We start from the raw sequence: 45,629 nt of genomic DNA, 5'->3' as shown, positions 1-45,629 counted from the left end.
GACCAGCTCGTCGGCGCCGTCATGACCTTCACCGACCGCCGCCCCCACGAACAACTCGTCGAGAAACACACCACCGAACTCGCGGCACAGGCCGAGAGATACGCCGCCCTCGCCGCCCGTCACGCGCGGCTCGTCGACTCCCTGCGCGGGCCGCTGGAGGAACCGGCGCCCGTCGTCGTCACCCGGCACCCCACCACCCTGGGCACCGTCGTGACCGCGGGCATCGACAAGGCGGCGGCGCTCACCGGCCCGCACCGGACGCAGTTCGCCGTGCACGCCCCGCCCGTCGTGGTCACCCTCGACCCCGCGCAGACGTCCACCGCGCTCGCCCACCTGATCGCCGACGCCTCCGGGGTCGCCTCCTCGGGGGAGGTCCGGCCGCCCGGCCCCGCCACGCCCCGGACCGACACCACCGTCGTCATCACGGCGGCCGTGCGCGGCGACGAACTGCGCATCGAGATCTGCGGCCCCCGGGCCGTCCACGACCCCGCCCACCTGCTGGTCGCGCGAGGGATCATCGCCGCCCACGACGGGACCCTCACCACCCGGGAACAGCCCCAGGGCGGCGGCTTCACCCACCTCGTCCGCATCCCCCACACGCCCCCGTCCGCACCCGCTCCCGCCGCACCCGCCCCGCTGCCCCTGCCCCTGCCCCTCCCCCGGCCCGACCGGACCCCGGTCGCGGGCTCCTGGATCATCGGCGCGGCGATCAGCGCGCACCGCGCCCGGACGGCCACCGCGAGCCGGCCCGTCCCCCTCGCCCCCGCCCCGGCGGCGAGCCGCCCCCGCCCGTACGCGGTCCCCCTCCGCCACCCGCGCCCCGCACCGGCGCCGTCCCCGCGCACGGCCCCCCAGCCCCGCCGCCCGGAGCCCGCCGAGCCCGCCCGGCAGGCGGGAGGCGACACGGACGACGCCGCCCGGCGGCGCATCGTCCGCCTCCTCGCCGAGATCAGGCGCCAGTCCGCCTGACCCCCGACGGAATACCCCCAGGGGGTATATGGTTACGACGGTTGCCCCGGTCCGACACGGCGGCACCGTCGCCACCGCCCGCCCGTCCGTCCCGGTCCGTCCGCCCCGGAAGGAGCGCCATGCGCCACCCGGCCCGCCCCGTGCCCGTCCCCTACCCCGGCTCCCCCCGCGTCCCCCGCGTGCCGCAGGAGTGCCGACCGTGCCCCGACACCCAGGAGAACGACACCCGTGACTGACCACGCCCCCGCCTGTACCCGCGGGGCACGGCCCCCGCCCGGCCGCGCCCCGCCGCACGGACACGAAGGAACCCGCCATGCGCCTGTTCGCCGTCCGCGACTACCGCCACCTGTTCGCCGCCCAGCTCATCGCCCTCTTCGGGACCGGGCTGACCACCGTGGCCCTCGGCCTCCTCGCCTACGACCTCGCCGGGCCGCGCGCCGGCGTCGTGCTCAGCACCGCGCTGACCGTCAAGATGGTCATGTACGTGCTCATCGCCCCGCTGGCCGCCGCCTACGCCGACCGGCTCCCCCGGCGGACCTTCCTGTTCGCCCTCGACGCCGTCCGGGGCCTGGTCGTGCTGGGCCTCCCGCTGGTCACCGAGGTCTGGCAGGTCTACGTACTGATCGGCCTGCTCCAGGCCGCCTCCGCCGCGTTCACCCCGACGTTCCAGGCCGTCATCCCCGACATCGTGACCGACGAGGCCGCGTACACCCGCGCCCTGTCCGCCTCCCAGGTCGCCTCCACCATGGAGAGCCTGCTCAGCCCCGTCCTGGCGGCCGTCGCCCTGACCCTCATGAGCTTCGACCGGCTGTTCCTCGGCACCTCCGCCGGGTTCCTCGCCTCCGCGCTGCTCGTCCTGTCGACGCGCATCCCCGACGCCCGCCCCCAGGGCCGTACCAAGGCGTGGGACAGGGCGGCGGCCGGGATCAGGACGTTCCTCACGACGCCCCGGCTGCGCGGCGTCATGGCACTGAACCTCGTGGTCGCGGCGGCCGGTTCGATGGTCGTCGTCAACACCGTCAACCACGTCCGCGACGAACTCGGCGGCACGCGGTCGGACGTCGCCTGGATGCTCGCCGCCTCCGGCACCGGCACCCTGCTGACCGCGCTGCTTCTGCCTCGCGTCCTCGACCGGGTCGCCGCCCGCACCGTCATGACGACCGGCGCCGGCGTCCTCGTCGCCGGCACCACCGCCGCGGCCGTCTCCTCCGCGACCGGCTTCGTCACCTGGACCGGCACGGCGCTCGTCTGGGCCGTGATCGGCGTCGGCATGGCCCTGGTCATCACCCCGACCGGCACGGTCCTGCGCGCCTCCGTCGCGCGGAACGCGGTCCCGGAGGCGTTCGCGGCCCAGTTCTCCCTGTCGCACCTGGCCTGGCTGATCACCTATCCCGTGGCGGGACGGCTCGGCGCCACCGCCGGCTTCTCCCTCACCTGGACCGTCCTCGCCGCCCTCGCCGCCGCGGGAACCGCCGCCGCCCTCCTCCTCTGGCCCCGCCGTGAGCCCCGTACGGCCGTGCCTTCCGCCGCTCCCACCCGCTCCGCCCTGGTCAAGGCCGCCTGAGCCACCGGCCGGGCTGTCGGCGACCGGTGACCGCGTCCGGCCTCCGATCGCCGATGGCCCGGCGGAGCCGCGGTGGCCTGCGGTAGGGTCCCGGCATGGGTGGGGACATTCGTGTGAGCGTGCAGGAAATCCGGTTTCCGGTCATCACTTTCGGGGTCGAAGGCGTCAGCTTTCCCGTCGGGCGCAAGCGCAAGAACGCGCCCGCCGGCCCCTTTCTCATCATCGCCCGTGACTGCGGTCTGGCGCTGGACACCGCCCTGGGCACACAGGCGGGCGGCAAGCCCCATCTGTGGCCGCCGCACGCCGACCGCCACCAGCTGTGGTTCCTCCTTCCCGGCGGGGCGCCCGGCGAGACGCTGATCGTCTCCGCGGCGAACGGGCTGGCGCTCGACTCCGGCACCGACACCGGGCGGCCCGAGCTCGTGATGTGGCAGACCCACCGCGAGCCCTGGCAGCGCTGGCGGCTCCAGCAGTCCCCGGACGGCGCCGCGTTCTCCATCGAAGCCGTGCACAGCCGCCGCTTCCTGACCGCCGACGACCGCTCCGAGCGCGGCTGGCGCCCGTGGTTCGAGGACCACCACGCGAAGTGGTCCCAGCAGTGGATCTTCTCCCTCCCGCACGGCGGCAACCCCGTCCCGTGACCTGGGCCGGCCGCCGCCCCGGGAGTCGGGGCGGCGACCGGCGGAGGGTCAGCCGAGGGACGGGGCCGTCCGGTCCGCCGGGGTGACGGCGGCTGCCGGGCGGGCGGCGAGGAGCCGCTGGGCGAGTGCTCCGAAGACGAGGCCGAAGGCAGCCCACAGGACCGCCTGGACCGCCAGCGAGGCGAGCCGGAACTCCCACAGCAGGGCCGCGGGGAAACCGGGCTTGATCGCGTCGTCGTTGTCCGGCAGGACCGCGAAGGCGATGCCCGTGACGACGACGAACCCGGCGGCGGCCACGAGGGTCGCGTTCCAGTTGCCGAGGCGGGGCGCGAGCCGTCGCCCGGCGATGACCGCGGCGATCCCCAGCAGCACGCTGAGGAGGATCATCAGGAAGAACAGCGTGGTGCGCTTGCCGATGGTGTCCGGGTTCCCGACGGCCGGCGGAGTCGCCGGATACTTCAGGAAGGGCACCAGGTAGACGGTGGTGAAGGCGGCGGCCGCCGTGAGGGCCGCCGTCGCCCGGGGGGTGAAGCGGCCGACGCGGCCGAGGACGAAGGAGAAGGCCAGGGCGGCGATGCCGCCCAGCGCCACGCCGTAGACCAGGACGCCGGTCGCGAGACCGAAGGTCGACTGGACCGGGCGGCTGACCGCCTCCTCTTCCTCGCCGCCCGCCGGGGCGGCGGCGCCGTGCCCGGCGTGCCCCCCGGCCTCCTGGGCCTCCTGGGCGGCCTGGGCCTCCTCGACGGCGATCGAGCCGTTGACGGGCGGCTCGCCGGCCACGTAGGCGACGGCGAAGGCGAGGAGTCCGGCGATCAGGCCCGCGAGCATGCCGCGGACCAGCAGGGATCTGACGGTGGAACCGTACATGTGCGCGACCGTCCCGTCAGTGGCAGGGGAAGCCGAGCAGGTGGCGTCCGTCGTGGACCCACTCGTGCACGTTCTCACCGGCGAACAGGGACGTCGCGCCCTGCTCGGCGCCGACGAAGTAGAGGGCGATCAGCGCCAGGAGGCCGACGAAGAAGGCCCAGGGCAGTACCGCGCGGACCGGCAGGGAAGCCGGAACGGCGACGGAAGGGGTGGATACGGCAGCAGAGACGACGGCCTCGGCCATGAAGGAACCTCCTCGGGAACACGCGCCCATGTGGTGGTGTGGACGACGGCCCACGGGTCTGACTCGCCGCCGCGCCCCCTCATGGAGGTCCCGGCGACTCACAGTGGCGCGACCGTGCCGGTTTCTCACCGGACTTCCGTCCCGCCGTCGTCACGTTGTTCAGATGTCGCCCAGAAGGTACCGCGTGCATGACATCGCGCCAAGGGCATGAGTCCTGGATCACGGTCCGGTGGGTAGGGTGCGCTCGCACAGGCACCGCCGACGAACCGGAGAACCGATGACCACCAGGGTGTCGCTGGTCTCCCCCGCGACGAGCGAGGCGCTGCGGGAGGTCCGGTTCGGCGACGGGCCGCTCGATCCGGCCGGTGAGGCACGCGCCCGGAGGGCCGCCGGGGCGTTCCCGCCGGAGACCTCGGCGATGACGTCGCCTTCCGTCCGCTGCGGGAGCACCGCGCGGGCCCTCGGACTCGTCCGGACGGTGGCGGTCCCGGCCCTCGCCGGGTGCGGCATGGGCCGGTGGCGGGGCCGGACGCTCGACGACGTCGCCGGGACGGACCCGGCGGCCCTGTCCCTGTGGCTGAGCGACCCGGCCGCCGCACCGCACGGCGGGGAATCCGTCCGGGACCTCCGGGTCCGGGTCGGCGCCTGGCTCGACGCCCTCCGGGCCGAGCCGTCCGGGCGCGTCGTGGCCGTGGTCGAACCCGATGTCGTCCGTGCCGCGGTGGTGCACGCCCTCGCCGCCGGCGACGCCGCCTTCTGGCGGATCGACGTCCGTCCGCTCACCGTCACGGAGTTCAGCGGCCGGGCCGGACGGTGGAACGTGCTGAGCGGCCGGCCGCTGGAATCCGGTACGGGCGGGGAGAGCCGGCCGAGAGCCCCGGACGGCCACGCCTCCTGAGCGCCTCCGGGCCGCCACCTCGCGCCACGGCACGGCGACGCCTCCGCGCGGCGGTCCGCCGTACCCGGTGGCCCCCGGACTCCCGGCTCCACCGGCCTCCCTCTCCGGAGCGTCTCATTCCATGGTCCACGGAGTGGACGGTGCTCGTCGTCGAGCGATCCGGCCCCTACTCTGGTCGGGCAGCTGGTTCGCCCCGTCCGCCAGGCGGGAGGCGTCGCAAGAGGGAACCCGGTGGGAATCCGGGACTGCCCCGCAGCGGTGAGCGGGAACGACCGCCGTCATACGCACTGGGACCACGAAACCCTGGGAAGCGACGGCCAGTAGGTGTCCTCCATGAGGAGGGCGTGCCCGCGAGTCCGAAGACCTGCCCGTTGCCCGCACGCGGACGATTCCGCGCGCGGACATTCCGGTGACCTCGTGGGCGGGTCGGCGTACACAGCGAGCGGCACGCACGGTCTTCTTCCGTGACCTGGTCCGCGCGTTCTGTCGTTCCCTTCGCGTCCACGTCTCGTCATCCGGGATGTTTCTGGACACATCTCGCGAAGGAGAGTCTCCGTGACCACCACGTCCGCAGCCGCGGCAGCACGCGCCACCGTGTACGGCTACCCCCGCCAGGGCCGCAACCGCGAACTCAAGAAGGCGATCGAGGGGTACTGGAAGGGCCGCGTCACCCCCGACGCCCTCCGGACGGCCGCCGCCGAGTTGCGCCGTTCGAACTGGCAGCAGCTCGCCGAGGCCGGCATCACCGAGGTGCCCACCGGCGACTTCTCCCTCTACGACCACGTCCTGGACACCAGTGTCATGGTCGGGGCCGTCCCCGCGCGCCACCGCGCCGCCGTCGAGACGGACCCGCTCGACGGGTACTTCGCGATGGCGCGCGGCACCCAGGACGCGCCGCCGCTGGAGATGACCAAGTGGTTCGACACCAACTACCACTACCTCGTCCCCGAACTCGGCCCCGACACCGTCTTCACCGCCGACTCCTCCAGGCAGGTCGCGGAACTGCGGGAGGCCCTCTCCCTCGGCCTGGCCGCCCGCCCCGTCCTCGTCGGCCCCGTCACCTACCTGCTGCTGGCCAAGCCCGCCCCCGGCGTCGCCGCCGACTTCGAGCCGCTCACCCTCCTCGACCGGCTCCTGCCCGTCTACGCCGAGGTCCTCGCCGACCTGCGCGCGGCGGGCGCGGAGTGGGTCCAGCTCGACGAGCCCGCCCTGGTCCAGGACCGCACCCCGGCCGAGCTGAACGCCGCCGCCCGCGCCTACCGCGACCTGGGCGGCACCGCCGACCGTCCCCGGCTCCTCGTGGCCTCCTACTTCGACCGCCTCGGCGACGCCCTCCAGGTCCTCGCCGCCGCCCCGGTCGACGGTCTCGCCCTCGACTTCACCGGCGCCGCCGCCGCCAACCTCGACGCCCTCGCCGCCGTCGGCGGCCTGCCCGGCAAGCGGCTCGTCGCCGGCGTGGTCGACGGCCGCAACGTCTGGATCAACGACCACCAGAAGTCCCTCGCCGTCCTGGGCACCCTGCTGGGACTGGCCGGACGGGTCGACGTCGCCGCCTCGTGCTCCCTGCTGCACGTGCCCCTCGACGCCGCCGCCGAACGCGACGTCGATCCGCAGATCCGGCGCTGGCTCGCCTTCGCCCGGCAGAAGGCGGCCGAGGTCGCCACCCTCGCCCGCGGCCTCACCCGGGGCCCCGGGACCATCGCCGCCGAACTCGCCGCCAACCGCGCCGATCTCGCGTCCCGCGCCGGCTCCTCCGTCACGCACGACCCCGCCGTCCGTTCCCGTACCGCCGCCGTCACCGAGGCCGACGGGCGCCGCTCCCTGCCCTACGCCGAGCGTTCCGCCGCGCAGCGCGCGCGGCTGCGCCTTCCCGCCCTGCCGACGACCACCATCGGCTCGTTCCCGCAGACCGACGAGTTGCGCGCGGCCCGCGCCGATCTCCGGGCGGGCCGCATCGACACCGCCGGGTACGAGGCCCGCATCGGGGCCGAGATCGAAGAGGTGATCTCCTTCCAGGAGAAGACCGGGCTCGACGTCCTGGTCCACGGCGAGCCCGAACGCAACGACATGGTGCAGTACTTCGCCGAGCGGCTGACCGGGTACGTGGCCACCCGGCACGGCTGGGTCCAGTCGTACGGCACCCGCTACGTCCGCCCGCCCGTCCTCGCCGGGGACGTCTCCCGCCCGGAGCCGATGACCGTGCGCTGGACGACGTACGCCCAGTCCCGGACCGAGAAGCCGGTCAAGGGCATGCTGACCGGCCCGGTCACCATGCTCGCGTGGTCCTTCGTCCGGGACGACCAGCCGCTGGGCGAGACCGCCCGGCAGGTGGCCCTCGCCCTGCGCGACGAGGTGAACGACCTTGAGGAAGCGGGCACTTCGGTCATCCAGGTCGACGAACCCGCCCTCCGCGAGACCCTGCCGCTGCGCGCCGCCGACCACGCCGCGTACCTCGCGTGGGCGACCGAGGCGTTCCGCCTCACCACCAGCGGTGTCCGGCCGGACACCCAGATCCACACCCACATGTGCTACGCCGAGTTCGGGGACGTCGTCCAGGCCATCGACGACCTCGACGCCGACGTCATCAGCCTGGAGGCCGCCCGCTCCCGCATGCAGGTCGCCGGCGAGCTGGCGGAGCACGGCTATCCGCGGGAGGCCGGTCCCGGCGTCTGGGACATCCACTCCCCGCGCGTCCCGAGCGCGGAGGAGGTCGCCGCGCTGCTCCGCGCCGGCCTGCGGGCCATCCCGGCCGAGCGGCTCTGGGTGAACCCCGACTGCGGCCTGAAGACCCGGGGTTGGGCCGAGACCCGGGTCTCCCTGGAGAACCTCGTCGCGGCCGCCCGCGAGGTCAGGGCCGGGACGGAGGCCCTCGGCGGCTGACGCCGCGACGGGCGCGGTCGAGCCGCGGGGGGACTCCTCCAGCGGAACGCCCCCGTCCTCCGCGCCCTCGCCTGCCGTCGAGCGGCACAGTCCTCGGTCCGCTCCCCGAAGCCGTGGATCCTCCGCCCTCACCGCTCGTGGGGGGGGGGCGCGTACCGCTCCGGCGCGTGCTCGGCTCCGCGGCGGGTGAGGGTACGGCGGCAGGCGGGGGCCGGCGGCGGGTGGGGGCCCGGCGGCGGCCCCCACCCTCGGGGTCAGGCTCCCCAGCGCAGCGCGACGGTGTCGCCGATGTTGATCGTCTTCTCGCGGAGGGCGGTGGCGTAGGAGGAGCCGTCGACGCTGACCTTCCAGGTGTTCGAGCCGCTGTTGGCCTTGCCGTTGACCGTGGTGATCGTGCCGGTTCCCGAGACGGGGCTCACACCCGTGACGCAGCCGGACGGGGCCGCGGCGCTCGTCGCGGCGGCGAGGACGTCCCCGAGGGTCGTGGTCGCCGCCGTCGGCGTGAAGGACACCGCGCACACCTTGAGGTTGCCGGAGCCGTCATCGACGGTCAGCGCCAGTCTGGTGGCGGTGCCCGCCGTGAAGGCCGCCTGGGCGACCCACTGCGGGGCGCCCGGAGTGACCGGGACCGGCGGGGCCGTGGTGAAGCCTCCTCCGGCGACCGCGCGCAGGGCGTCGATGGACGAGTAGGCGGAGGGCGCGGTGTCGGCGGGCTTGTACTTGAATCCGCCCGCCGGGTTGTACTGGTTGGCGATGAGGAAGTCGACGGGCGTCTTGCCGCTGAGCGTGGTGAAATCGGCCGACTGCGGGTTGATGCCACAGGCGTTGAGGCCCGCGACGCCCCAGCCGTTGGAGCTGGTGTTGACCCCGTACAGGGAGTTGAAGGCGCCGGAGGAGGCGACCAGTCTGCCCTTGAGGAAGTTCTTCGCCTGGACGACGTCGGTGTCCGTTCCGGGGACGCCGGAGGCGCACAGGGCGGCCATCGCGGCGCCGGTCATGTCGATGTCGCTCGCGGTGTTGAGGGCGGTGGGGTCGCCCTCCGCCTTCTGGTAGGTCCAGCCGCCGTCGTTGTGCTGGTTGGCGCGGAGCTTGGCGACGAGGGCGTCGGTGAGCGCCTGCGGGACGCGGGCGCCGCCGCTCTGGGTCTTGGCGCCGCCGAGCGCGAGGGCGGCGAAGACGGTGCCGTTGAAGTTCCCGGACGGGCCGAAGTAGCCGGGCTCGGCGGTCTGCCAGTACGCGTAGATATCGGCTATCAGGTTGCGGGAGGCCGAGACGCGGGCCGGGTCGATCCCGGCGGCGTACGCGTTCAGCGTGCCGCGCTCGTAGTCCGTGACGACCGGGGTCGCCGACGGCCACGCGGTCGTGGACAGCAGGTTCCGGTAGACGGTTCTCGCGTTCTTGGCGGTGTCGCCGCCGGGGGCGACGTCGACGACGGCGGTGCCGGCGGCGGCGAAGGCGCTGAACGCCCACTCGTTGGAGAGGCCGGATCCCGCATAGGAACCGTCCGCCGCCTGAAGGGACTTGAGGTAGGAGACGCCGTTGGTCCTGGATGTCGCGAGCTGCGCCGGGGTGGAGGTCGCGAGGGCGGGGAGCGTGCTGAGGACGACGGCGCCGAGCGCCGCGGGCACCGCGAGCGAGAGGCGGCGGAAGGTGCGGGAAAAGGACATGGCCTGCTCCTGGTTTCGGCGGACGCCGGCCACGCCGGTGCGGGCCTCTCGTCGCCGTGGCACAGCACGGCCGGGCACCGCCGGGGAGCCGCCGTCCGGAACGCGTGGTACGGCTTCGTGTACTGGCTCGCCGTATGGGCATTCGGGCTCGGAGCCGGCCTCCGCCGTCCCACACCGCTGCGCGTCAGCTCCGGATTCTCACCGGATTCCCCCATCTGGCAGCCCAGGACGCTACCCGAACAATCGGGGGACCGCCAGCGGCACCACGGGGAGCGGACCGTCGGGGCCTGCGCTCCCGGGGGGCCGGACACCACCTTGACGGCCCCGACTCATCCGTGTTGCACTCCCGCTGACAAGCAATCAGCACCAGGGGAAGCCGGTCGAACTCCGGCACTGACCCGCAACCGTAGACCCGGCCCGTCCGGGTGAGTCGGAATGCCTGGCGCTGGAACGCAGCACGAAGAACGCCGTCGCGGACTACGGCGTGGTCGTCACCGCCCCGCCATGGCCTTTTCCTCGCGGGGTGTACCGCCACGTACCCGGCCGCTCGGCAGAGACGAGGGGCAGCGGTGGGGACCGGACAACAGGCGAGACGGTGGTCGGGGACGGGACGGCGCGCGCTGTCCGTCCTGACGGCCGCCCTTCTGACGCTCGGTGCGGGTCTGGCCCACCTCACGGCGGCACCCCCGGCGAGCGCCGACCCGATCGAGAGGTGCACCCGCACGAACGGCGCCATCGTCGCCGTCGACTTCGGTCACTGGGGCGGCCCGGTGGTGCGCGGCTGCGACACCACCCCCACGACCGGCTACGAGCTGCTGCGCGACGCCGGGTTCAGCACGGCGGGCACGGAGCACGACGGCCCCGCCTTCGTCTGCCGCCTGGGCAACAGCGCCTTCAACGGCGGCAGGCAGTACCCCACCCCGGTTGAAGATTCCTGCGTCCTCACTCCGCAGGCCACCGCCTACTGGTCGTACTGGATCGCCTCTCCCGGCCAACGCAAGTGGACCTACAGCCCGTTGGGTGCCATGTCGCGCACGCTCAAGCCGGGCGACGTGGACGCCTGGGTGTTCGGCGGCACCGACATCGGCGGCACCAAGGGCAGGCCGTCGTTCACGCCCGACGACGTCCGCGCGGACGGAGGCGACCCGCCGGACCCGGCCGACCCGCCCGCGCCGGACGTGCCTCCGGGCTCGGTCGACCTGCCCGCCGCGGCCCGCTGGCTCGCCGGACGCCTGACGAACGGGCAGCGCGTCGTCGGCGACGGCGACACCGCGCCGAACTACCCCGCCACCACCGAGGTCGCCTACGCGCTCGCCCCGCTCGACGACGGGGCTCCCGCGGCCCGGCGGATCGCCGACTTCCTCGGCCGGCCCGAGCACACCGACGCCTACGCCTACCCCGCCGGGAAGGACGAGGCCCCCGACGTCACCGCCGCCGCCCGCCTCGCCCTCGTCGCCGAGGCCACCGGCGGGGACCCCCGGAACTTCGGCGGCCACGACCTCCTCGGCGACCTCCTGGCGAACGTCTGCCCCAGCGGCTCCGACGCCCCGCAGCCGGTGCCCGGATGCGCGAGCGCGGGCGACTTCCGTACGACCGGGCAGACCGAGGGCCAGACCCTGGCCGTGATCGCGCTACTGAACGGAGGCGTCACCCCACCGGCCGAGTCGGTGGCACGGCTGGCCCGACTCCAGTGCGACGACGGCGGGTTCCCCAGCTTTCTGCTCCTGGACGGCCAGGTCTGCGAGAGCGAGGCCCCGACCACCGCACTCGTCGCCCTCGCGCTCCAGCGCGCCGGCGGCCACACCCCCGTGGTCACCAAGGCCCGCTCCTCGCTGAAGAAGGCCCAGTTCAAGACCGGAGCCTGGCCGGCCGCCTCGTACAGCGTCCCGGGCAGCGCGTACGCCACCGGATGGGTGTCCCAGACGCTCCGCGCCCTGGGCGACCGGGCCCACGCGGACACGGCGGTCTCCTGGCTCTCTCGCCAGCAACTCCCCGGCGGCGGCTTCGCCTTCGAGGAAGGGACCACGGACCCGCTGCTCTACGCCACCACCGCGGCCGTCATCGCCGGAGCGAAGAGCGACCTCGTGACGCTCACGACGAAGGAGCCCGACCCGCCGACGACGCCCCCGACCACGCCCCCGACGGGCCCCACCACTCCCCCGGCCGGTGAGGGACCCGACCTCGCGAAGGGTTCGGCCTACCTCGCCGACCGCGAGCGCCTGATCCAGGGCCGGTACTACGAGGGCAGCCCCCGCTTCGCCGACTACGGCCTGACCATCGACGGCGCCTACGCCCTCGCCGCCACCGGCCACGACAACACCACCCTGCGCAGCATCGTCGACTTCCTCGACAAGGGCGGCAAGGACGCCTCGGGACGCGGTGTCCACGACTGGACCAAGATCGGGACGAAGTACGCCGGGGGCGGGTTCATCGGCAAGACCGCGGTGCTCGCCGAGTCCGTGGGCCGCGACCCCCGGAACTTCGGCGGGAAGGACCTGATCGCCGCGCTCGCCGAGGGCACCTGCGCGGCCGCGACCCCGGCCGAGCCCCGCAAGTGCGCGGGCAAGGGCAACTACACGTATGCCACCTCGGTCTTCTCCCAGTCGCTCGGCGTCATCGCCCAGCTCCGGGCGGGCGAGACAGCCGCCGCGGCCGAGCCGGTCGGCTACCTGAAGAGCCTCCGCGACCCGTCGACGGGCGCCTGGCCCAGCCTGATCGGGGAGCCGAGCGACATCGAGGTCGACTCGACCGCGATGGCCGCCATGACCCTGGACCTGCTGCCCGACGCCGACTCCCAGGCGTCCGTGGACCGGGCCCTCGCCTGGCTCGCCGGCCGGCAGCTTCCCGACGGCGGCTTCCCCGGCGCCGCCGGAAACTCCGTGAACTCGGCGGCGCTGGCCGTCCAGGGACTCTCGCTGGACGCCGGAAAGTACGGGGACCAGATCGCGAAGGCCAGAAAGTTCCTGGCCTCGCAGCAGAACAAGGACGGCGGATTCAACGTGATCAAGGGTGGTCAGCCGGGCTCGGACGTCCGCGCCTCCACCCAGGCGGTCGGCGGCGCCACCGGCATCTCCTTCGGCGTGCTGACGCGGGACATGAGCGGCACCACCCCGAAACCGGTCCCGAGCATCACCGGGCAGCCGGGTACCTCGACACCCGTGATCATCACCCCGGGCGAGGACGGCACTGGCTCCGGTTCCGCCGGAGGCCAGGGAAGCGGCACGGGAAGCGGCGGTAGCCTCGCCGCGACCGGCTCCCAGGTCACCGGCCTCGCCATCGCGGCCGCCCTCCTCGTCCTCGCCGGCTGGGGCACGACCCGTGCCGCACACAGGCGCCGCCGCGAGACCGACGGCGGCCGGGCGTGACCGCCCGCCCGGGGCCCCGCGCCCTCGCCCGTACGACGGCCGCGCTGGGGCTCACCGTGGCGGCCTTCGCCGGCACCACGGCCCCGGCCGGGGCCGCCCCCCAGCCGATGGGGCGGTGCACCACCTCGTCCGGCGCCGTGCTCGCCGTCGACTTCAGCCACTGGGGCGGGCCGGTCTACCGCTCCTGCGGCACGACGCCCACCACCGGGTACGAACTCCTCAACCAAGGCGGCTGGCGAACCACCGGCACGGGCCACGACGGTCCCGCCTTCATCTGCCGCATCGGCTACAGCGGCCACCAGGGCGGCAAGCAATACCCGACACCCCAGCAGGACGACTGCGTCCTGACCCCGCCCGCCTCCGCGTACTGGTCGTACTGGCACGCCGACCCGGGCCAGGACACCTGGACGTACAGCCAGCTCGGCGCCATGCTCTACAAACCCAAGCCCGGCAGCGTCGACCTGTGGATCTTCGGCGGCACGAACATCGAGGGCACCCAGGGACGGCCCACCGTCACCCCCGACCAGCTGCGCGCCAAGAACACGAAACCGACCGGCGGCGGCAAGCCCGCGCCCCGCGACACCCGGACCGCGGCCCCGCTGCCGCCGAACGTCGACACCGGGCCCGCCCCGGAGGACCCGCCGCCGTCCGACCGGACCGCTCCCCCCACGCCCTCCCGCCCGGTCCCGGTAAGCCCGACCACGTCGAAGAGCCCTTCGCCGACTCCGTCGAAGAGCGCCGTCCCGACACCGTCCGTGACTCCGTCGACGACGACCGGCTCCCCGACCGTGGCCGCCTCAGGCCCCCGGGTGGTCGACGCGGCACCGGCAGCGGACGCGGCCCATGACACCGGCTCGTGGGTGCCCGCCGTCGTCACCGGGGCCCTGGGCCTGCTGATCGGCGCCGCCGCCGTGCTCGCGGCCAGGCGCCGCCGTACGGAGTAGCCGCGTGGTCCGCATCCCCGAGACGGCCGCCCGGCCGTCCGCGCCCGGCCCCGCGCCGGACGCGGGCGGCCGCCGGCTGCCCCGCACCCTGCACCCGGTCGCCTGGTGGATCTGGGCGCTGGCCCTCGCCACCGCCGTGAGCCGCACCAACAACCCGCTGCTGCTGTTCCTCGTGCTCGCGGTCCTCGGCCACGTCATCACCATGCGCCGCACCGAGGCCCCCTGGGCACGCGGCTTCAAGTACTACCTCTACCTGGCGCTCACCGTCGTCGCGATCCGGGTGGTGTTCCGCGCGGTCTTCGCCACCGGGATCACCCCCCACGACCACTTCCTCTTCTCCCTCCCTCACCTCCCCACCCCGGACTGGTACGCGGGCATCCAACTCGGCGGACCCGTCTCGCTGGAGGCGCTGCTGTCCGCCGCGACCGACGGGCTCCGGCTGGCGTGCATGCTCTGCTGCATCGGCGCCGCCAACACCCTCGCCAACCCCAAGCGGGCGCTGCGCGTCCTGCCCGGCGCGCTGTACGAACTCGGCGTGGCCGTCACCGTCTCCCTCAGCGTGGCGCCCCAACTGGTCCAGAGTGTCCAGCGGGTTCACCGGGCACGACGTCTGCGCGCCGGACGGTCCAAGGGCCTGCGCGCTCTGCGCGGCATCATCGTCCCCGTCCTCGAAGACGCCCTGGAACGCTCCCTGCGCCTCGCCGCGGCGATGGACTCCCGCGGCTACGGGCGGGCCGGAACGGCCACCCGCCGCTCGCGCCGGGCCACCGGTGCCCTGATGCTGCTCGGCATGTGCGGCCTGTGCGCGGGGGCGTACGGACTCCTCGACGCCACCGCGCCCGTGCTCCTCGGCTTCCCGGCACTCGGGGCCGGCGGGGTCCTGTGCGTGGCGGGGCTCCGCCTGGGCGGGCGCCGGGTCACCCGGACCGCCTACCGCCCCGACCCGTGGCGGGCCGCCGAGTGGGCCGTGGCCGGCTGCGGCGTCCTGTCCGCGGTGCTCCTCTTCAGCAACGCGGGCTTCAACGCCGCTGAACTGAACCCGTCCGTCTACCCGCTCGGCTGGCCCACGCTCCCGCTGGTCCCGGCCGCCGCGATCCTCCTCGCCGGGGCCGCCGGATTCCTGGCCCCGCCTCCCAGCCCGCCGGCCCGTCCGGCCGTCCCCGCGCAGCGCGCCGAGGAACTCACGTGATCACCTTCGACCAGGTCACCGTCCACTACGAGGACACGGCCGAGCCCGTGCTCCGCGATGTGAACCTGACGGTGGAGGAGGGCGAGCTCTGCCTGGTCGTCGGCCACACCGGCGTCGGCAAGTCGACCCTCCTCGGCGCCGTCAACGGCCTCGTGCCGCACTTCACCGGCGGCACCCTCCACGGCCGGGTCACCGTCGACGGCCGGGACACCGCCGACCATCCGCCGCGCGAACTCGCCGATGTCGTGGGCGTCGTGGGCCAGGATCCGCTGGACGGCTTCGTCACCGACACCGTCGAGGAGGAACTCGCCTACGCGATGGAGCAGTTGGCGGTTCCTCCGGCCACCATGCGCAAGCGCGTGGAGGAGACCCTCGACCTGCTGGGTCTCGCCGACCTGCGCCACCGGGCCCTCCACGAACTCTCCGGCGGCCAGCAGCAGCGGGTCGCCATCGGCTCCGTCCTCACCGCACACCCCCGCGTCCTGGTCCTCGACGAGCCGACCTCCGCACTGGACCCGACGGCCGCCGAGGAGGTCCTGGCCGCCGTCACCCGGCTCGTCCACGACCTCGGCGTCACCGTGCTGCTCGCCGAACACCGCCTGGAGCGGGTCGTCCAGTACGCCGACCGCGTCCTCCACCTCCCCGGCGACGGCCGCGTCGTGTCGGGCCCTCCCGCCGAGATCTTCCGCACCTCCTCGATCGCTCCGCCCATCGTCGAACTCGGCCGGAGCGCCGCCTGGTCCCCGCTGCCCCTGTCCGTCCGCGACGCCCGGCGTGCCGCGGCTCCGCTCCGCGCCCGGCTGGGCGGGACCCTTCCCCCGCCGGTACGGCCTGCCCCGGACACGGACGCGCCGGACCTGCTGAGGGCACGCGGCGTCACCGTGACCCACCGGGGCGTCCCCGCCGTCCGGGAGGTCGGCATCGACCTGCGCGGCGGGGAGGTCACCGCGCTGATGGGCCGCAACGGCTCCGGCAAGTCCTCCCTGCTGTGGGCCCTCCAGGGCTCCGGCCCCCGCAAGGCGGGCTCGGTCTCCGTCGGAGAATCCGGGACCTCCGCGCGGGACCCCGGGAAGGTCTCGGCCACCGAGGCCCGCCGTCTCGTCGGCCTGGTCCCGCAGACCCCCACCGACCTCCTCTATCTGGAAAGCGTCGGGCAGGAACTCGCCCAGGCCGACTCCGAGTCCGCCGTCGGGGCCGACGGGGTCCCGGCCCGCGCCGTTCTGGACCGGCTCGCTCCCGGCATCCCCGACAGCACCCACCCCCGCGACCTGTCCGAGGGGCAGAAGCTCGCCCTCGTCCTGGCGATCCAGCTCGCCGCCGCCCCTCGGGTCGTGCTCCTCGACGAGCCCACGCGCGGGCTCGACTACCGGGCCAAGGGCGCGCTGATCGACATCGTCGACGGTCTCGCGTCCGAAGGGCGCGCGGTCGTCATCTCCACCCATGACGTGGAGTTCGTCGCCCGGGCCGCCGACCGCGTGGTCGTCATGGCCGAGGGGGACGTCGTCGCCGACGGCGCCACCGGCGACGTCATCGTCGCCTCCCCCGTCTTCGCGCCGCAGACGGCGAAGATCCTCGCCCCGCTGCCCTTCCTCACCGTGGACCAGGTGGCCTCGGTCCTCGCCGCCCCGCACGAAACGGCCCCCGACGCGTGAGCGCCTCGCCCGCCGCGATCCGGCTCCGCCCCCGGGCCGTGGCCGTCATCGCCATGGCGGCCTTCCTGGGCGTCGTCGCGTTCTTCTGGCCCTTCCTCGTCGCACCCGGGAAGTTCGGCTCGAACTACGCCCCGCCCCTGATCTTCGGCGTCCTGCTCGTCGTCGTGCTCTGCGTGGTGGTCTCGGAGATCGCCGAAGGCGGCATCGACTCGAAGGCCCTGGCGATGCTGGGCGTCCTCTCCGCCGTCAACGCCGCGATCCGTCCGCTCGGGGCGGGCACCGCCGGCATCGAGACCGTGTTCTTCATCCTCGTGCTCGCGGGCCGCGTGTACGGTCCGGCCTTCGGATTCACCCTGGGCTGCACCTCCCTGTTCGCGTCCGCGCTCATCACCGGCGGCGTCGGGCCCTGGATGCCGTACCAGATGTTCGGCTGCGCCTTCGTCGGCATGCTCGCGGGCTTCCTGCCGAGGGCCACGGGCCGCCGGGAGGTCGCCCTGCTCGCGGTGTACGGATCGCTCTCGGGCTATCTGTTCGGCTTCCTCCTGAACCTCTCCTTCTGGCCCTTCTCGCTCGATCCGAACAGTTCGATCGCCTATCTTCCCGGGCTGCCGTTCACCGAGCAGTTCCAGCGCTACCTCGCCTTCGACCTGGCGACCTCGCTCGGCTGGGACACCGGCCGCGCCGTCACCAATCTCGTCGCCATCGTCCTGGCCGGCCCCGCCGTCCTCACCGTCTTCCGCCGCGCCGCCCGCAAAGCCCGTTTCCAGGCCCCGGTCCGGTTCTCCGGCCGGGACGCGGGCCGGGGCCGCGCGACCGGTTGATCCACGCTCCACGAACCGATCCCCCCATCGAGAGGAACCCCATGCGTACTCCCCTGCTCCGCCGCGCCGCCGTCACCACCACGGCCCTCGGTCTCGCCCTGACCACCGCCCCCGCGGTGGCCCAGGCCGAGGCCCCGGCGGCGTTCACGAACGCGCCGGTGAGAGTCACCGTCACCGTCCAGGGCCCGGACGGTCTGCTCTTCCAGAAGAAGATCTTCACCTGGGGCCACGACGTCACGACCGCCACCGGCGGCACCCACGCCTGCGACGGCACCAACGGCGGCGCCCACGCCACGAAGGTGCCCACCCCGACGGCCGCCCTCGACCACGCGGCCAAGCGGAACGGCTTCACCTGGGACGGTGCCTGGTACGGCTCCTTCGACGACTACTCCGTCGACACCGTCAAGGGCGTCAGCGGCGGCGGCTCCGCCTACTGGAGCATCGAGGTGAACGGCGTCCCGACCCCGGTCGGCGGCTGCCAGTTCGAGATAGAGAACGGCGACCTGGTCTCGTTCACCTGGACGTCCTTCTGACCGACGGCGCGGCGCGGGCGGCTCCGGCCGGCGGTACTCCCGCCGGCCGGAGCCGCGTAGGCTCGGCACGCAGCTGGTTCGCCCCGTCCGCCAGGCGGGAGGCGTCGCAAGAGGGAACCCGGTGGGAATCCGGGACTGCCCCGCAGCGGTGAGCGGGAACGACCGCCGTCACACAGCACTGGGCCCGACGCACTGGGCCTGGGAAGCGACGGCCAGTAGGAGTCTCGTACGACGAGACGCGCCCGCGAGTCCGAAGACCTGCCCGCTGCCCGCACGCCGACACCCATGGCGTACGGAACAGCCCTGCCGCGACTCGCGAAGGAGAGTTGACGTGGCCGATCCCACCGTCACCAGCCCCGCCCCCGCTTCCCGTCCCGCCAAGACCCCGGACGACTCCCGGGTGGTGCTCGCCCACATCATGAGCGAGCACGACACCAATCTGTACGGCACCATCCACGGCGGCGTGATGATGAAACTCATCGACGACGCGGCCGCCGCCGCGGCCGGCCGGCACGCCGACGGGCCCGCCGTCACCGTCTCGGTCGACCGGATGACCTTCCTCTCCCCGGTACGGGCCGGGGACCTGCTCAGCGTCGAGGCCGGGCTCGAACGGGCCGGCCGGACCTCGATGACGGTCGGGGTGCGGGTGACCGCCGAGCGGTGGAACCACTCGGGCCCGGCGACCGAGGTCGCCACCGCGTTCCTCACCTTCGTCGCCGTCGACGCCGACGGGGCTCCTCGTCCCGTGCCCGCGCTCCACGTGACGCTGCCCGGCGTGACCCGCGTCTGATCCGGCCGGGAAGCGACCGGGACGACGCGGTCGACGAGGAAGTGCCGCGTCCCGCGGTCCGCTCCCGGCTCGGGCATCCCGGGCCCCCGCTCCACCGGGCCGACGAGCCGGTGGGGCGGGGCCCGGTCAGGAGGAGAGGCGGGTCAGGGCCGCGGTGGCGAGGCCCTTGACGGCGGACGGGGAGGCCGTGGGACCGCCCGTGAGTTCGACGACGGCGACCCTGGTGCCGCTGCGGAGGACCGCGACGCCGCCGGAGACGGTGCCGTCGCCGGAGTAGGACGTGTACCAGTGGCCGGTGCCGCCGCTGACGGTGAGGGTGTGGGCCGCGCCATAGTACCAGTGGCCGGCCGGCTCGTCCTGGCAGTCCCGTACCAGCGCGTCGAGCTTCTTCTCGTAGGCGCGCGCCGTGCTGCCGGTGGCCGCGCTCGCGGCCGACTCGGTCAGCAGGCCGTCGGCGACGGCGGTCCAGGTCACCGACGCGTACGCGGTGGCCCCGCCCCCGGTCAGACCGCGCATCGTCTCCTCTCCCGAACACGCCGAGAGCCCCTGGCGCCCGGCCAGTTCCACGGTCGCGCCGACCGGGACGAGGCCCTGCCGGACGAGGTCCCCGCTCTGGAGGAGCGCGGCGGAGCCGAGTGCGGGCGCGGTGGCCGCGGCGGCGGTACGGTGCGCGGTGCCCGGCGCGCCCCCGTGGGCGTCGGCCGACGGGACGCCCACGACGCCGACCGCGGCCAGCGCGGCGATGAGGCAGGCCGCGGCGGCGGCGCGGTCGCGGCGGGCGGGCTGGCGGCGGGCGGTCCGGTTCTCGGTCATCTGGGTCTCCCCCTGCTGGTCGGGACGCCTGCTGCGTCCTCGTACAACCGGGGAGATGCCGCCGGGGGACGGAATGTTGGAGCCGTCGGCCGCTGTTTCACAGCTGTGACAGAGCGGTCCTGACGACGCGGGACATCGCGTCCGTGCCCAGGCAGGCGTCGACCTCCAGCACCCCGTAGTGACTGCCGCTGCGGAGGACGGCGATGCCGCCGCAGGGCTCCTCGCCCTCGGGCGCCCTGCCGCTGGTGTTGAGCGCGCCTCCGTACATGCCCATCCAGCTCGCGCTGACGTCGGGGGCGAGGTCCATGGTCGTGATCCTGCCGTAGACCCAGTGGCCGGCGGTCTCCTCCTGGCAGGGCACCTCTTCGAGCAGCAGGCGCTGGGCGTAGTTCTGCGCCAGGGCGGGGCTCTGGGCCTCGGCGACGACCTCGCGGGCGATCTGGTCGGCGGGGTCCAGTGCCACGGTGGGGTCGGACGGGCTGGTACGGGTCCCGGTCATCAGCCCGCGGAAGTGGGCGCCGGGCCCGCCCAGCGTCTCGGTGAGCGTCTTCTCCCCGGTACAGGCGGCGTTGGCGTACGCGCCGTCGCCGTAGCGGTCCCTGGTGTGGATCTTCCCGGTGACGCCGACCGCGCCGAACGCGGCGGGGCCGAGCAGATCGGCGGCCGTCACCGGTCCGGTGGCGCCCTTCGGCGGGGCGGAACCGAAGACCGGGGGCGCGGAGGACGAGGCGGGGGCGCCGGCCGTCGTGGGGGCGGGAGCGCCGGCCGTCGCGGACGCGGGGGCCTCCCGTGCCGCCGGGGGTGCGGTGCCGTGCGGCGGCGGCAGGACGAGACGGCCGACCACCAGGCCGCACGCGGCGGCCCCCACCAGGGCGGCGACGGCGGACCGGGGCCGTACGGTCGCACGGCCGCGCCCCGCCGGGGGCTCGCTGTTCACCGACCGCCGGCCATGCGTTCGCGCATGAAGCGCCGCGCCTGGTGGATGCGGTCCTTCACGGTGCCCAGCGGGGCGTCCAGCTCGTCGGCCACCTGCGCGTAGGTCAGGTCGCCCAGGTCGCGCAGCACGAAGGACTCCACCAGGGTGGGGTGCTGCCGCTCCATCGCGCCGAGCGCCTCCATCAGGTCGAGCCGGGTCCCGGCGATGACGCTGGTGCTCCGGGGGTCCAGGTGCTCGGGCAGTTCGGCGTGGCTGTCCTCGGCGCGCCGGCGCATCGAACGGTACGTGGACCGGGCGGCGTTGGACGCGATCACCGTCACCCAGCCCAGGAAGGAGCCCCGGCCGCCGTACGCGCCCAGGTTCGTGCTGATGGAGAGCAGCGCGTCCTGCGCGGCCTCCTCGGCGTCGGCGTGGTGCGGCAGGAAGCGGGAGCAGCGGCGCAGCACCACCGGCCGGAGCTTGGCCAGCAGGTACTCCTCCGCCGCCGCGTCGCCCGCCCGAGCGGCCGCCACGAGCCGTTCCAGTTCGTCTTCTTCGAACACCAGGAGTCCCCGCCCCGTCCTTGTCACGTCCCCCGCGCCGAACAGGTGTTTCCCGTCCCCCGTCGGTTCCGGCAGAATGCTGCCACATGCGCAGGCTCGGCCGTTACCTTCTCCTGGACCGGCTCGGAGCGGGCTCCTTCGCGACGGTCTGGAAGGCCTACGACCCGGAGCTCGACACCGAGGTCGCGGTAAAAGTGCTGGCCGAGAACTGGGCCGTCAACGCGGACGTGCGCGAGCGGTTCCTGGCCGAGGCGAGGCTCCTGCGCCGGATCGCCAGCCCGCGGGTGGTCCGGGTGCACGACGTCGGGGTGCAGGAGGACCGGCCCTACTTCGTCATGGACTACGTGCGCGGCGGCACCCTGGCCGACCGGGTCGGGCGCTGCACTCCGCAGGAGGCGCTGCGGCTGGCCGCGGAGGCGGGCTACGCGGTCCAGGTCCTGCACGAGGCGGGCGTGGTGCACCGGGACGTCAAGCCGTCCAACCTGCTGCTCGCCACCGGCTCCGAGCCCGCCGCGGTGCTGGTGGCGGACCTGGGCAGCGCGAAGCAGATGGCCGACGCGTCCGGGCTGACGGTGACCACGGGCACGCCCGCGTACATGGCGCCGGAACAGGCCTTCCAGACCGGCGGGTTCGACGGGAGGGCCGACGTGTACGCGCTGGCCGTCGTGACGTACGAACTCCTCACGGGGCAGAAGCCGTTCGGTCCGGGCGGACGCGCCACGGCCCTGATGACCGACCACCCGGCGGCGCCGACGCTGCCCGCGCTGCCGGCCGGCGGGGAACTGCCTCCGGAGGTGGCCCTGCTGCTGCGGACGGCGATGTCCGTCGAACCGGCGGACCGGCCGAGCACCGCACAGGCCTTCGCGGACGCCCTGCTGGCACCGGCCCCGCAACTCCGCCCCCGGCCCCGGGAACGGCGCCCCGGACGGCTCACCCCGCGCGAGGTCTGCCTGGCATCGGGCGCGGTCTTCACGACGACGACCCTCCTGAGCTGGCTGCTCCGCTGAATCCGGCCCCGCCGCTCAGCCCCCGACGACCGGCAAAGGAGGCCCGTCCCCGGTGACGAGACGGACCCGCGCGGTCCATGACCGGGGCTCCGAGGGCGGCTCCAGGTCATCCGTCTCGTCGGCCACAGGTGTGGCCTCCGCGTCGTACAGGTCGACGACGCAGGCGCGCGCCGTCGCGGACCGCTCGGCCCGAGCACCCACGCGGTCGCGCGTCATCGGGGTTGCGCGCCACCGGGGTTCAGCCCGAGCGGGACGCGTGCCGGAGTCAAGGGTCCGGCCTCCAGGTGAGCGGCGATGCGCGCGATCGTCCCGGTGTTGTCCTCGAACAGATGCGCCTGCATGCCCGCCGCTCGGGCGGCCTCGACGTTGGCTGCGGCGTCGTCCACGAAGAGGCAGTTCTCCGGCTCCACCTCCAAGTCGGCGCAGATCGCTTCAAAGGCGCGCCGGTCGGGCTTCTCGATCCCGATCTCGTGCGAGTAGACGATCCGCTCGACCAGTTCGTCGAAGCGGTACAGCGCCGTCTCCCGCTCCCTGGCCCCGACGAAGCTGTTGCTCAGGATGCCCAGCCTGCATCGGCCCCGTAGCCCCCGCACGTAGGCGATGAGTTCCTCGTTCGGCGTGCCCAGATACTCCGCCCAGAGGTCGGCCATGAAGGCTTCGACCTGGTGAGCGTCGAGGCCCAGGCGTGATGCCGCTTCCCCCTGCACGTCGTGTTCGCTGATGTGCCCCACGCTTCCGGCACGCCACACGTCGCGCATCCGCTCGTGCAGGGTGCCCTTCGGCAACCCCAGCCGTTCTTCCCAGCGCTGCCCCCATCCGGTTTCCGGCGTGATCTCCAACACGCCGCCGATGTCGAGAATGACGCACGTCTCGGCCACCCGAACTCCCCCTCTTCGTTCCGCCCGGCCCCGGATGATCGCATCGTTTCACGCCCGGTTCTCCACCAGCGGTTTTCGCCCGATGGGCCGGGTCCGGAGGATGGCCGGAGTCGGTGAGCCCGCCGTCGCCGTGACCGAGCCGGGGGACAGACGCTCAAGATTCTTGGCGAGATGACCGGAAGGGTGACGGACCTGCTCGTCATGGCTCTGACGGTGGGGGCGCGGGGCTGGGCGGCGGCATGGCCGTCCTCGTATCCGCTCTCAAGCACCGCCGGGCGACCGCGGCCTGACGGGGTCCTGTCCCCGCACCGGCGGCGGGGCGGGCGTCCCGCCCGAAGCACCAGCGTCTGCGCGGCCCTTGTGTTCGCCACGGCCGTTCTCTCCTCTGACCGGCAGCGCCTGGTGGGGGGCCTTCCCTTGTCGGAGCCGGTTGTTAAGGTCGGGACTTCGATCAGCAGATCGATTCAACTCCTGGAGCACGTCGGAGCGGCAGCACACACGGGGAAGGGGTCTGATGGCCTGGGAAGAGTGGGAACAGCTCAAAGCGGAGACCCCGGATCGGTCCTCCACCGCGATGCAGCTGAATCGGGTGCCCGACGAGCGGGACCCGGGTGGTGGCCCTCCCGGCGGCGACCTCAAGGTCAGTCAGCAGGATCTCGCCGCCGTCGGCGACGCGATCGATCACGTGCAGGACCGCTGAGAGAAGCAGTTGAAGGCGCTGCTCGACGTCTGTGCGCACATCTCGAACCACATGGACTTCACACAGAACGCGCACGCCGGCGACGAGCACTGCATCTACGGCGTCGTGAGCAGCATCTCGGCCCTGGACGAGGGCTTCGCGGAGAGGACCCGGCGCACGAGGGCTACTCCAAGGACCACGGCGTCTACTCCGAGATCGGCGCCTCCGCCAACGACGGAAACAAGAAGGCCGAAGGCATCGCAGGAGATCAGTGATGAGCACGAACACCCGCCGCCTCGCTGCGGCGCATCTGGCCGGCGGCCTCGCGGCCTCCCTCACGGGATGCGGCGACGGACGCGAGTACACGGTGCCCGAGGCAGCCTGCGGAGTCCCCTTGGACGAGAAGAAGCTCGACCCGTTCCTGGTCGACGGCAAGACGTTCAGGATCGTCGGTGACTCCCTCACCGACATGGGGAAGAAGGCCCAGGGACGCTGCGACCTCTCGGTCGACGACTGGCTGGTGGTCAGCTTCGAGGTCGACAAGGCCGACAAGCTCTACGACCCCATGGACGCATCGGAGAGCTTCCGTTTCGTCCACCCGGCGAAGGCGGAGAACCTGCCGTTCCCCGGCCTGGGCGCGGTGGGCGACCGCACCGCCATGATCAGTACGGAATGCGGCGGTCCTGAGGCGAACTACCTCGTCACCGAGGTCAGGCTCAGTACGAAGATCGAAGGCGATGTCGCCGAACGCCGCGAGAACATCGAAGCCTTCGCCGTGGACCTGGTGCCGAAGGTGAAGAAGGCACTTGGTTGTACCTCATGACGCGGGACGACCACGAGCCCGTGTTCGTGCGGAAGGGCCGCTGGGTCTACAACACGCGGAACCCCGTGGCCCGGATGCTGATGCTCGCGACCGTCGTCGGTCTGGCCGGCTTCTACCTCTACGTCTCCGACACCGGCCAGTGGAGCGAATCGGAGCTGCGCGACGCCGTCCACGAAGCCGCGCGCGACCTGGAGGCGCAGCCGCGGCGGGTCCACTTCGGCTACGACAGCATGATCAGGGACGCCATCGAGGCGACGGACGAGGGCCCCGTGGCCGACCTCGTCATCACACGCACCGGCAACGGCACCGGGAGCGGTGCGGCGGACGTTCCCGCGGAGGACAGCTTCGAGATCGGCGCCGCCCACATGTCCGAGACCTTCTGCATGCGGCTCTCTCCCCCCGAGCCGCCCCGCACCTGGGGAAACAGTGAAACCGTCCGTCTGAACGTGCGGGTCTCACCGGGCGACTGCTGAGACCGCCGCCAGGGCAGGAGGTTTCCGAGCGGTCGTCGACGCGGCTCGGTCCCTGACGGCCGCGACGCACCGGTGCGCGACCGCGCTCCCCGGCGGATAATCGCGCCATCACGCACACGTGCGAAGAGCACCCGGCCCGACCCGCCCCGACCTGCTGAAAGCCCGCTCAGCCACATGCCCGCCCGTCTCACCAGGAGGTATCCGTGAGGATGCTGATCAATGTGCCCGAGACCGTCGTCGCCGATGCCCTGCGGGGGCTTGCCGCCGCGCATCCCGAGTTGACCGTGGACGTCGAGCGGCGGGTCGTGGTGCGGCGGGACGCGCCGGTGGCGGGGAAGGTGGCGCTGGTCTCCGGGGGCGGGTCGGGGCACGAGCCGCTGCACGCGGGGTTCGTGGGGCCGGGGATGCTGGACGCGGCGTGTCCCGGGGAGGTCTTCACGAGTCCCGTTCCGGACCAGATGGTGCGGGCGGCGGCCGCGGTGGACAGCGGGGCGGGGGTGCTGTTCGTCGTGAAGAACTACACCGGTGACGTGCTCAACTTCGAGATGGCGGCCGAACTCGCCGAGGACGAGGGCGTCCGGGTCGCGAAGGTCCTCGTCGACGACGACGTGGCGGTGACCGACAGCCTGTACACGGCGGGGCGGCGCGGGACCGGGGCGACGCTGTTCGTGGAGAAGCTGGCGGGTGCCGCCGCCGAGGAGGGCGCGCCGCTGGAGCGGGTGGAGGCCGTGGCGCGGCGGGTGGTGGAGCGGTCGCGGTCGTTCGGGGTGGCGCTGAGCGCCTGTAGCACCCCCGCGAAGGGCGGGCCGACCTTCGATCTCCCGCCGGGCGAGCTGGAGTTCGGGGTGGGGATCCACGGCGAGCCGGGGCGGGAGCGGCGCGCCATGATGACGTCGGGGGAGATCGCGGAGGCCGCCGTCGACGCCGTGCTGGACGACCTGCGGCCCGCCGATCCGGTGCTGCTCCTGGTGAACGGGATGGGCGGCACGCCGCTGCTGGAGCTGTACGGGTTCAACGCCGAGGTGCGGCGGGTCCTGGCGGAGCGCCGGGTGCCGGTGGCGCGGACGCTGGTCGGGAACTACGTGACCTCGCTCGACATGGCGGGCGCCTCGGTGACGCTCTGCGCGGCGGACGAGGAGCTGCTGCGGCTGTGGGACGCGCCGGTGCGGACGCCCGCGCTGCGCTGGGGCCGGTGAGGCGGGGATGACGGAGAGGGCCGGGAGGACCGGGATGTACGACGGGGATTTCGCGGTGCGCTGGATGGCGGCGGTCGCGGTCGCGGTGGACCGGGAGGCGGGGCGGCTCACCGAGCTGGACTCGGCGATCGGGGACGCCGACCACGGCGCCAATCTGCGGCGCGGTTTCACGGCCGTCGCCGAGGCGCTGGCGAAGGAGCCGCCCGCGACGCCGGGCGGGGTGCTGGCGGCGGCCGGGCGGCGGCTGATCTCGACGGTGGGCGGCGCGTCCGGGCCGCTGTACGGGACGCTGCTGCGGCGCGCCGGGAAGGAGCTCGGCGAGGAGCCGGCGGTGGACCGGGAGGGGCTGGCGCGGGCGCTGGCCGCCGGGGTCGCCGCGGTCGGGCGGCTCGGCGGGGCCGTGGTGGGCGACAAGACGATGCTGGACGCGCTGACGCCGGCGGTGGCCGCGCTGTCCGAGTCCTTCGCGGCGGCCCGTTCCGCGGCCGAGGAGGGGGCGCGGGCGACCGTGCCGCTGCGGGCCCGCAAGGGCCGTGCGAGCTATCTGGGCGAGCGTTCGATCGGACACCAGGACCCGGGGGCGACGTCGTCGGCGCTGCTCTTCGCGGCCCTGGAGGAGGTGGCGGAGGCGTGAGCGGGGACACGGGCGGGAAGCGGGTCGGGATCGTCCTGGTCTCGCACAGCGCGGACGTCGCCTCTGCGGTGGCGGAGCTGGCGCGGGGGCTGGCCGGGGGCGGGGACCTGGCGCCGGTCGCGGCGGCCGGCGGGCTGCCCGGCGGCGGGCTCGGCACGAGTGCGGAGCTGATCGCCGGGGCGGCGCGGGCCGTCGACACGGGGGCGGGCGTGGCGCTTCTGGTGGACCTCGGGAGCGCGGTCCTCACGGTGAAGGCGCTGCTCGCCGAGGACGACGAACTGCCGGAGGGGGCGCGGCTGGTGGACGCCCCGTTCGTGGAGGGGGCGGTGGCGGCGCTGGTGACGGCGAGCGCCGGCGGCGACCTCGACGCGGTGGCCTCGGCGGCCTCGGAGGCGTACGCCTACCGCAAGGAGTAGCGGGGCGGGAGCGGGGTGCGCGGGCGGGGCTCCGGAACGCGACCGGGCGGCCCCGCATTGTGAGGGGGCCGTCCGACGCACTAAGGTCGCACCGCCTTGGTGTTCGGGAAACCGGTGCAGTACCGGTGCGGCCCTCGCCACTGTGATCGGGAAGTCCGGCTCCACCCCCGCGGGAGATCGCGGGGAGCCACTGGACCGCCGTGGGAGACCTCGGGGGTGTGGGAAGGCGGAGCCGGGCGACAAGACCGTCAGCCAGGAGACCGGCCAGGGCGCGTCGTCCATTCCACGAGGTGCTGGAGAGGGTCTCCCGATCATGCATATAGCCGAGGGGTATCTGCCCCCCGTCCACGCGGCCGCCTGGGGCGTCGCGTCGGCCCCGTTCGTCGTCCACGGTGTCCGGGCGCTCACCCGCGAGGTGCGCGCCAACCCCGAGTCCACCCTGTTGCTGGGCGCCGCCGGTGCCTTCACCTTCGTCCTGTCCGCGCTCAAACTGCCGTCGGTGACCGGGAGTTGTTCCCATCCGACGGGCACGGGGCTGGGCGCGATCCTGTTCCGGCCGCCGATCATGGCGGTGCTCGGCACGATCACGCTGCTGTTCCAGGCGCTGCTGCTCGCCCACGGCGGGCTGACCACGCTCGGCGCGAACGTCTTCTCGATGGCCATCGTCGGCCCGTGGGCGGGGTACGGCACGTACCTGCTGCTGAGGCGGTCGGGGGCGCCGCTGATGGCGGGCGTGTTCTGCGGCGCGTTCGTCGCCGACCTGTCCACGTACTGCGTGACGAGCGTGCAGCTCGCCCTCGCCTTCCCCGATCCGGGGAGCGGGGTGGCGGGGTCGCTCGCCAAGTTCGGCGGGATCTTCGCCGTGACGCAGCTCCCGCTCGCGGTGAGCGAGGGCCTGCTGACCGTCCTGGTGATGCGGCTGCTCACGCAGTCCAGCAAGGGGGACCTGCTGCGGCTGGGCGTGCTCGCCCCGTCCGCGCGGGAGCGGCACGGGAAGAAGGAGGCGGCGGCGTGATGAGCCGGAACGCGAGGATCAACGGCCTGCTGCTGCTCCTGGTGGCGGCGCTGGCCGTGCTGCCGCTGGCGCTGGGGCTCGGCGACCACAAGGAGGAGCCGTTCGCGGGCGCCGACGCGGAGGCGGAGACGGCGATCACCGAGATCCGCCCGGAGTACGAGCCGTGGTTCAGTCCGCTGTACGAGCCGCCGTCCGGCGAGGTCGAGTCGGCGCTGTTCGCGCTCCAGGCGGCGCTGGGCGCCGGTGTCCTGGCGTACTACTTCGGGGTGCGGCGCGGCCGCCGGCAGGGCGAGGAGCGGGCGGCGGCCCGCACCGCCCCCACCGGCACGGACCCCGGCCCGGACCCTGCGGCGGGCCCCGACGCGGCCCCTGTGGCGGGCCCCGGCACGGCTCCCGACGCGGACTCCGGCGCGGGCTCCGGTCCGGTCCCGGGTGCGGGCGCGTAGCCGCCGGTGCTGCCGATCGACGCGGCGGCGCACAGCAGTCGCTGGCGCCGCCGCCATCCCGTGGAGAAGGCCGTGCTCGGGCTCGGGCTGACGCTGTGCGCGGTGTGCCTGCCGCCGTGGCCGGGGGCCGTGCTGGTCGCGGCCGCCGCGCTGGCGGTGCTGCTCGGTCCGGCCGGGGTGCCGGGCCGGCGGCTGTGGCGGGCCTTCCGGATCCCGCTGGGCTTCTGCGTGACGGGGGCGGTGCCGCTGCTGTTCTCGGTGGGCGGTCCCGGCGGGGCGGTCGCGCTCGCGCCGGGCGGCCCGGGGCACGCGGGGGCGCTGCTGCTGCGGACGGCGGCGGCCTCGCTGGGGGTGCTGCTGTTCGCGTTCACGACGCCGGTCTCGGACGTGCTGCCGAGGCTGGTGCGGGCCGGGGTGCCGGCGCCGGTGGTGGACGTGGCCCTGGTGATGTACCGGATCGTGTTCCTGCTGCTGGACGCGCAGACCAAGGTGCGGCAGGCGCAGGCGGCGCGGCTCGGGGCGACGACCCGGGCGGCCGTGTGGCGGTCGCTCGCCGGGCTCGGCGCGACCTCGTTCGTCCGGGCCTTCGACCGGGCGCAGCGGCTCCAGGCCGGGCTGGCCGGGCGCGGGTACGACGGGACCCTGCGGGTCCTGCTGCCCGGGGCGCCGGTCTCGCGGCCCTTCCTGGCGGCGACGGGCGCGCTCCTCGCGGGGCTCGTCGCCCTCACCCTCGTACTGGAAAGGTTCCTTCCGTGACGGCTCCGACCACCCCGGTCGTGGAATTGGCGCACGCGGGCTTCGCGTACGAGGACGGGCCCGAGGTGCTCTCGGACGTCTGCTTCGCGGTGGCCGGGGGGCGGGCGGTCGCGCTCCTCGGGCGCAACGGCGGCGGCAAGACGACGCTGCTGCGGCTGCTGAGCGGCGGGCTGCGGTGCGGCGCGGGGGCACTGCTCCTGGACGGCGCGGAGGTGGCGTACGACCGCAAGGGGCTGACCCGGCTGCGGACCTCGGTGCAGCTGGTGGTGCAGGACCCGGACGACCAGCTGTTCGCCGCGTCGGTGGCGCAGGACGTGTCGTTCGGGCCGATGAACCTGGGGCTGCCGGAGGAGGAGGTGCGGCTCCGGGTGGACGGGGCGCTGGCCGCGCTGGACATCACGCCGCTCGCGGACCGGCCGACGCACCTGCTGTCGTACGGGCAGCGGAAGCGGGCGGCCATCGCGGGCGCGGTGGCGATGCGGCCCCGGGTGCTGGTCCTCGACGAGCCGACGGCCGGTCTGGACCCGGACGGGCAGGAGCGGCTGCTGGAGACCCTGGAGCGGCTGCGGGCGGCGGGAACCGCGGTGGTGATGGCCACCCACGACGTGGACCTGGCGCTGCGCTGGGCCGACGAGGCGGCGGTGCTCTCGCCCGCCGGGCTGCGCACCGGCCCGGTCGGGGAGCTGCTGGCGGACGGGGCGCTGCTGGACGCGGCCCGGCTGCGGCGGCCCTGGGCGACCCCGGTGGCCCGGCTGCTGCGCTCCCGGGGCCTGCTGCCGGAGGGCGCGCGGGGGCCCCGGACGGCGGAGGAGCTGGACGCGCTGCTGGCCCGTACGGGCTGATCCGGAGAGGACCGCCACGGTCTACCGAGTAGTAACCATCACACCCCCACCTTTCTGCAACTAGTTGCATAAGGGTGGGCGGGTCGCTTACAACAGGGTGCGACGATCCCTGCGCGAGGAGGCGCCCCGTGACCGCGACGACCCCGTACCCGCACCTGCTCAGCCCGCTCGACCTCGGCTTCACCACCCTGCCCAACCGGGTGGTGATGGGCTCGATGCACGTCGGCCTGGAGGAGGCCGAGCACGGCTTCGAGCGGATGGCCGCCTTCTACGCGGAGCGCGCCCGGGGCGGCGCCGGCCTCATCGTCACCGGCGGCATCGCCCCCAACGAGGCCGGCCGGCCCTGGGACGGCGGCGCCAAGCTCACCACCGCCGAGGAGGTCGCCGAGCACCGGCTGATCACCGACGCCGTGCACGCCGAGGGCGGCCGGATCGCGATGCAGATCCTGCACTTCGGCCGGTACGCGTACCACCCCGGCCTCGTCGCCCCCAGCCCCCTCAAGGCCCCCATCAGCCCCTTCGCGCCGAACGAGCTGACCGACGCCGAGGTCGAGCAGACCGTCGAGGACTACGCGCGCTGCGCCGCGCTGGCCCGGGAGGCCGGCTACGACGGCGTCGAGGTGATGGGCTCCGAGGGCTACCTCATCAACGAGTTCACCGCCGCCGCCACCAACCACCGCACCGACCGCTGGGGCGGCTCCTACGAGAACCGGGTCCGCTTCCCGCTGGAGATCGTCCGCCGCGTCCGCGAGCGGGTCGGCGAGGACTTCATCCTCGTCTACCGGCTCTCCATGCTGGACCTCGTCCCCGGCGGCTCCACCCTGGAGGAGGTGGTGCGGCTCGCCAAGGAGATCGAGGCGGCCGGCGCCACCCTCATCAACACCGGCATCGGCTGGCACGAGGCCCGCATCCCCACCATCGCCACCTCCGTCCCGCGCGGCGCCTACACCTGGGTCACCAAGCGGCTGATGGGCGAGGTCTCGGTGCCCCTCGTCACCTCCAACCGGATCAACACCCCCGAGGTCGCCGAGGAGATCCTCGCCGACGGCCGCGCCGACCTGGTCTCGCTCGCCCGCCCCTTCCTCGCCGACGCCGCCTTCGTGAACAAGGCCGCCGCCGGCCGCGCCGAGACCATCAACACCTGCATCGGCTGCAACCAGGCGTGCCTCGACCACACCTTCAGCCTCAAGATCACCTCCTGTCTGGTCAACCCGCGCGCCTGCCACGAGACCGAGCTCGTGCTCTCCCCCACCCGGCTCGCCAAGCGGATCGCCGTCGTCGGCGCCGGCCCCGCCGGGCTCTCCTGCGCCGTGTCCGCCGCCGAACGCGGCCACGCCGTCACCCTCTTCGACGCCGCCGCCGAGATCGGCGGCCAGCTGAACGTCGCCCGGCGGGTACCCGGCAAGGAGGAGTTCGACGAGACGCTGCGCTACTACCGCGTCCAGCTCGCCGAGCACGGCGTCGAGGTCCGTCTGAACACCGCCGTCACCGCCGCCGACCTCGACGGCTACGACGAGGTCGTCGTCGCCACCGGCGTCACCCCCCGCGTCCCCGACATCGAGGGCGTCGACCACCCCAGCGTCGTCGGCTACCTGGACGTGCTGCGCGGCGGCGCGCCCGTCGGCGAGCGGGTCGCGATCATCGGCGCGGGCGGCATCGGCTTCGACGTCGCCGAGTTCCTCACCGACGGCGGGGAGGGCGCGAGCCGCGACCCCGAGACGTACTTCCGGCAGTGGGGCGTGGACACCTCGTACGAGAACCGGGGCGGACTGCGCGCCCCCGAGCGGCCCGCGCCGCCGCGCCGGGTGCACCTGCTCCAGCGCAAGACCGGCAAGGTCGGCGCCGGACTGGGCAAGACCACCGGCTGGATCCACCGCACCGAGCTCAAGCACCGGGGCGTCACCATGGTCGCGGGCGTCACCTACGAGCGGATCGACGACGAGGGCCTGCACCTCACCGTCGACGGCGAGCCGCAGGTGCTGCCGGTGGACACGGTCGTCCTCTGCTCCGGCCAGGAGCCCCGCCGCGGCCTGTACGAGGAGCTGGTCGCCGCCGGCCGCACCGCGCACCTCGTCGGCGGAGCCGACGTCGCCGCCGAACTCGACGCCAAGCGGGCGATCGACCAGGGCACCCGGCTCGCCGCCGCCCTGTGACCGGCCCGGCCCGCCGCTCCCGGATCCGGCCCGGCGGGCCCCGCCCGGGCCGGACCTAGGATGCGGGCATGTCCCTCCCGTACGCGATCCTCACCGCGCTGTTGGAGAAGCCGTCCTCCGGCCTCGAACTGACGCGGCGCTTCGACCGGTCGATCGGCTACTTCTGGTCCGCCACGCACCAGCAGATCTACCGCGAGCTGGGGCGCCTGGAGGAGGCGGGGCACATCCGCGCCCTGCCCTCCGCCGGGCCGGTCCGGGGGCAGCGCAAGGAGTACGAGGTGCTGCCCGGGGGGCGGGAGGCGCTGCGGGAGTGGGTCGGCACCCCCGAGGACCCCAAGCCGCTCCGGTCGGCGCTGCTGCTGCGGATGCGGGCCGCGGCGGTGGTCGGCGCGGCCGGGCTCCGCGCCGAACTGGCCCGCCACCTCGCCCTGCACCGGGCCCAGCTCGACGAGTACCTCCGCATCGAGGAGCGCGACTTCCCCGCCGAGCGGCGCGGCACCGAGCCCGACCGGCTGCGCCACCTCGTGCTGCGCGGCGGCATCGACCTGGAGCGCTTCTGGGTGGAGTGGCTGACCGCCGCCCTGGCCGACCTGGGGCCCGAGGACTGATCCGCGCCCCCGTCCCGCTCCTTTCCGCCCCCTGCGCGCCCCGCCGCCCGCGCCTCCCGCCTCGCGATACTGGACGTTTGACGGTTGACGGTGCGTCACGCGAAAGGACGTTCATGGCTGACGAGTGGGGCCGCGGTACGGCACGGCACGCGGTGGTCGTCGGGGGGAGCCTCTCCGGGCTGCTGACCGCGCGGGTCCTGGCGGACCACGCCGAGCGGGTGACGGTCGTCGAGCGCGACCGGCTGCCCGAGGAGCCGGACACCCGTCCCGGCGTGCCGCAGGGCCGGCACCTGCACGTCCTGGTCGAGGGCGGGCAGCGGGCGCTCGACGAGCTGCTGCCCGGCTTCATGGACGAGCTGCGCAAGCTCGGCGCGCCGAAGATCGCCATGCCGACCGACATGGTCCAGTGGCAGAACGGCCGGTGGCTGCGGCGCACCGCCGCCTCCGCGCACTTCTACAGCGGCCCGCGCGCCCAGCTGGAGTGGCTGGTGCGGCGGCGGGTGCTCGCCGACCCCCGCATCGAGCTGGTCGAGGGCACCGAGACGGTCGGCCTGACCGGTACCGCCGCCCGGGTCACCGGGGTGCGGCTGCGCGGGCGCGGCGCGGGCCGGGAGTCCCGGGTCCTCGCCGCCGACCTGGTGGTGGACGCCTCCGGGCGGTCCACCAAGGCGGCGGAGTGGCTGGCCGGCATCGGCGCGGAGGCCCCGCACGAGGAGACCCTCGACACCGGCCTCGCCTACGGCTCGCGGATCTACCGGGCGACGGACGCGGTGCCCGCCACCGACGGCCTCGGCTACTACGTCGTGCCGGGCCCGGACCAGACGTACGGCGCCGTGGTGGTGCCGCTCGGGCACGACGGGCACCACATGGTCACCCTCTCCGGGCTGCGCGGGCAGGAACCGCCCACCGACCCGGAGGCGTTCGAGGAGTACGCGAAGCTGCTGCCGCACCCGGTGGTGAGCCAGTGGCTGGCGGCCGCCGAGCCGGTCTCCGGCGTGCACACCTTCCGGAACACCGCGAACATCCGCCGCCGGTACGACCGTCCGGGCCGCCGCCCGGCCGGTTTCCTCGCCACCGGCGACGCGCTGTGCGCCTTCAACCCGATCTACGGGCAGGGCATGTCGGTCGCGGCGCTCGGCGCGGTCGCCCTGCGCGAGGCGCTGGCGGACCCCCGCCGGACGCCGACCACCCGGCGGGTGCAGCGGGCGCTGCTCGCCGCGGCCCGGCAGGCGTGGGACATCTCGGCGGGCGCCGACAAGAAGATGCCGGGCGCGACCGGCGACGCGGCCCGCCCGAAGCCGCTCGACGGGGCGGTGGGCTGGTACCTGGCCCGGGTGCAGGAGCGGTCCATGGGCGACCCGCTGGTGGGCGACGCCTTCCGGGAGGCGCTGATCCTGACGGCGCCGCTGTCCCGGCTCTTCGCCCCGGCGGTGGCCCGCGCCGTCCTCTTCTCCCCGGCCGGACGGGCCCCGCTGGAACCGCAGATGCGCCGGGAGGACTGAGCGGAGGCGGCGGGCCCCGGGCGGGTTCAGAGGCCGGGGGCCGCCGTCACCGTGCCGGCGGCGATCCCGGCGCCGAGGGCCGCGTAGTCGTCGTCGTTCTGGCTCGCGTAGGCGAGGGAGAAGTCGGCGACGGCCCGGTCGAAGACGTCGGAGGAGCCGAGGTAGGCGGCGATGGCTACGCGGTCGCCGGAGCGGGCGTGGGCGCGGGCCAGGGCACGCCCGCAGAGCCTCGCGTAGTCGCGCAGGGTGGCGGAGGACATCGTCTCGACCTCGGCGGAGCCCTTCATGTCGCGCAGCTGGCGCCAGTAGAAGTGGCGCTGCTCGGGGCCGGTCATCCAGCCGAGGAAGATGTCGCTGGCGGCCTGGGTGAGGCGCTGGCCGCAGACCACCCGGCGGCCCTGGTGGGGGTAGGCGGTGGGCGGCAGGTACGCCTCCAGGACGGAGCGGCCCGCCTCCTTGATCTGGAGGACGAGGGGGTCGGAGTCGTCGCGGCCTTCGAGGAGGACGACGAAGCAGCGGGTGCCGACGCTGCCGACGCCGACGGCCTTGCGGGCGGCGTCGCGGAAGCGGTAGCGGTCGAGGAGGAGCCGGCGCTCCTCGGAGAGGGAGCTGCGGTAGTCGCTGAAGATCTTGCCGAGGGTGACCCGGTCGAGGTCGGCGACCCGTTCGAGGAGCGGCGGGTCCTCCACGATGCGGCGGACGCCGTCGTCGCCCCGGGCGGTGAGCTTGTCGAGGGCCTGGAGGCTGGTGCGGCGGCGGGCCTTGGCGAGGGTGCGGTCGAGGCGGGCGCGTTCGGCGGGGCGGACCAGGGCGGTGAGGTCGTCGGCCTCGATGCGCTCGTACCAGACGGCGAGTTCGCCGAGGCCGGCGAGGCGGCGCATGGCGGTGCGGTACGCCTCGGTGGCGACGCGGGCGGCGCGGTGGGCCTTGGCGCGGGAGGCGCCGTTCTGGAGGGCGGCGACGGCGACGCTGGCGGCGAGCCGTTTGACGTCCCACTCGAAGGGGCCGGGGAGGGTCTCGTCGAAGTCGTTGACGTCGAAGAGGAGCGTCCGTTCGGGTGAGGCGTAGACGCCGAAGTTGAGGAGGTGGGCGTCGCCGCAGAGCTGGACGGTGAGTCCGGTGTCGGGGCCGGCGGCGAGGTCGGCGGCCATGACGGCGGCGGCGCCGCGCAGGAACGCGAAGGGGGAAGCGGCCATCCGCCCGTACCGGACGGGGACGAGGTCGGGGAGCCGGTCGGCGGACTGGCGCTCCAGGACGGCCAGCGGGTCGGGGCGCTGGGCGCTGGGTATCCAGCGTCCGTGGGAGGAGCGCGGGGCCCGCTTGCGGGCCGCGCGGCCGCGTCCGGCGCGTTCCGAGGGCTTCGTCATCCGGCTTCACCCCTGTTCCACCGCCGGCCCGGGGCCGGTGGTCTCGCCTGGTCCCCATTACAGGGGGCGCCACGGGTTTCGGCCACTCTGCACGGTCGCCCTAGCGGAATGGTTTAGACCAATGATAGGTATTGATCACCCATACGGCCCATGCTGTCACACTGAGCGAAGAAGGGGTTGACCATGGACGTCCTCGATGACCCGCCTCCCGAGGAGGCCCCCGGTGGGGAGACCACGGGGAAGGGGGCACCCGACGGGGAGGCCCCGGGGGAAGAGGTGACCGACGGGGAGGTGCCCCGCTATCTGCGGGTCGCCGCCGCCCTGCGGGAGGGCCTCGCCCGCCACACCCTCGCCCCCGGCACCCGGCTCCCCTCGGAGCGGTCCCTGGCGCAGCGGTACCACGTCAACCGGCAGACCGTCCGCAGCGCGCTCCATCTGCTGCGCGAGGAGCGGCTCGTGGTCACCGACCGGCGGGGCACCTTCGCGGCGGATCTGGCATCGGGCGGGGACAGGCCGTCCGAGGCGCAGTCCGCCGCGTCCAGACCGGTCTTCCCCGGCGGGCCGCGCGCCGCGGACGCCCTGGTCAGGGCCTCGCTCCGCTGGGAACCGCCGCCCGCCGCGCTGGCGCCCCGGCTGGAACTCACCCCCGGCGAACCGACCCTGGTGCACCGTCACACGGTGCTCGCGCCGCAGGGGGCCGAGCTCCAGCGAGCGGTGTCGTGGTTCTCCCGGCCCGCGCTGGCCGAGATCCCGCAGCTCGCCCGCTACCGGCGGATGCGCCACGGGGTGAACCGGCCGGACCTGCGCCTGCTCTACCACTGGATGCACCAGGCCGGACTGCGGGCCACCCACCGCGAGTCGGTGCGGATCCCGCCCGGCGAGCCCGGGTCGGTGCCCGGCGGGACGGCCCGGCTGAGCGTCCACCGGGTGGTGAGCGACCAGCACGGGCACGTCCTGGAGATCACGGACATCGACTTCTCGGCCCGGGAGGCGGCCTGGACGTACGAATACAGTCCGTGACGACGACCGGGCGCGCGGGCTCCCGCCCGGGGGCCGCGGTTCAGACGATGCCCTCCGCGATCTCCGCCTCCTCGCGGGCGCTGCCGTACGCGGTCGGCGTGCCGTACGAGCGGCGGGCGACGTACCACCAGACGGTGGAGAGGAGCAGCACCGCGGCGAGCGCGATGACCGCGTAGTTCATGGTGTCCACGGTCACCGGGCTCTTCTGCGGCAGGCAGAACAGGACGGTGACGACGGCGACCCAGCAGACGGCGGTCCAGCCGATCGGCCGGCTCCAGCGGCCGAGGCTCCACGGGCCGGGCGTGAAGGCACGCCCGGCCCGCAGGCGCAGCAGGATCGGGATGGCATAGGCGGGCGTGATGCCGATGACGTTGATCGCGGTGACCGCGCCGTAGGCGGTGGCCGAGTACAGCGAGGGCAGCGCGAGCACGGCGGCGACGGCGACGGAGAGCCAGACGGCGGGCACCGGCGTCTGGGTGCGGGAGCTGACCTTCCGCCAGGTCGCGGAGCCGGGCAGGGCGTTGTCGCGGCTGAAGGCGAAGACCATCCGGCTGGCGGCGGCCACCTCGGCGTTGCCGCAGAACAGCTGGGCGACGATCACGACGAGCAGCAGGGCGGTGGCGCCGCCGGTGCCGAGCGCGTCCAGGAGGATCTGGGCGGGCGGCACGCCGGTCGCGCTGTTCACGGTGCCCGCGTAGTCCTGGATGGCGAAGGTGAGTCCGGCGAGCAGGGCGAAGCCGGCGATCCAGGAGACCCAGATGGCGCGGACGATGCCCTTGGCGGCGGTGACGGAGGCGTTCGCGGTCTCCTCCGAGAGGTGGGCGGAGGCGTCGTACCCGGAGAAGGTGTACTGGGCGAGGAGCAGGCCGATCGCGGCGACGTAGAACGGGTTGGCCCAGCCGGTGTCGTTGACGAACTCGGTGAAGACGAAGCTCGCCGACTGGTGGTGGTCGGGGACCAGGGCGAGGGCGCCGACGATGACGGCGACGCCGGCCAGGTGCCACCAGACGCTGATCGAGTTGAGGACGCTGACGAGGCGGACGCCGAAGAGGTTGAGCGCGGCGTGCAGCAGCAGGATCGCCAGGAAGATGAGGAAGGTGGAGCCCGGGGTGGGCGCGAAGCCCCACTGGAGGTTCAGGAAGGCGCCGGTGAAGAGGGCGGCGCCGTAGTCGATGCCGGCGATGGCGCCCAGCAGGCCGAGCAGGTTGAGCCAGCCGGTGTACCAGCCCCAGCGGCGGCCGCCGAGCCGGTCGGCCATGTAGTACAGCGCCCCGGAGGTGGGGTAGGCGCTGGTGACCTCGGCGAGGGCGAGGCCGACGCAGAGGACGAAGAGGCCGACGCCGGCCCAGCCCCAGAGCATGACGGCGGGGCCGCCGGTGCCGAGGCCGAAGCCGTACAGGGTCATGCAGCCGGAGAGGACGGAGATGACCGAGAAGCTGATGGCGAAGTTGCCGAAGCCGCCCATGCGGCGGGCCAGGACGGGCTGGTAGCCCAGTTCGCGCAGCCGGGCCTCCTCGTCCGGCAGGGCCTCGGGCGGGGTGCGCCGGGCTTCCGAGGGGGCGGAGCGGGGCATCGGGGGACCTCCGGGTCGGGGACGGACGGGTTCCTGTGGGGGGCAGATCAAAAACAGGTCAAGGACAGATCAGGGACAGGTCGGGGACAGGTCGGGGACGGATCGGGGGTCAGCCGGCGAGGCAGCGGGCGCGGGCCCGCAGGAAGACCTCCTCGGCGCGGGACCGGTCGGCCGGGCGCGGGACCCGGTCGGCCCAGGGCAGGGTGGTGTAGTAGGGGCCGAGGGCCTCGAAGACCCGGGCGGCGTCGGTGAAGTGGAGCGCGCCGTAGAGGGCGTGCGCGAGGTGGTTGAGGTCCAGCGGGGACGCCTCGGGGACGGCGCAGAAGAGGAACCACTCGTCCATCGCGTGCCGGGCCTCGCGGATCGCGTCCTCGGCGACCCAGTGCAGGTCGAGGGCGTGCTCGTGGCCCCGGGCGCGGCGGTAGCGCTCGACCCGCACATAGAGCGGCAGGGCGTGCAGCGGGGAGCCGGTGGGGGCGGTGGAGGCCGCCCACTGGACGTAGTTGACGGCCTCCGAGAGCGGGCCGTCGCTGCGCGCGTACACGAACTGGAGCATCCGGTGGTACGCCTCGCGGTTGTACGGGTCCCGCCGGTCGGCCTCGGCGAGGAGCCCCCACGGGCCGGGCGGCAGCATGGGGGCGGGCGGGCGGACGCGGTGCTCGGCGATGTGCCGACGGGCGTCGAGCGCGGCGAGGGCGAGCAGGCCGATCCAGGGCACCGGGTCGGCGGGGGCGCGCCCGGCGGCCTCCCGGCAGGCCGTCCACGCCTCCTGCCACAGGGTGCGGGTCCGGGCGTGTCCGGCGCGGTGGGCGCGGACGGCGCGCTCGACGGCGACCCGGCCGTGCATGACGGCGGCGGCGGCGCTGTCGGGGTCCTCGGCGCGCCAGGCGTGGACGACGTCGGTGCCGGCGGCGACGGTGGCGAGGACCTGGGTGCGGCGGGTCCAGCCGTCCCAGTGGGGGGTGTCGTCGAGGAGCCGGGCCATGGCGCCCCAGCGGCCGGCGCGCAGGTCCTGGAGCGCGTGGCGCAGGGCGTGGTCGTGGCCGGCGGGGTGGAAGACGGGCCGGAATCCGGATCCGGTCATCGGGGGGCGGGGCGCGGCGTGGGGGTCGTCATCGGTCCTCGGTGGAGCGGGGTCGGTCGGCGAGCGGCGCTCACTATAGGCGCGACCGAAGGTGACCGTCCGGGATTGCTCCGTGACCGCAACTATCAAGACAGAGAGCTATTTTGAGCTACTGTCAGGTTTGACGGACCGACCTGACAGGGTCGCCCCGGCATGCTTGACGGGGCGCCGCGGGGCCGCCAGCCTGACCCCTTTCCGTGACCGGACGATCACCCGGCGGAGCCCTCGGGCCGCCCGGTCGTCGCCGGTGTCCCCCAGGAACGGGAGCGGCTTCATGACGGGCGGTCCGGTACTCGCCGTCGACCAGGGAACCTCCGGCACCAAGGCGCTCGTCCTGTGCCCCGAACGCGGCGTCCTCGGCACCGGCAGCGCCCCCGTCCGGCCCCGGTACCTGCCCGGCGGACGGGTCGAGGCCGACCCCGCCGAGCTGTACGGCTCCGTCGTCGCGGCCGGCCGCGCGGCGCTCGCCGAGGCCGGCGTGCCGGTCGTCGCGGCCGGTCTCGCCAACCAGGGCGAGACGGTGCTCGCCTGGGACCCGGCCGACGGTACGCCGCTCACCGACGCGCTCGTCTGGCAGGACCGCCGGGCCGCCGGGATCTGCGCCGGGCTCGCCCCGCACGCCGGCGAACTGCTCGCCCTGACCGGTCTGCCCGTCGATCCCTATTTCGCCGCGCCGAAGATGGCTTGGATCCGTCGGCACGCGACCGGCGCCGGGGTGGTGACGACGAGCGACGCCTGGCTGGTCCACCGGCTCACCGGCGCCTTCGCCACCGACGCGGCCACCGCGGGCCGCACCGGGCTCCTCGACCCGGCCGCCGTCGCCTGGTCGCCGCGCGCCCTCGACCGGTACGGACTCGCCGGGGAGCGCCTCCCCCGGATCGCCGACTGCGACGAACCGGTCGGCACCACCACCGCGTTCGGGCCGCCGATCCCGCTCACCGGCCTCGTCGTGGACCAGCAGGCCGCCCTCCTCGTCCAGAGCGCGACCGCGCCCGCCGCCGCCAAGTGCACCTACGGCACCGGCGCGTTCCTGATGGCCCGCACCGGACCGCGCCCCCGGACCGCCACCGGCGGACTCGTCGGCTGCGTCGCCTGGCGGCTGCGCGGGCGCGCCGAGCACTGCCTCGACGGGCAGGTGTACACGGTGGCCTCCGCCGTCCGCTGGCTCACCGACCTCGGGGTGATCGGCGGGGCCGCCGACCTCGACGCCGTCGGCTCCACCGTCCCCGACACCGGCGGGGTGTCCTTCGTGCCCGCGCTCGCCGGACTCGCCGCCCCCTGGTGGCGCGGCGACGCCCGCGGCTCGCTCACCGGCCTCGGCCTCGACACCGGCCGGGGCCACCTGGTCCGGGCCCTCGTCGAGGGCATCGCCGCCCAGGTCGCCGAACTCGCCGCCGCGGCCGCCGCCGACCGGGGCGCACCCCTGGAGACGCTGCGCGCCGACGGCGGCCTCACCCGCTCGGCGCTCCTCATGCAGACCCAGGCCGACCTGCTCCAGCTGCCGGTCGAGGTCTCCGCGCTGCCCGACGCCACCGCCCTCGGCGCCGCCGCGCTGGCCCGCCTCGGCCACGACCCGTCCCTCACGGTCCCGGAGGCCGTACCGGCCTGGAAGCCGTCGGCGGTGTACGAGCCCGCGATCTCCGCCGACGAGGCGGCGACCCGCCTGGCCCGCTTCCGCACCGAGGTGGACGCGGTCCTGGCCCGCGCGGGAGAGCCCGCGTGACCACCACGGCGACAGCCCTTCCCGCCACCGGCACCGGCACCGGCACACCCCCTTCCGCCCCGGCCCGGCCCGGCCCGCCGCCCACCGGCCCGAGCCGGACCGCGATCCCGCCCTCCACCCCGGGCCCGGCCGACGCCCCGTCCTCCACCCCGGTCCCGGCCGGTGTGTCGTCCTCCGGTGCGGGCCCGGTGGACGCGTCGTCCTCCGGTACGGCTCCGAGCCGCGTGCGGCGGGTCGGCGCGCCGTCCCCGGGGCCGGCGCGCCGGACCGTCGGGGCGGAGGCCGGTGGCTCCCCGCGAGGCGGGCGGGGCGGGCGGCCGGTGCCGGGGGCGGTGAGCCGGCGGGGGCCGCTGCCCGCCGGGGCGGAGGCCGCGTACGACGTCGTGGTGGTCGGTGCCGGGGTCGTCGGGTGCGCCGTCGCCCGCGCCCTGGCCCGCCACCCGCTGCGGGTCGCGCTCGTCGACGCGGCGGACGACGTCGGCGAGGGCACCTCGAAGGCCAACACCGCCATCCTCCACACCGGTTTCGACGCCTCCCCCGGCACCCTGGAGGCCGGGCTCGTCCGGACCGGGCACCGGCTCCTCACCGCCTACGCCGCCGAGACCGGCATCCCCGTCGAACCGGTCGGCGCGCTGCTCGTCGCCTGGGACGAGGAGCAGCGGGCCGCGCTGCCCGGCCTCGCCGCCAAGGCGGCCCGCAACGGCCACCGCGCCACCCGCCTCCTCGGCCCGGACGAGCTGCGCCACCGCGAGCCCCGGCTCGGCCCCGGCGCGCTCGGCGCGCTCTCCGTCCCCGGCGAGTCGGTGATCTGCCCCTGGAGCACCCCCCTCGCCTACGCCTCCCAGGCCGTCCTGAACGGCACCGACCTCCACCTCGGCTGCCGGGTCACCTCGGTCGGCACGCCGGGGCCCGGCGCCCCGCACCGGCTGACCACCACCCGGGGCACTCTCACCGCCCGCCACCTGGTCAACGCCTGCGGCCTGTACGCGGACCGCTTCGACGCCCTCCTCGGCGTCGCCGACTCCACCGTCACCCCGCGCCGGGGCCAGCTCCTCGTGCACGGCAGGGCCGCCCGCGACCTGGTCCGGCACATCCTGCTGCCCGTGCCGGGGCCGCTCGGCAAGGGCGTCCTCGTCGCCCCCACCGTGTACGGCAACGTGCTCGTCGGGCCGACCGCCGAGGACCTCGACGACCGCACCGCCACCGGCACCACCGCCGACGGCCTCGCCGGGCTGCGGGAGCGGGGCGCGCGGATCGTGCCCGGCCTGGCCGACGAGGAGGTGACCGCCGTCTACGCGGGACTGCGGGCCGCCACCGGACGGGAGGACTACCGGTGCGCCGCCCACCCGGCGCTGCGGTACGTGACCGTCGGCGGGATCCGCTCCACCGGCCTGTCCGCCTCCCTGGCGCTCGCCGAGCACGTCCTCGGGCTGCTCGCCGAGTGCGGGCTGCGCGCCGGGCCGGAACGCCCGCTCGCCCCGGTGCGGATGCCGGACCCCCGCGCGGCGCGCCCCGACCGCGATCCGGCGCGCCGCGCGGTGGTCTGCCACTGCGAGCACGTCACCCGGGGCGCGCTGCTGGCCGCGCTCGCCTCGCCCGTGCCGCCCGCCGGGCCCGGCGGGCTGCGCCGCCGCACCCGGGCCGGGGCCGGCGACTGCCAGGGCACGCACTGCGGGGCCGCCGTGCGCGCCCTGCTGGAGGAGCACGGGAAGGACGGCCGCCGGTGAACGGACCGGAACCGACGGAACGGGCGGTGGACGTGCTGGTGGTCGGCGCGGGCCCGGCGGGGCTCGCGGCGGCGGCCCGGCTGGCGGCGGCCGGCGCCGGGCGGGTCGAGGTCCTGGAGCGGGACGCGGCCCCCGGCGGCCTGCCCCGCCTCTGCCCCGGCACCGGCTTCGGCGCGGACGCCCGGGGCCGACCCCTCGACGGCCCCGGCCACGCCCGCCGGGCGGTCGGCGCGGCGGTCCGCGCGGGAGCGGCCCTGCGCACCGGCGTGTCGGCCACCGGCTGGGCCGCGCCGCTGCTCCTGGAGGTCACCGCCCCGACCGGCCCGGAGACGGTGCGGGCGCGGGCGGTGGTGCTCGCGACCGGCGCCCGGGAGCGGTCCCGGGCGGCCCGGCTGCTGCCCGGCACCCGGGCCGAGGGGGTCTTCACCACCGGCGGGCTGCTGCGGACGCTGGAGGTGTTCGGGCCGCGCCCGGAGCGGATCGGGCGGCGCGCCGTGGTCCTCGGCGACGACCCGGCGGCCCGGCACGCCGTGCGGCTGCTGCGCGGTGCGGGCGTGGCGGTCGCGGCCGTGGTGTGCCCGGGGCCGCGCGCGGCGGTCGGCGCCGTGGGCGCGCCGGTCCTCGCGGAGACGGCGGTGACGGAGCTGACCGGGCGGGGGCGGCTCGCCTCGGTGGTGGTACGGGGCCCGGACGGGCGGTCGCGGACGCTGGCCTGCGACACCCTGGTCCTCACCGGCGACTGGGTCGCCGAGCACGACGTGGCCCGCGCGGCGGGGCTGCCGCTCGCCCCCGGCGGGCGGGGCCCGGTGGCCGACGGGGCGCTGCGGACCACCGCGCCGGGGGTGTTCGCGGCGGGCGGCCTGCTGGGCGGCGGCGGGCCCGCGGTGCGGGCCGCCGCCGAGGGCCGGGCCGCCGCCGGGGCCGTCCTGGCGTTCCTCGCCGGGCGCGCGTCCGGCGCGGCGCAGGGCCCGCCGGTGGTGGCGGCGGGGGCGCTGGCCCGGGTGCGGCCGGACCTCCTCGGGCCGGAGCCGGGGCCGCTGCTGGTGCGGGCCGGGCGGGTCCTCGTACGGCCGGTGCTGACCGTCGCCCAGGACGGCCGGGTCCTGCGCCGCGACCGGCTGCCCGCGGCCCTCCTGCCGTGGCGGCCCCTGCGGCTGGGCCCGGAGTGGACGCGCGGGGCGGACCCGGACGGCGGGCCGGTGGAGGTCGGCGCGGACGACGGGTGCGGGGACGGCGGGCGTGCGGAGACCGCGACGGATCCGGCCGGCGGGCCGGTGGAGGCCGGGGCGAAGGGGTGACGCCGGGGGGAGGGCTTGGGTCCTTCGGGCGGTCGCGCGGGCGGGCCTGAGGGGCATTGTCGGACCCGTGCGAGAGGGTGGTGGGACGCGTCAAGCCGTCGAGAGGGAGCCCGACATGACCACCATCAGTGCCACGGAGCGCGCCGCGGCCCAGGCGTATCTGCGCCTCCTGGAGTCGACCCAGGCCGTGCTGACGGACCCGGGCCTGGCCCCGTACGCGGGGATGATGCTGACCAGCCCGATGGCCGAGGCCGACGAGGCGCTCCGCGCGGCGGGCCTCGCGGGGAACGAGGACCGGCTGCTGCGGCTGGTCTCCGCCCTGCGGACTCCCCCGGCCCCGGTGCCGGGCCGGGACCCCGCCGCCTGAGCCCGTCAGGCCGTGGCGAGGCGGACCGGGAGGGCCCGCACGCTGTTGCCGACGAAGCCCGCGTGGCGGGCCAGACGGGGCTCCGGGACGGCGACGTCGAGTTCGGGGAAGCGGGTGAAGAGCGCTTCGAGGGCGACGGCCGCCTCCATCCGGGCGAGCGGGGCGCCCAGGCAGTAGTGGGGTCCGTGGCCCAGCGAGAGGTGCCGGGGGCCGCCGGTCCGGGTGAGGTCGAAGCGGTCGGCGTCCGGGCCGTGCGCCGCGCCGTCGCGGCCCGCCGCCGCGTATCCGGCGAGGACGGGCGTGCCCCGGGGGATCACCGTGCCGCCGACGGCCAGGTCCCGGGTGGGGTAGCGGAAGGGGAAGTAGGCGACGGGACTGTCCCAGCGCAGGGTCTCCTCGACGGCGTCCGCCCAGGTGGCCCGGCCGCCGGTGACGAGGGCGAGCTGGTCGCGGTGGGCGCACAGGGCCCGGACGGCGTTGGTGACGAGGTTGAGGGTGGTCTCGTGGCCCGCGACGATCATCAGCAGCAGGGTGCCGATCAGCTCGGGCCGGGTCAGCCGGTCGCCGTCCTCGTCGTGGGCGGCGAGGAGGGCGCTGGTCAGGTCGTCGCCGGGGGCCGACGCCTTCGCGGCGGCGATGGCCGCGAGGAGCGCGAGGAGGTCCCGGTTGGCGGCGACGGCCCGCTCG

General features: G+C 75.0%; 41 protein-coding genes, 1 pseudogene and 4 riboswitches (1 of these 46 running past the window's edge). Of the genes and pseudogenes, 31 read left to right on the top strand and 11 right to left on the bottom strand.

All coding sequences use genetic code 11. The features are described from left to right. The 3 genes from IE219_RS16620 to IE219_RS16610 form a co-directional block, all read left to right on the top strand. Positions 1-969: histidine kinase (locus IE219_RS16620; protein WP_506004927.1), on the top strand; the 969-nt coding region annotated here is incomplete at its 5' end. Between the two features lie 313 nt (positions 970-1,282). Next, complete coding sequence (locus tag IE219_RS16615; RefSeq protein WP_189977977.1) at positions 1,283-2,533, top strand: MFS transporter; 1,251 nt, start codon at positions 1,283-1,285, stop codon at positions 2,531-2,533. A 113-nt stretch (positions 2,534-2,646) separates the two neighbouring features. Further along, positions 2,647-3,174 carry an RICIN domain-containing protein gene (locus IE219_RS16610; protein ID WP_189977975.1) on the top strand — a complete coding sequence of 176 codons (528 nt, stop codon included), beginning with the start codon at positions 2,647-2,649 and terminating at the stop codon, positions 3,172-3,174. A gap of 48 nt (positions 3,175-3,222) precedes the next feature. Here the strand turns inward: IE219_RS16610 and IE219_RS16605 are convergent, their stop codons facing one another. Together IE219_RS16605 and IE219_RS16600 are read right to left on the bottom strand one after the other, a co-directional pair. Then, a complete protein-coding gene (locus IE219_RS16605) occupies positions 3,223-4,041 on the bottom strand; it encodes a CbtA family protein (protein ID WP_189977974.1) in 819 nt (272 codons plus the stop codon). Positions 4,042-4,057: 16 nt separating this feature from the next. Further along, entirely contained in the window at positions 4,058-4,285 is a 228-nt protein-coding gene (locus IE219_RS16600; protein ID WP_189977973.1) for a CbtB domain-containing protein, read from the bottom strand. A 277-nt stretch (positions 4,286-4,562) separates the two neighbouring features. Between IE219_RS16600 and IE219_RS16595 the strand changes: the two genes are divergently transcribed. Continuing rightward, positions 4,563-5,183: a histidine phosphatase family protein gene (locus tag IE219_RS16595; RefSeq protein ID WP_189977972.1), complete on the top strand. Its 621-nt coding sequence runs from the start codon at positions 4,563-4,565 to the stop codon at positions 5,181-5,183. Positions 5,184-5,350: 167 nt separating this feature from the next. Then, positions 5,351-5,569, top strand: a riboswitch (cobalamin riboswitch). A gap of 169 nt (positions 5,570-5,738) precedes the next feature. Continuing rightward, positions 5,739-8,063 (top strand): 5-methyltetrahydropteroyltriglutamate--homocysteine S-methyltransferase, encoded by a 2,325-nt coding sequence (metE, locus tag IE219_RS16590; protein WP_189977971.1) that lies wholly within the window; start codon positions 5,739-5,741, stop codon positions 8,061-8,063. 254 nt (positions 8,064-8,317) lie between these two features. Here the strand turns inward: metE and IE219_RS16585 are convergent, their stop codons facing one another. Continuing rightward, on the bottom strand, positions 8,318-9,730 hold the full coding sequence (locus IE219_RS16585) for a prenyltransferase/squalene oxidase repeat-containing protein (protein ID WP_189977970.1): 1,413 nt from the start codon (positions 9,728-9,730) through the stop codon (positions 8,318-8,320). Positions 9,731-9,846: 116 nt separating this feature from the next. Then, a riboswitch (cobalamin riboswitch) is annotated at positions 9,847-9,981 on the bottom strand. Between the two features lie 318 nt (positions 9,982-10,299). Here IE219_RS16585 and IE219_RS16580 point away from each other — a divergent pair. From IE219_RS16580 to IE219_RS16550, 7 genes and pseudogenes are all read left to right on the top strand, one after another. Continuing rightward, positions 10,300-13,095: a prenyltransferase/squalene oxidase repeat-containing protein gene (locus tag IE219_RS16580; RefSeq protein WP_189977969.1), complete on the top strand. Its 2,796-nt coding sequence runs from the start codon at positions 10,300-10,302 to the stop codon at positions 13,093-13,095. Further along, positions 13,092-14,039 (top strand): hypothetical protein, encoded by a 948-nt coding sequence (locus tag IE219_RS16575; protein WP_189977967.1) that lies wholly within the window; start codon positions 13,092-13,094, stop codon positions 14,037-14,039. Before IE219_RS16580 ends, IE219_RS16575 begins: the two co-directional genes overlap by 4 nt. A gap of 13 nt (positions 14,040-14,052) precedes the next feature. After that, entirely contained in the window at positions 14,053-15,228 is a 1,176-nt protein-coding gene (locus IE219_RS16570; RefSeq protein ID WP_373298846.1) for an energy-coupling factor transporter transmembrane component T, read from the top strand. Beyond that, positions 15,225-16,880 (top strand): ABC transporter ATP-binding protein, encoded by a 1,656-nt coding sequence (locus IE219_RS16565; protein WP_189977963.1) that lies wholly within the window; start codon positions 15,225-15,227, stop codon positions 16,878-16,880. The genes IE219_RS16570 and IE219_RS16565 overlap by 4 nt, the downstream gene beginning before the upstream one ends. Next, a complete protein-coding gene (locus IE219_RS16560) occupies positions 16,877-17,701 on the top strand; it encodes an ECF transporter S component (RefSeq protein WP_189977961.1) in 825 nt (274 codons plus the stop codon). The genes IE219_RS16565 and IE219_RS16560 overlap by 4 nt, the downstream gene beginning before the upstream one ends. A 41-nt stretch (positions 17,702-17,742) precedes the next feature. Next, the gene (locus tag IE219_RS16555) at positions 17,743-18,234 is read left to right on the top strand and encodes a DUF4430 domain-containing protein (RefSeq protein WP_189977960.1); all 492 of its coding nucleotides are present in this window, start codon (positions 17,743-17,745) and stop codon (positions 18,232-18,234) included. Between the two features lie 57 nt (positions 18,235-18,291). Next, a riboswitch (cobalamin riboswitch) is annotated at positions 18,292-18,514 on the top strand. 138 nt (positions 18,515-18,652) lie between these two features. Next, positions 18,653-18,985 (top strand): annotated as a pseudogene (locus IE219_RS16550) (acyl-CoA thioesterase); the annotation flags it as partial. A 165-nt stretch (positions 18,986-19,150) separates the two neighbouring features. On the opposite strand, the gene IE219_RS16545 reads toward IE219_RS16550, so the two are convergent. The 3 genes from IE219_RS16545 to IE219_RS16535 form a co-directional block, all read right to left on the bottom strand. Further along, positions 19,151-19,837 (bottom strand): hypothetical protein, encoded by a 687-nt coding sequence (locus IE219_RS16545; protein WP_189977958.1) that lies wholly within the window; start codon positions 19,835-19,837, stop codon positions 19,151-19,153. Between the two features lie 97 nt (positions 19,838-19,934). Beyond that, on the bottom strand, positions 19,935-20,774 hold the full coding sequence (locus IE219_RS16540) for a hypothetical protein (RefSeq protein ID WP_189977956.1): 840 nt from the start codon (positions 20,772-20,774) through the stop codon (positions 19,935-19,937). After that, positions 20,771-21,316 (bottom strand): RNA polymerase sigma factor, encoded by a 546-nt coding sequence (locus IE219_RS16535; RefSeq protein ID WP_229849793.1) that lies wholly within the window; start codon positions 21,314-21,316, stop codon positions 20,771-20,773. The genes IE219_RS16540 and IE219_RS16535 overlap by 4 nt, the downstream gene beginning before the upstream one ends. 86 nt (positions 21,317-21,402) lie before the next feature. Between IE219_RS16535 and IE219_RS16530 the strand changes: the two genes are divergently transcribed. Further along, positions 21,403-22,323: a serine/threonine-protein kinase gene (locus IE219_RS16530; protein ID WP_189977954.1), complete on the top strand. Its 921-nt coding sequence runs from the start codon at positions 21,403-21,405 to the stop codon at positions 22,321-22,323. A gap of 212 nt (positions 22,324-22,535) precedes the next feature. On the opposite strand, the gene IE219_RS16525 is transcribed toward IE219_RS16530, so the two are convergent. Beyond that, positions 22,536-23,201, bottom strand: coding sequence for an HAD-IA family hydrolase (locus tag IE219_RS16525; RefSeq protein WP_189977952.1), 666 nt, complete (start codon positions 23,199-23,201; stop codon positions 22,536-22,538). A 514-nt stretch (positions 23,202-23,715) separates the two neighbouring features. On the opposite strand from IE219_RS16525, the gene IE219_RS32555 reads away from it, so the two are divergent. From IE219_RS32555 to IE219_RS16460, 13 genes are all read left to right on the top strand, one after another. After that, complete coding sequence (locus tag IE219_RS32555; protein WP_373298843.1) at positions 23,716-23,901, top strand: hypothetical protein; 186 nt, start codon at positions 23,716-23,718, stop codon at positions 23,899-23,901. A 253-nt stretch (positions 23,902-24,154) separates the two neighbouring features. Continuing rightward, positions 24,155-24,703 (top strand): hypothetical protein, encoded by a 549-nt coding sequence (locus tag IE219_RS16515; protein WP_189978048.1) that lies wholly within the window; start codon positions 24,155-24,157, stop codon positions 24,701-24,703. Further along, positions 24,700-25,176: a hypothetical protein gene (locus tag IE219_RS16510; protein WP_189977950.1), complete on the top strand. Its 477-nt coding sequence runs from the start codon at positions 24,700-24,702 to the stop codon at positions 25,174-25,176. The genes IE219_RS16515 and IE219_RS16510 overlap by 4 nt, the downstream gene beginning before the upstream one ends. Positions 25,177-25,379: 203 nt before the next feature. Then, the gene (gene dhaK / locus IE219_RS16505) at positions 25,380-26,372 is read left to right on the top strand and encodes a dihydroxyacetone kinase subunit DhaK (protein WP_189977948.1); all 993 of its coding nucleotides are present in this window, start codon (positions 25,380-25,382) and stop codon (positions 26,370-26,372) included. A 34-nt stretch (positions 26,373-26,406) separates the two neighbouring features. Then, the gene (gene dhaL / locus IE219_RS16500) at positions 26,407-27,006 is read left to right on the top strand and encodes a dihydroxyacetone kinase subunit DhaL (protein ID WP_189977946.1); all 600 of its coding nucleotides are present in this window, start codon (positions 26,407-26,409) and stop codon (positions 27,004-27,006) included. Continuing rightward, on the top strand, positions 27,003-27,422 hold the full coding sequence (locus IE219_RS16495) for a PTS-dependent dihydroxyacetone kinase phosphotransferase subunit DhaM (protein ID WP_189977944.1): 420 nt from the start codon (positions 27,003-27,005) through the stop codon (positions 27,420-27,422). Before dhaL ends, IE219_RS16495 begins: the two co-directional genes overlap by 4 nt. Positions 27,423-27,502: 80 nt before the next feature. After that, positions 27,503-27,705: riboswitch (cobalamin riboswitch) on the top strand. 30 nt (positions 27,706-27,735) lie between these two features. Continuing rightward, positions 27,736-28,437, top strand: coding sequence for an energy-coupling factor ABC transporter permease (locus IE219_RS16490; protein ID WP_189977942.1), 702 nt, complete (start codon positions 27,736-27,738; stop codon positions 28,435-28,437). Further along, positions 28,437-28,883: an energy-coupling factor ABC transporter substrate-binding protein gene (locus tag IE219_RS16485; RefSeq protein WP_189977940.1), complete on the top strand. Its 447-nt coding sequence runs from the start codon at positions 28,437-28,439 to the stop codon at positions 28,881-28,883. The genes IE219_RS16490 and IE219_RS16485 overlap by 1 nt, the downstream gene beginning before the upstream one ends. Positions 28,884-28,889: 6 nt before the next feature. After that, positions 28,890-29,639 carry a cobalt ECF transporter T component CbiQ gene (gene cbiQ, locus IE219_RS16480; protein WP_189977938.1) on the top strand — a complete coding sequence of 250 codons (750 nt, stop codon included), beginning with the start codon at positions 28,890-28,892 and terminating at the stop codon, positions 29,637-29,639. Then, the gene (locus IE219_RS16475) at positions 29,636-30,481 is read left to right on the top strand and encodes an energy-coupling factor ABC transporter ATP-binding protein (protein ID WP_229849792.1); all 846 of its coding nucleotides are present in this window, start codon (positions 29,636-29,638) and stop codon (positions 30,479-30,481) included. Before cbiQ ends, IE219_RS16475 begins: the two co-directional genes overlap by 4 nt. A gap of 128 nt (positions 30,482-30,609) precedes the next feature. Further along, positions 30,610-32,634, top strand: a complete 2,025-nt coding sequence (locus IE219_RS16470) for an NADPH-dependent 2,4-dienoyl-CoA reductase (protein WP_189977936.1) — start codon at positions 30,610-30,612, stop codon at positions 32,632-32,634. A gap of 68 nt (positions 32,635-32,702) precedes the next feature. Continuing rightward, positions 32,703-33,242, top strand: a complete 540-nt coding sequence (locus tag IE219_RS16465; protein ID WP_189977934.1) for a PadR family transcriptional regulator — start codon at positions 32,703-32,705, stop codon at positions 33,240-33,242. 113 nt (positions 33,243-33,355) lie between these two features. Next, positions 33,356-34,744, top strand: a complete 1,389-nt coding sequence (locus IE219_RS16460) for an FAD-dependent oxidoreductase (RefSeq protein ID WP_189977932.1) — start codon at positions 33,356-33,358, stop codon at positions 34,742-34,744. A gap of 26 nt (positions 34,745-34,770) precedes the next feature. Here IE219_RS16460 and IE219_RS16455 read toward each other — a convergent pair whose 3' ends face one another. After that, positions 34,771-36,111 (bottom strand): DUF2252 domain-containing protein, encoded by a 1,341-nt coding sequence (locus IE219_RS16455; RefSeq protein ID WP_189977930.1) that lies wholly within the window; start codon positions 36,109-36,111, stop codon positions 34,771-34,773. A gap of 183 nt (positions 36,112-36,294) precedes the next feature. Between IE219_RS16455 and IE219_RS16450 the strand changes: the two genes are divergently transcribed. Beyond that, positions 36,295-37,131: a GntR family transcriptional regulator gene (locus tag IE219_RS16450; RefSeq protein ID WP_189977928.1), complete on the top strand. Its 837-nt coding sequence runs from the start codon at positions 36,295-36,297 to the stop codon at positions 37,129-37,131. A 40-nt stretch (positions 37,132-37,171) separates the two neighbouring features. Here IE219_RS16450 and IE219_RS16445 read toward each other — a convergent pair whose 3' ends face one another. Both IE219_RS16445 and IE219_RS16440 read right to left on the bottom strand, forming a co-directional pair. Continuing rightward, complete coding sequence (locus tag IE219_RS16445; protein WP_189977926.1) at positions 37,172-38,704, bottom strand: amino acid permease; 1,533 nt, start codon at positions 38,702-38,704, stop codon at positions 37,172-37,174. Positions 38,705-38,813: 109 nt separating this feature from the next. Then, a complete protein-coding gene (locus IE219_RS16440; RefSeq protein WP_189977924.1) occupies positions 38,814-39,788 on the bottom strand; it encodes a hypothetical protein in 975 nt (324 codons plus the stop codon). Positions 39,789-40,101: 313 nt separating this feature from the next. Here IE219_RS16440 and IE219_RS16435 point away from each other — a divergent pair, with 313 nt between their 5' ends. The 4 genes from IE219_RS16435 (at position 40,102) to IE219_RS16420 (ending at position 44,942) form a co-directional block, all read left to right on the top strand. Then, a complete protein-coding gene (locus IE219_RS16435; RefSeq protein WP_189977922.1) occupies positions 40,102-41,550 on the top strand; it encodes an FGGY family carbohydrate kinase in 1,449 nt (482 codons plus the stop codon). Positions 41,551-41,882: 332 nt separating this feature from the next. Further along, positions 41,883-43,277, top strand: coding sequence for an NAD(P)/FAD-dependent oxidoreductase (locus IE219_RS16430; RefSeq protein WP_229849791.1), 1,395 nt, complete (start codon positions 41,883-41,885; stop codon positions 43,275-43,277). Further along, positions 43,274-44,575 (top strand): FAD-dependent oxidoreductase, encoded by a 1,302-nt coding sequence (locus tag IE219_RS16425; RefSeq protein ID WP_189977920.1) that lies wholly within the window; start codon positions 43,274-43,276, stop codon positions 44,573-44,575. The genes IE219_RS16430 and IE219_RS16425 overlap by 4 nt, the downstream gene beginning before the upstream one ends. Before the next feature lie 115 nt (positions 44,576-44,690). After that, positions 44,691-44,942 carry a hypothetical protein gene (locus tag IE219_RS16420; RefSeq protein ID WP_189977918.1) on the top strand — a complete coding sequence of 84 codons (252 nt, stop codon included), beginning with the start codon at positions 44,691-44,693 and terminating at the stop codon, positions 44,940-44,942. Between the two features lie 5 nt (positions 44,943-44,947). Here the strand turns inward: IE219_RS16420 and IE219_RS16415 are convergent, their stop codons facing one another. Next, positions 44,948-45,629, bottom strand: partial view of a cytochrome P450 family protein gene (locus IE219_RS16415; RefSeq protein WP_189977916.1) — the 3' portion only. It continues 584 nt past the right edge of the window; the window shows 682 of its 1,266 coding nt (coding positions 585-1,266); its start codon lies beyond the right edge, outside the window — the gene reads right to left on this strand; its stop codon occupies positions 44,948-44,950.

The sequence above is a fragment of the Streptomyces termitum genome (genome assembly GCF_014650175.1).
GTDB classification, from domain to species: Bacteria; Actinomycetota; Actinomycetes; order Streptomycetales; family Streptomycetaceae; genus Streptomyces; species Streptomyces termitum.
The sequence above is the reverse complement of the archived record's forward strand: the minus strand, read 5'-3'. Positions and strand labels throughout refer to the sequence as shown.

Excerpts from the sequence above, each read along its gene's own strand:
- IE219_RS16490 (WP_189977942.1), top strand. The coding sequence starts at position 27,736 with ATGCATATAGCCGAGGGGTATCTGCCCCCCGTCCACGCGGCCGCCTGG.
- IE219_RS16600 (WP_189977973.1), bottom strand. The coding sequence starts at position 4,285 with ATGGCCGAGGCCGTCGTCTCTGCTGCCGTATCCACCCCTTCCGTCGCC.
- IE219_RS16595 (WP_189977972.1), top strand. The coding sequence starts at position 4,563 with ATGACCACCAGGGTGTCGCTGGTCTCCCCCGCGACGAGCGAGGCGCTG.
- IE219_RS16510 (WP_189977950.1), top strand. The coding sequence starts at position 24,700 with ATGACGCGGGACGACCACGAGCCCGTGTTCGTGCGGAAGGGCCGCTGG.
- IE219_RS16450 (WP_189977928.1), top strand. The coding sequence starts at position 36,295 with ATGGACGTCCTCGATGACCCGCCTCCCGAGGAGGCCCCCGGTGGGGAG.
- IE219_RS16530 (WP_189977954.1), top strand. The coding sequence starts at position 21,403 with ATGCGCAGGCTCGGCCGTTACCTTCTCCTGGACCGGCTCGGAGCGGGC.
- IE219_RS16605 (WP_189977974.1), bottom strand. The coding sequence starts at position 4,041 with ATGTACGGTTCCACCGTCAGATCCCTGCTGGTCCGCGGCATGCTCGCG.
- dhaL (WP_189977946.1), top strand. The coding sequence starts at position 26,407 with ATGTACGACGGGGATTTCGCGGTGCGCTGGATGGCGGCGGTCGCGGTC.
- IE219_RS16585 (WP_189977970.1), bottom strand. The coding sequence starts at position 9,730 with ATGTCCTTTTCCCGCACCTTCCGCCGCCTCTCGCTCGCGGTGCCCGCG.
- IE219_RS16465 (WP_189977934.1), top strand. The coding sequence starts at position 32,703 with ATGTCCCTCCCGTACGCGATCCTCACCGCGCTGTTGGAGAAGCCGTCC.
- IE219_RS32555 (WP_373298843.1), top strand. The coding sequence starts at position 23,716 with ATGGCCTGGGAAGAGTGGGAACAGCTCAAAGCGGAGACCCCGGATCGG.
- IE219_RS16615 (WP_189977977.1), top strand. The coding sequence starts at position 1,283 with ATGCGCCTGTTCGCCGTCCGCGACTACCGCCACCTGTTCGCCGCCCAG.
- IE219_RS16420 (WP_189977918.1), top strand. The coding sequence starts at position 44,691 with ATGACCACCATCAGTGCCACGGAGCGCGCCGCGGCCCAGGCGTATCTG.
- IE219_RS16555 (WP_189977960.1), top strand. The coding sequence starts at position 17,743 with ATGCGTACTCCCCTGCTCCGCCGCGCCGCCGTCACCACCACGGCCCTC.
- IE219_RS16440 (WP_189977924.1), bottom strand. The coding sequence starts at position 39,788 with ATGACCGGATCCGGATTCCGGCCCGTCTTCCACCCCGCCGGCCACGAC.
- IE219_RS16435 (WP_189977922.1), top strand. The coding sequence starts at position 40,102 with ATGACGGGCGGTCCGGTACTCGCCGTCGACCAGGGAACCTCCGGCACC.
- IE219_RS16545 (WP_189977958.1), bottom strand. The coding sequence starts at position 19,837 with ATGACCGAGAACCGGACCGCCCGCCGCCAGCCCGCCCGCCGCGACCGC.
- IE219_RS16455 (WP_189977930.1), bottom strand. The coding sequence starts at position 36,111 with ATGACGAAGCCCTCGGAACGCGCCGGACGCGGCCGCGCGGCCCGCAAG.
- IE219_RS16445 (WP_189977926.1), bottom strand. The coding sequence starts at position 38,704 with ATGCCCCGCTCCGCCCCCTCGGAAGCCCGGCGCACCCCGCCCGAGGCC.
- IE219_RS16485 (WP_189977940.1), top strand. The coding sequence starts at position 28,437 with ATGAGCCGGAACGCGAGGATCAACGGCCTGCTGCTGCTCCTGGTGGCG.
- IE219_RS16460 (WP_189977932.1), top strand. The coding sequence starts at position 33,356 with ATGGCTGACGAGTGGGGCCGCGGTACGGCACGGCACGCGGTGGTCGTC.
- IE219_RS16515 (WP_189978048.1), top strand. The coding sequence starts at position 24,155 with ATGAGCACGAACACCCGCCGCCTCGCTGCGGCGCATCTGGCCGGCGGC.